The sequence below is a fragment of the Chryseobacterium edaphi genome, from assembly GCF_025628985.1.
Taxonomy (GTDB): domain Bacteria; phylum Bacteroidota; class Bacteroidia; order Flavobacteriales; family Weeksellaceae; genus Chryseobacterium; species Chryseobacterium edaphi.
The window spans coordinates 1-57671 of sequence record NZ_JAOTEM010000006.1 but is presented as its reverse complement, the minus strand read 5'-3'; the positions used below and the strand labels follow the sequence as shown (position 1 = coordinate 57671).

Below are 57671 nucleotides of genomic sequence, written 5' to 3'. Positions count from 1 at the left end.
ACGACAAAAAAGCTGCTGAGACGAAAGCAATGACCAATTATGGTGTGTCAACATCAGCAGGAAACAGTTTCGCAGCAAACAAAGGAAGATTGGCAATGCCTGCTTACGGTACGATTACTCACCGTTTTGGAAGACAGCCGCATCCTGTTTTTAAAAATATTGTAGAAGAAAATAACGGAATTAAAATCTCCGTAGCAAAAGGTACTAATGCAAAAGCAGTATTCCCGGGAACAGTTTCTTCGGTAATGCCTGCTTCAGATGGTACAAAAACAGTTTTGATAAAGCATGGGGATTATTTCTCTATTTATTCAAATCTAAGCAACAATACAGTATCAAAAGGTCAGCAGGTTTCTGCGGGTACTTCGGTAGGTACTGTTGCTCAGGATTTTGATGGGTCGTTTACTTTAGATTTTCAGATTTGGAGAGGTGACACTCCAATAGATCCAATGGGTTGGCTTTCAAATTAAAAATATTAACTTTGTAAAAATTTTAACAATGTATACACTTACAATACTGTCATTATCTTGGCAACATCTATTGATCGTAGCGATCATTTTGTTACTTCTTTTTGGAGGTAGAAAAATTCCGGAATTGATGAGAGGTTTGGGTTCAGGTATTAAAGAATTTAAAGATTCTGTGAAAGAGGATGATAAACCAGTTACTAAAACTGAAAATCCAACTTCAACAACAAATAATAATACCAGCAACTAAAAAACTTTCATATTAATGAATTTTACCGAAAACGCTTGGAAAGTCTTCAATACATCAATTGAAGACTACCATGTTTTAGACGATGTCGATACTCCAATAAACAACATGTTCCCTATTGATAGTTTGGAACGAATTTTGTATGCTAAAAACTGGATTGATACCGTTCAATGGCATTTTGAAGATATAATCAGAGATGAGAATATAGATCCGGTGGAAGCTCTTAAGCTGAAGAGAAGAATAGATGCTTCAAATCAGCAGAGAACAGATTTGGTTGAGTTTATAGACAGTTGGTTTCTTGATAAATATAAAAATATTACTCCAAAAACTGATGCAAAAATAAATACTGAAACTCCCGCTTGGGCAGTTGACAGATTATCTATACTTGCGCTTAAAGTTTACCACATGTCATTGGAAGCCAACAGAGAATCGGCTTCTGAAGAACATCGTTTGAATTGTCAGAAAAAATTAGATGTGCTTCTCGATCAGAAACAGGATTTATCGACTTCGATAAGTCAATTGCTTACTGATATTGAAAACGGTGATGTTAAGATGAAGGTGTACAAACAGATGAAAATGTACAATGATGAAAGTCTTAACCCAATCCTTTATCAAAAGGAGCAAAAATGAAACGACCATATTTTTTCGGATTACTTATATTAACTATCACTTCCTGCGCCACAGAAAAACCCAATGTTTCGCCTCTGTCTAATGGTTTCTACAGTGAAGCTAAAAAGGGAGAAGCTGAAGCAACAACAAATGGCTTTTCTATTAACATTAATGAAAATGTGAATGCCGCTGAAATCACCAACCTGATTTCAAGTTTCCCTAAATTTAAAAATACGGCAGTAAACGAAGAAGTGAATTCCCTGAAATATACATTACAGAATTATTTGTACGCTATCGATTCAGGAAATATTTCCGGAAAAAACAAGACTTTCAAAAATTTAGAAAAATCTTACAAAAAAATTCAGAAACTCAGAAAATATCTTAATAAAGATGAAGATGCAGTTTTGAATAGATATTTGGTAAGACTAAAAACCAATGTTACTTTTATTGAAGACTCGATAAACAGTAAAAAATAACTTACAAGTAAATGATTAAAATTCAGGCGGAAGCAAATGTTCCTACAGAGCACGGGAATTTCCGAATGATAGCTTTTTCTGAAGAATCTACCGATTGGATGCCACATATGGCGATCATCGCTGAAAATACAGATTTTTCGAAGCCCGTCAATGTTCGTTTTCATTCCGAATGTATTACCGGTGAAGTTTTCCACTCTCAAAAATGTGAATGCGGACAACAGTTAGACGCTGCAATGAAATATACACAGGAGAATGGCGGAATCATTGTATATCTTCGTCAGGAAGGAAGAAACATTGGAATTATCAATAAATTAAAAGCTTATTCACTTCAAGAAAAAGGTTTTGATACCGTTGCAGCGAATCTAGAGTTAGGCTTACCTGCGGATGACAGAAATTTTTCTGTTGCTATTGAAATACTTAATATTTTAGGTGTAGAAAATATCAATCTTCTAACCAACAATCCTGAAAAAGTAAAATACGTTGAAGAAAGTAATATCAACCTTAATTCAAGAATTCCTTTACAGATTCCTGCGAATGATTCAAGCCGAGGATATTTACAGACTAAAAAAGATTACTTCGGACATCTTCTGGATGAAGAGGATTAATTAAAAAAGATTTAATTTATATCAATCAAGAAAAAAGCAAAGCTCCGGGAATTTCCCGGAGCTTTTTAATTATAAAAAACTGAAAAGATATATTTTAATTGACTTTCGTGTTAATTACATTTGAGTCATTTAAGTTATAATATTTAATTACTGTATTGTAATTATTGTAATCAACAGCATTTGACCCTTTTGCCTGACTAGCAGGGACTAAAACAATTCTGAATCTCTGATTGTTTAAATACTGATTTGCTTCGGTAGAATTTAATCCAGTTGCTAAATTAAAATTCTGATCATCAACACTTATCTGTACATTCTGAGTATCAAAAACAAAATTATACTGGAATTCTCTACCAGTAGGCAAACCTGTAACATCTGGTAAATACATCATCTTAGGAATTAGCTGCCAAGAATCTCCTAAATATCTATATACTAAAACTACGTCTGTTGATTCAATATTAATACCTTGCGTTATTGCATAGGTGTTTGCACTTGTAAATGTACCAGTAACATCTCTTACTTGAGAATAAGTATCAAAATCCTGATCATCGTCATCATCTTTACAGCTGAATATAAATAAACTGACCATTGCCAGCATTAAAATTGGAAAAAATTTTCTCATTTTATTTAAATTAATATTATTAGTAATTAGTCCGAATCAAAACATATACCAAAAAACTCAAAAACTTTGTTTATGCTGTTTTTTTTAATTGTATTTTTGTTCTTATTCAAAAAACATGAACAAAGTAGCAATTCAATTACTCTTCATTATACTTTTTATAAACTCTCAGCTTTCAGCACAATATCAGCCGAAAAACATTTCTCATTCAGATCAGAAAAAAGCTCAGCAATGGGTTGATAAAACTTACAACGCTCTTTCGCAGGACGAAAAACTGGGACAACTTTTCATAGTAGCACTTTACACCAACAAAGATGAAAATCATATCAATCAGGTAAGAAATATTGTTACCAACGATAAAATCGGCGGGTTGATTCTGATGCAGGATGATGCAGCAAGAGAAATCAACTTAGTTAACGAATTTCAGCAAAAATCGAAAGTTCCATTAATGATCGGGATGGATGCTGAGTGGGGTTTATATCAGAGAATTGCTACAGCACACAAGTTTCCTTGGGCGATGACTTTGGGAGCTATTCAGGATAAAAACTTGATTTATCAAATGGCGGCAAAAATCGCTGAAGATTGTAAAAGAATGGGAATCAACTGGGATTTTGCTCCGGTTGTAGATGTCAACACCAATCCAAAAAATCCAATCATTGGCAACAGAAGTTTCGGTTCGGATGTTTTTAACGTAACACAATCAGCACTCTCCTATTCCAATGGTTTGCAGGATAATAATATTTTAGCCGCAATAAAACATTTTCCGGGACACGGTGATACAAATACCGATTCGCATTTAGACCTTCCAGTGGTTTCACATAATTTAGAAAGATTAAATTCGATCGAATTAGCCCCTTTCAAAGCTTTGATGGACAAAGGAATTGGCGGTGTGATGGTTGCCCATCTTTATGTTCCGAGTCTGGAATCAGGAAAAGGCATTCCTGCATCAATTTCAAAAAATATTGTTACAGGTTTATTAAAAGAAAAATTTGGATATAAAGGCTTAATTATCACCGATGCTCTCAACATGGGTGCAGTCGCCAACAAATATAATCCCGGCGAATTAGACGCTTTAGCTTTCAGAGCAGGAAATGACATTATGCTTTTCTCACAAGGAGTTGCTGAAGGTAAAAAACTGATCCAGAAAGCAATTGACAATGGTGAAATTTCGCAAAAAAGAGTGGAAGAAAGCGTAAAAAAAATTCTATTGACTAAATATTACTTAGGATTAAATGAATACACTCCCAAGAATCCTGAAAACATAAATCAGGATATTAATAATGATTCTCACAGAATATTGGTTCAAAATCTTTATTCAAACGCATTAACGTTAATTAAAGACGAAAAAAAATTACTTCCATTGAACTGCAAAAACACTTGCTATTATGTTCCTTTGGAAGAAGCACCTTACCAGACTTTTGCGGATCAGCTAAATTTAAACTCGACAGTTGTTATTAAAAAAGCTTCTGAAATAAATACAATTCCTGCTAATTCTACAGTGATTGTAGGTTTTCATAAAGATAATTCAACAGCTTACAAACCTTATAAGATTTCAACAGAATCAAAAAAGGTCTTGGCAGATTTAACTAAAAATCAAAATGTAATTTTAAATGTTTTCGGAAGTGCTTATGCTTTAAAAGATATCGATTTGTCTAAAGTTTCCACTGTTTTGGTTTCTTACGAAAACAATGATGACTCAATGACTACGACAGCAAATGCAATCAACGGAAAAACAAAAATCTGGGGAAAACTTCCGGTTTTAGTGAATGATCAACTGAAACCCGGAATGGGAATGACTTTAGAAGTTGTAACTAAAAAATAAACAATACAAACTACTGATGAAAACAAATCTTAAATTTCTTACAATCATTCTAATGGCATTCGCTCACCATTTTGCAGCCCAAAACTTTACAGCCACGTTGTTTTATCTTGATGGTGCAACTAGAAAAGGTAAAGCTGATGCGGTTCTAAATGGAGAAACCAAGCTTTTATTTAAAGATGATGACACACAGAAAAAAGAAAAAATAAAAGTCCAATTGCTAGATAAAGTGGAATATACTGATAAAAAAACAGGAGAGATTATCACTTTAGAATTAAAAGAATTTAATTATTATCAAGGTTCAGAAAATGAGAAAACTGAATACAACTGGATGAGAAAAATATCTAGCGGAGATATTTCAACATATGTTTCTGACAGCTATGACGGAGGAATAAAAAATAACGGATACTATTATACAGTAACACCTTCTACTCTTACAAATTATTTTTTCCAATATAAAAACGACAAACCAACTATGATCTATTTTATTAATAGCACATGGACGCCCAATAAAAAAAATATAGTCAAAAGGCATGTGAAAAATTTCTTTAAAGATAAATGCCCTCAGTTGGTAACTGATTTTGAAAGTGAAAATTTAGAAATCAAAGATCATAAAGTTAGTGTTCTTCTTGAATATTACGAAAAGAACTGTAACTCAAACCAAAATACAACCAAATAACAAATGAAAATAGGCATACTTTGCTACCCAACATACGGCGGAAGCGGAATCGTGGCAACAGAACTCGGGATGTCTCTTGCCAACAAAGGATATGAGGTACACTTCATCAGTTCGGCACTTCCTGCAAGACTAGATATTACCAATCCGAATATTTTCTTTCACAAAGTAAATGTTCAGACCTATCCGCTTTTTCAATATCAACCGTATGATATTGCATTGAGCTCGATGATTTACCGTGTTGTAAATCTTTACAAATTAGATCTGCTTCATGCACATTATGCAATTCCATATGCTTATGCAGCATTTACGGCAAAGCAAATGCTGAAAGAAGACAATAACGATATTCCTCTGGTAACAACACTTCATGGAACAGATATTACATTGGTTGGACAGCATCCTAGCTACAAACATGCCGTTGAATTTTCAATCAATCAGTCGGATGCGATAACTTCCGTTTCCGAAAGTCTGAAAAAAGATACGCTGCAGTTTTTTCATATTAAAAAAGAGATTCAGGTCATCACCAATTTCATTGACAATTCCGAATTTGATGAACTTAATGAATGTCAGAGAACCCAATTTGCAAGTGCTGATGAAAAAATCCTGATTCATGTTTCCAATTTACGTCCGGTAAAACGTGTTGAGGAAGTTCTTCAAATCTTCAAAAGTGTAGAAAAGAAAGTTAAGTCTAAATTAATCATCATCGGTGAAGGACCGGATATGGAAAAAGTGAACCAGTTTTTGGAGGAAAATCCGGAATTGATTTCGAAAATCCGTCTTTTGGGTAAAGTAAATGATCTTTATAGAATTTTACGACTTTCAGACGTGTTTTTGCTTCCTTCTGAGCAGGAAAGCTTTGGTTTGGCAGCATTGGAAGCGATGGCTGCAAATACGCCGGTCATCAGTTCCAACGCAGGTGGAATTCCTGAAGTCAACATTCAGGGTGAGACAGGATTTTTAGCAGAAATTGGAAATGTGGAAGCGATGAGCAATTACACGATTAAGCTTCTTAGCAACGAAGAATTATTAGCTCAAATGAAAATCAACGCTAAAGAACAGGCGATTAAATTTGACCTGAAAAATATTCTTCCTATCTATGAAGAAATGTATACAACTACGATTGCAAACTTTAACAAAGAATTTTCTAAAGCTTAAAGCATCATAATTATATTGAGCAAATCAACCCTTTCAGCGTTTAAAACGCTGAAAAGGTTTTTTAATTACAAATTCCCCGAAAGCTTCCTGCAGTGTGCAGCAATGTTTCGGGACTTCACGAAAGTTTCATGCAGAGTGCAGGAAGCTTTCGGAGGTTCCGGAAAGCACCTTGCAGGGGTGCGAGAGACTTTCCCTGCTTCCGGAAAGTCTGTTGCGAGGGTGCAGGAAACTTTCCGGAAATAGAATTATAAATATTTTATGAATTTCAATTTAAGCGACATTTAAAATTTAATTTTTCTTACATTAGTTGCAATAAACACAACCGATGAACGAAAAACTGCTGCAATATCTGTGGAATTTTAAAATATTTACTATTTACAATTTTAAAGATCTTAAAGGAAATCCCATCGAAATTTTAGATTACGGAACGTGGAACACAGATTCCGGACCAGATTTTCTGATGGCAAAGATTAAGATCAACAATATCATTCTTGCCGGCAATATTGAGCTTCACGTAAAATCATCCGACTGGATTTTTCACAATCATTCAAAAGATCCGAACTATCAAAATATCATTCTTCACGTCGTTTATCAAAATGATGCAGACATTGAGGAATTTAAAAACAAGAATATTCCGACTCTTGAATTACGAAATCATATTGATCAGAGTATTTATGGAAAGTACGAGAAATTATTAAAAGAAACTCAGTTTATCCCCTGTGAAGATCTATTTAATCCTGATAAAATTCAGATTGATTTTTATGAAGAAAGTTTACTGAAAAAACTTGAAGAGAAATCTTCTGAGCTTGAAAAAGATCTTGAAATTCACAAAAATAATTACGAAGCCGTTCTCTTCCATAGTCTTGCCTACTCTTTCGGGTTGAAGGTGAATGCAAATTTATTTAAACAAATTGCAGAAAGTATTGATTTTACAGTTTTTGGTAAAATCCGACAAAACAAAACACAATTAGAATCTTTATTATTTGGTATTTCCGGTTGGCTTGAAAAACCAGAAGACGAACAAATGAAAATATGGAAGCGAGAATTTGATTTCCTCAAGGCCAAATTTGGTATTTCCGATTTGGTAATCCGTCCGAAATTTTTAAGATTACGGCCACCAAATTTTCCAACAATCCGTTTGTCACAACTCGCCGATCTTTATCATCAGCATCAAAATTTATTTTCAAAGATTATTAATGCTAAAAATTCTGATGAACTGATGGAGATTTTCAGCAATACAAAAGCATCCGAATATTGGGATAATCACTTTAATTTTGGAAAGATTTCGCCGGTTGACCAACTAAAAATTGTATCTAAAGACTTTATTGAGCTGATTATTTTAAATACTGTTTTACCTTTAAAATATCATTACCACAAAAATCATCATGAAGAAATTGCAGATGAAATTCTGACTTTTTACAGACAGATTTCCGCTGAAAAAAACTCAATTGTTGATGGCTGGAAAAATTCAGGTTTAAAAGTAAAAACCGCACTACAAACTCAAAGCTTGATTTATCACTACAAAAATTACTGCACAGCAAAAAATTGCTTAAATTGCAGCATAGGATTTAAAATTTTAAAAGAAGACAATCATGTTTAGCAATCTGCGTCACAAGATGGAAAGAGAATGGTTTGGAGTACTCACAAGGATGGGTGCCAAATTGGGAATTCCGGTTTCTAAACTTCGTGTTTTCTTCATTTATTCAACTTTTGCAACCGCAGGATTTTTCTTTTTAATTTATCTTGGTCTCGCTTTTACACTTTGGATAAAAGATATTTTCATTACCAGAAGACCGAGTGTCTTTGATTTATAATTATGGAATTTTTACAGATCACCTCGCCTGATGATTATCGTGTGCAGCAAATTTACGACTCTTACGCTTCGAGCTTTCCCGAAGATGAAAGACGTGACTGGTACAAATTTGTGCGGCTATTTGAGCATCCGCAGGTAAAAGTAATTTCCGTTTTAAATGAAACTGAAAACATTGGTTATCTTATTCTTTGGGAGTTGAGTTGTTTTGTTTTTGTTGAACATTTTGAAGTCTTCTCTGAATTTAGAAATCAGAAATTGGGTTCTCACATTACAGATTATTTATTTCAAAATCATCCGAAAATCATTCTTGAAATCGAACCACAACATCTTAATGAAGATTCTCAACGACGTTTCTCGTTTTACCAAAGAAATGGTTTTCATCTGATCGATGAAATGTACATTCAGCCAAGTTATGGTGAAGGAAAAAAGCCTCTTGCTTTGTGGCTTTTAGCCAATTATCATCCGGAACATCTTGTAGAAGTAAAAGATGAGATTTACGATGTGATTTATCATTAACCTTTATTGACTTAATTTATTCAGTTTAGCATATTCTATAAATGCAGTTTTCAGTTCATACTCAATTTCATCAGGTTTGAAATCTTTTCTAAATCTTTTTGAAAGATGATTTACCCGTTCTGCATATAAAAGAAAATGATCAATTCCCTCCTCATTCATGCCATATCGTGTTAGAAAACTCAAATCAAGTTCTGTTTTTATTTTTGCTAAAAAACTTTGTGTTTCCACATAAGTTGGTGCTGTAATTTTAGGCTTTGAAGATTTTTTGATGAGTCTCACAGCTTCACCGAAAACATTCAGTAAATTGACATGACCTGCCTGAAAATCATGCCCCTGAAATGTTTTTGGAATTTCATTAATCGGAACAGGTTCACTCATAGGAGTTTTCATATAATCTTCCATAGACGATTTTAACGAGGCCACTTTTCTTGAATCGCTATAATATTTGATATCTTTCTCAAGATTCCCTGTTGGCTTATATTTGATCGATACTTCCGGAATTAAAGTTTCTATCCGAAGAAGAATTACATTCATCCGGGAATTTAAATTTTCTTTTTTGATGATTCTGTCTGTACGGTAAAAATTCTCCTTTACAAATCGCAACTCATCATTTTCCGCTGCTTCAATTGTAAAACTTCCCGAAACATCACTTGTAGACTTCAGATTTTTTGAAACGTTAAAAACCAAAACAAAACCTATGCTTATTTGATGATTGTCCGTAATTTTTCCCGAAACTCTCTGCTGGGAAAAAATTTGCTTAAAAATTAAAGAAAAAGAACAGATAAGAAATTTGGTAAAAATAGTTTTCACTTAGTGCTGTTTTTTGTTTGAGACTTCACCCTTTCAATATATTTAGGAATCACTTTTTCAATCTCGAAAACGACTCCGTTAATATTTTTTGCTTTTACAAACTCTAATGTTCTTGGGTTTTCAAGAAATGCAAATTGTAAAAATTCACGAATCTGATTTTCAGCAATTCCCTGATTTGTAAAATAATCAGAATCAAGTCTGCTCACCACCCATTTCAGATGTCTCTGCAAATCTTCAAACTTGTAAAGATTTTTCATTCTGCGCGCATCTCCGCTGATTACTTTGTACAAAGCATCAATATTGATTGCAGCCATAGGAAAACCAATCACGAATGCATCGGAAAGTTCAGGTGCCTTTTCCCGTGCGACTTCCGGCGGTCTTGGAAGACCAATATCTTTTTGTAGTTTTGCCACTTTATCTTCTTTGGCAAGTCTTTTAGAATCTTTATTTAAATTTCCTGTGAGATTCAGAATTTCAACTTCTTTTATTTCCTCTGGAATTCTGATTAGGATAATATTTAACGAAGAATCATAATCAAAAATCCTTTTAGAAAACCTTTCATAACCGGCTTTTGAAAACCTGATTTCGTCATTGACAGAAGCTTCAATTGCAAATTTTCCGGAGGCATCACTATACGTTTTTTTATCATTTGAAATATTTACCACCAAAACATTCCCGATCACCATATCATTTTCACTCAATATTCTTCCTGAAATCTTTTGCTGCGAAAAAATGATATTAAAAGATAAGAAAGCAAGACTGATAAAGAATACTTTTGTGAAATAGAATTTCATCACCTCCTACTTTTGTGTTTGAGGTGCTTTATAAGTAGAGATTCTGTTTAAAACAGCTCTTTGAAATCTCATTAAATCGGCATCACTGACAAAACCGTATTTTAAAATACTTTTTCGCTCAAAACCTCCTGCCAAAACATAATAAATAAAATGCTGAACCTGAGAATTTTCTATTTTTAAATCATTAAAATACTGATATCCCAAAGCAGTAACCATATAATTCATGAAATCTACATCGTCCCATTTGTTTTTAACTTTTCCGATCATAAATCCCTGTCCTTTTGGCTGTACAAATTCGCCGGGTTTGGCAGCAAGAATTCTCGGATCAGATTTTTGTTTCATGTAAACCGCTAAATCACTTTTGAGTTTTTCAACTTTTCTTGGAGGATTCAATGTTTTGGTATCTACTTTTAAATCTCCGGTTAAAGCTTTTTTGATTTCGACTTCATCAATCAGTTGTGCGCTTCTTACTAATTTAATATTAATCGGTGAAGTGATATTTGCTCTGGTAACATTTGTATTTACTCTGTCGTAACCACTTTTGATAAAACGAAGATTATCACCCTGTCTTCCGGAAATCATAAAATGACCGTCACGATTGGTTGTAACCCGCTCATCCGTACGAATATTGACAACAGTGACATCAAGCATTTCCATATTATCTTCAGAAGTTACTTTGCCAAAAATAAATTCCTGGGCATTGATACTAACGAAGAAAAATAATGAGAAGATAAATAGTAGTTTACATTTCACGGAATATTGTTTTATGAAGCAAAACTAAAGTAATTTTTATACATTCTGAGAAGTTTAACCACAGTTAACGCTTTTAATACATTTTTTGGAAATTTTCTTTTTTAAACTGTTAAAAACCTATTCGATATTGTTAAAATTCCATTTAAATTTTAATTAAATTGCAGTCTCAATTCTTTCTCATCATGCAGAATTCTTACACAGTAATCAATGCTTCAGCCGGTTCCGGAAAAACTTATGCGCTCGTTCAGAGACTTCTGATGATCTGTTTACGATATCCTTACCAACAGCATTCGATACGGAATATTCTGGCATTGACCTTTACCAATAAAGCAGCAAATGAGATGAAAGAAAGAATTTTATCATGGCTGGGAAATTTTACCGCTGCGAATTATGCTGAAAATGCAGATTTGAAAAACATTCAGACTGCATTTGAAAACGAAGGTCTAAAAATCACACTTGACGAACTTCATTTCAGATCAAAAAAACTATTGGATTACGTTCTTCACAACTACTCTACTTTGAACATTGGAACAATTGACCGTTTTAATTCAAGATTAGTGAGAAGTTTTTCTTACGAATTAGGTTTAGCTAAAAATTTCAATCTGGAAATTGATGCAGAACCTTTTCTGATTGAAGCCGTTGACAAAATGCTTGATCAGATTGGTGAAAACGATAGTATTTCCAATTCGTTTATGGATTATGTGGATTACAGTCTTGATAATAACGAGAAGATTAATTTAAATAAAAACCTTTATGATTCTGCAAAAGAATTTGTAAAAGACATTCATTACGAGCATCTTAAAAACAATAAAAGTTTTGACGACAGCAAATACGAAGACATCAAAAATACGCTTCGTAAAGAAATTGTCATCAACAAAAAACGTTCCTTAGAAATTGCAGAACAATCGATTGAATTATTTAAATCAAAAAATATTGAAATTGACGATTTTTCTGGTGGTAAAAAAAATGGACTAGGATTATTTTTTATCGAAATCAAGAGATTCTTGCATAAAGAAAGACCGGGATTTCCTTTCCCAACAAACGAAGAAAGTGCATTAAATAATATCCAAAAAGGAGCTGCAGCAAAGTCAAAACATAAAGAAAATGAGATTTTTGAAATTCTCGATCAACTTTTAGAAAACAGAATGCAGCTGATTCTTTTATTTATTGAAACTCAGAAAAAAGAAAAAATTCTTTCTGCGCTACTTCCGTTAAAAGTCAATAAAGACATTCAGGATGAGCTGAAAAAAATTGAGGAAGAGAATGATTTGGTTTTACTATCGAAATTTAATATTCTGATTAATGAAAATTTAAAAAATGAGCCTTCTGCTTTTATTTATGAAAAAGTAGGTTCACAGTTTCAGCATTATTTCTTTGATGAATTTCAGGATACTTCAGAGTTGCAATGGCAGAATTTTGTTCCATTGAGAAACCACAGTGTTTCTACAGATGGCACATCTTTCACATTGGTTGGAGATCCGAAACAGAGTATATATCGTTTCCGTGGTGGAGAAAGCAAATTGATGCTTGATATTATTAACAAAAAAGAAATTTCGCCTAAAGACGCTGAATTATTGGTTCTAAAAGAAAATTGGCGAAGTGCAAAAAATATTGTTCAGTTTAATAATGAACTCTATCAATTTCACTCTAATGATCTTGAAGAAGAGCATAAAAATATTTTCGGAATTGATGCCGAGCAAAATTCAAAATCTAAAATTGACGGCCGCGTAAAAGTGAATCTTATTGAAAATCTCACCAAAGAAGATTTTTACAATGATGTTTCCGACAGAATGCAAAAAGACATTCAGGAATGTATTGATAACGGATTCAGATTTTCTGACATCACGATTTTGTGTCGTGGAAATTTTGATATTTTCAGCTATTCTCAGAAACTTGGAAATCTGAAAGTTAATTATAAAGGCGAATCTACCAATATTAAAACGATTTCCGATAAAGGCCTGACTTTAGAATTATCAAATACTTTACAAGCGGTAATCCAGTTTTTGAGATGGGAAACCAATCCGAAGAACAAACCTCATCTGATTATGCTCATGTTTTACCTGAACCGTTTGGGTAGAATTACTATGACAGATTTTAGTTTTGATATCACAGAAATTCTTGCGATTGCTTCACACGAGGAAATTTTAGAATTTATTCAAAATAAATATGCTTTAAAGCTGAAGCAGGATAATTTCCCAAAGTTTAATCTCTACAATTTTGTTGAATATTACATCAACGAATTTGCAGTAGAAAACAAGGAGACCGACTTTCTTCTTAACTTTCTGGAAATGCTTTTCAACTTTACCCAAAACGCCGGTGCAAGTACAAAAGAATTTTTAAAATATTGGGACGAAGAGGCGTCTAAGCATACGATTCAGGCTTCAGAAAATATTGATGCTATTCAGATCATGACAATTCATAAAGCAAAAGGATTGGAGTTTCCTATTGTTTTTATTCCTTTGGAAAATAAAAATTCTGACAGCCAGTTTAATAATTGGTTTGATACAGATGACGATGAAGCTTTGAAATCTGTGAACATTAATCAGTTTAATAAAAGTCTTGAAGCTTACGATCCTGAAATTGAAAAATTTAATAAAATCAATTCTTATAAAAATTTTGTGGACAGGCTTTGTCTGCAATATGTTGCCACGACAAGACCTGTAGAACAACTTTTCTTTTACCTTCAGAAAGCCAATAAAACTTCAAATAATCTTGAGATTTTAGAATTCATTCAATCAAAAAACACTGAAAATCTCGATGAATTTGATTTATACAAAACAGATCCTGAAATGCTGAAAAAACACAGCCAACATAAAAGCTCTTCTTACAAAACGAAAGACATCCAGAATCTGAATAACAAGCACGAAAAAAGCACATCAATAAAGATCGCAACGCCGTCAAAAACTTATCAGGAGCGAAATAAAAAAGTACGTACAGGAATCTTCGTTCATGAGTTGCTTTCAAAAATAAATACTGAAAAAGACATTCATAAGGTTCTCGAAAGTTATCTTTTGGAAGGTCAGATTACTTTAGATGAAAGGGAAGAAATTTATCATGATTTAAAAGAAATCATCAATAAACACTCTGAATTTTTTGACGAAAAATGGGAAGTGATCAATGAAAAAGACATTATGATTTCAGAGAAAGGTATCAGTAAAATTTACAGACCTGATCGCATTCTGAAAAGTGATGAAGGTTGTATCATTGTTGATTTTAAAACCGGACAGGAATCTGAAAAGAACGAAAAACAGATTACAACCTACAAAATTGTGCTGGAAAGTTTGGGAATGAAGGTTTTGAAAACGCAGTTGATTTATTTGTAGAAAAACACAAACAAAAAAGAAATTATTTTTAAGATGAAGTATATTAATGCTGATATTAGAATTTGGAAGAAATTTAGTCAGATTCTTTGTATCGTAATTACAGGAATGATGTTTTCTCAGAATTATCCTCTAAAGTTTGGAATTAAAGCAGGCTGGAATTACTCCAATGTTAATGCAGTAGATGAAAATGGAAATCCATCGGGTTATTTGAGCGGTATTATTGATGAAGTTTATGGTGGTTTAGTAATCGAAAAACAAATTTCAACAAAATCTTATCTACAAGTAACACCCACAGTATCATTTACCGAAGCTGTCACTTTTATTGAGTTACCTGTCTATTTTAAATATAATTTTTACAAAAAATTTACACTACTTGTAGGTCCAAAATTGAATTACATTCCTGATGAACAGTATAATAATTCTTATTATTTTAGGAGAAGACTCGGAATTAGTGGAGATATAGGAGTAGATTATAAAATATCAAATCATTTTACGGTAGAAGGAACTTTCTCAAAAGGATTCACAAAACAGTTTGATCAATTAGTTTTAACTTATTACGAAGCAAGAAGAGATGTTTACAGAATTGGGGTAACTTATTATTTCTAATTCAAAAAGACTTATCTAATAATAAATATTTTCGGCGGCACCTTTGGTGCCGCCGAAACTTTATCCTATTAAGAAAAATGATTATGCGTTTGTATCCGGTACAAAAACTCTTGTTGCCAATTCCTGATCAAAAAGATATAAAGCTGAAGGATTATCGGAAACCATTTTGATTTTAGTTACGTACTGTGATGCACTTGCTTCCTCTTCTACCTGCTCGTTGATAAACCATTGTAAGAAAGAAGTTGTTGCAAAATCTCCTTCGTCGTTTGCATTTTTTACGATGTTAAAAATACTTCTTGTCACTTTCTTTTCGTGCTCCAGAGCTTTTTCGAAAATATCAACTGCATTTTCGAAAATGTGTGGCGGTTTTGCAATTTCACCGATGATAATTTCGCCGCCTACATCGTTCAGATAATCAAACATTTTATCTGCGTGCATCAATTCTTCTTTGCTCTGAACTCTGAAGTAATTGGCAATCCCGTCAAGATCTTTCGCAAAAAACCATGCAGACATTGAAAGATAATATTGAGCAGCATATTGCTCGTGAGCTATTTGTTCGTTGATGAGTTGTGCAATTTTTTCGCTTACCATAATAAAAAATTTATAGTCAAAAATACGTATTAAAAGGCTAAACGAAAAGTTTTAGCAAAATTTAGATTTAATATAAAAAGGGCAGAATTGCTTCTACCCTCATAACATTAAAAAATCAAAATTATAAACTTATTAGTTTACTTGCGGTTGCGGAGCGGGTTTGAAACCACCATGTCTCATTTTTCCTTCTCCCTTTACACCTTTTTCTTTCATCATCGCTCTTCTCTGTTCCATTTTTGCTTTTCTTCCGGCTTGCCATTTATCGTACTGTTCAGGCGAAAGGATTTTCTTCATATCATTATCCATCTGTTGTTTTTTCGCTTTCATCTCCTCCATTTTTGCCTGTCTCTGTTCTTTGTTTTTTTCAAAGTTGTTCTTCATTTCAGACTTTCTCTTTTCGTGAAGATCTTTGATTTGTGCCATTTGGCTTTGGTTAAGATTCAGTTCTTTCTGCATTTCAGCCATTCTTTCCTGCTCTTTTTGCTGCATCTTCTGCTTCATTTCTTCTCTGTTCACCTTTTTATCCTGAGGAACTTGTTGAGCCATTGCAAAACTTCCCATTCCGATAAGCGCTATTGATAATACTAATTTTTTCATTTCGTTTAAATTAATTGGTTTGTTATATCTATTTGATATGTAATTTTAAGGTAAGTTAAATGTTAAATTCACAAATTTTGTTAAATTTTTATATTAATATTTAAATAATTACGAAAAATGAAAAGAGATCAGGTAATAAAACCCGATCTCCACACCACTCAAATATAATATATGAAAATAACTATCTAATTACTTACTAAACCATTTCTGAATCCTCCTGAACTTCTTCCTTCATTTCTATTATTCTGCTGTCTTGGAGCACTATTCTGATTTCTTGGACTTGAACTTTCGTTTCTCTGCTGAGATCTGAAACCTCCGTTTTCTCTTGTTCCATTACTCTCAGATCTTGGAGCAGGAGTTCTTGTTCCACCAGTATTGTTATTTCTGAAACCTCCATTATCATTTCCTCTCACTCCATTGTTTCCATTATTACTTCTTACTCCACCATTTTCTGAGTTTCTGAATCCTCCATTATCATTTCCTCGTACTCCATTATTTCCTCCATTGCTTCTTACCCCACCATTATCAGAATTTCTAAAACCTCCGTTATCTCCTCTCACTCCATTGTTCTGATTTCTGAATCCGCCAGAGTTGTTATTATTTCCATTTCTGAATCCTGAATTTCTCACTACATTTAATGTCGGATTATCATTTCTTCTAAAGCTGTTTCTGTCAACTCTGTAGATATTAATATTGACATTTCTATAACGAGGCATCACCCTAAATCTTGGCGTGTAATACGTTCTTCTGTAATTCTGGAAATATGCAATCGGGCTTTGTCTTCGGTAATAATTGTTTTGAAAAACTACAAATATTCTCGGTCCCAAAATTCTTTCCATTGCATAGAATCTGTCGTAGTACCATCTATCTGGATTGTATCTGTAAAAGTTATTCCAGTTAGAAAAACTTGAGTACAGATTATTCAGATATAAAATCTGATCAATTTGCCAACGGTTGAGTCTGTTTTGCTGAAAAAATACATTCCAGTTTACATTGACTATACTGTTTCTATAATCATTATAATAACTCTGATAATAATCCTGTGGGTAATAATCCTGAGGATAGTTGTAATAATAATCATCCGGGAAATAATTTTGATCATCCTGATCAGAGTAATAGCCATCATTATCTCCGTAGCCATCATTGTACCCGTTGTTTGGATATTGCTGAGCAAACGACAAAGTCGACAAAGTCAAAGCAAATCCCAAAAGTATTTTTTTCATTTCTATAAGCATTAATTGGTTAATTGGTCAGAACTCTCATTCTTGTCTTTTTGATGTAAAGAAAAAAAAGAAGTTAAACCTTAAGGTAAAACTTCTTTCATAATATTTTTAATTAACTGATAATCAATATAATTATTTTCATTAAGATCGACCACTGTCTTTGACCCAATTTGAAATTTTTTGATTAAACTCTGAATTTTCCTTTAAATTTTCAACATTTAAATGCATTCTGTATCGCCAATAGTGTGGAAACACTGCAGGATTATTAATCCTTTCATTGTCCATCACAGGATTTGTCAATTTTTCGTCAGTAGCCAAAAATTCCTGAAGCGGAAAAACAGCCAACATTGCATCATTGTACAAATGTTGCTTCATGATAATTTCTGCCAAATGAGGTTCTAATTGATCTGAAACTCTTCCGTATTGCATCAATTGTTGGTTAAAATACTGCTGCGTAAGTTGCGGATCTTCTTTCCACCATTGTCTCAATGTAGAGCTATCGTGTGATGATGCAGTCACAACATTCATATAACCTGCGTTTTTAGGATTGTAAAAAGGAATCTGTTCAGAAGGCATTCTCTGAACTTTTAATGCAATAATTGCCAATTCATTCATAACATCAGGAACACAATCAGGAACCATTCCCAAATCTTCACCACAAATCAACATTTTTGTTGCATTTAAAATCACCGGAAGTTTTTCCATTGCTTTTTCACGCCACAGATAATCTTGTCTCTTAAAGAAATAATCGTGATACAATTCGTAGATTGCTTTCTTCTCCCAATCAGAAAGATATTTGTAAGATTCTGTTTTGAAAGCATTGAATCTCGGATGATAAACGGTTTGCCCATCTCGTTCTTCTGTTAAAAATAAAACATTGGCACAAAGAGCGATCAACTGATCTTCAATAGAACCCGCTGGCTTTTTCTTGAAATAATCTGAAAGTTTTCTCTGGGTATCAAATTCTTCTTTGAAACTATAAGTTCCATCAAAATGATTATTTAAAAAATCTAAAGCCTTATTGCTTTGCTCTCCGAAATAGTTCCAGAGAATCAGATCATTGATAAACGGTTTGCAATATCTGTCAAAATTAAATGGAATATGTCTTGCCTTAAATTCTTCCAAAACAATAGGAACTGCAGGGTAAAAATAACCTAAAATACCTTGAGTAGCAGAAATGGGCATTCTCCAGATTCTGAAAAATCCAAGGATATGATCGATCCTCATTGCATCAAAATATTGTTCTAATGCTTTGAATCTGTTTTTCCACCATTGATAATCATCTGCTTTCATCGCTTCCCAGTTATAGGTTGGGAATTCCCAGTTTTGTCCTAGTTCTGTAAACTGATCAGGTGGTGCTCCAGCCTGAAAATCCATTCCGAATAATTCCGGTTCTGTCCAGGCTTCTACAGAATGTCTGTAAATACCAATTGGCAGATCTCCTTTTAAAGAAACTCCTAAACTATGAATATAGTCGACAGCGTCTTTTAGTTGTTTATGAAGCTGAAACTGTACCCATGCATGAAGCATCGAAGCCTCATAATCTTTACTTTTAGCGGAGAAAAAAGGAGATATTTTTCCGGCAATATATTTCTTGTGTGTCTTCCACTCATTAAAGTTTGGAGTTTTGTATTTATCTCTCAAAACACAGAAAGCGGAGTAAGGAAGAAGCCATGATTCATTATCTTTAATGAATTTCTTGAAGTTTCTATCTTTGTAGATTTTCTCTTTTTCAGTATTGAAAATCGCTTTCAGATACTTCCATTTTCCCGAAATCATCTTTTCGTAATCGATAAGATCTAATGAATTTAATTCTGCTTTTTCGGTTACATATTCTTCAACTAATTCTTTAGGTAGTTTAAAATCAAGACTATCAATAGAAATATATTGCGGATGCAAAGCGTACACAGAAACTGCTGCGTAAGGATAAGAATCTGTCCACGAATAGTTTGCTGTCGTATCATTGATCGGTAAAATCTGAATGATGCCTAAAGAAGTTTCTTTTGCCCAGTCTGCCAGTTTTTTGAGATCAGAAAATTCACCTACTCCAAAACCATTTTCGCTTCTCAAAGAGAAAACAGGAACAGCAACTCCTGCAGCATGATACATTTGGTAAGATCTGAATTTAAAATAATGATCGGCAGAAATCTGGAGAACATCTTTCTGAAGATTAGGAATAGTATATCTATTGTCACCCGGTTCTACATCAATTAATTTCCCCTGTACTTTATCAAAAATCGCATATTTATAGTGAATCAATTGATTTTCAGCAATCTCAACAGAGGTTTCCCAAATTCCAAAATCGGTCTGAGATAAATGAATTGCTTTCTCACCATCCCAATTTCCAAGTGAAGCTACATTTCCGAATATCACAATTTCCCAATCAGGATTGTAAACCGGAGCTTCAATTCTGAACAGATGCGTATGTTTTTTTAGCACCGTAAGTTTCTGAGATGCAAATTGATTAAGCTTATTATAAAGAACTTTATTATTAAGATAATTTTCAGGAAAATTCTTATTATTCCACTCGTCAAAAACTAAAAACTCTTTGTAATTGTGTGGAAAATTAAGATTATGCGAAACAAATTCTTCTCTTAAAACAGAATTTTTATCATCAACAAGCTGATATCTGTAAGAAATTGATTTTGAAAAGTAATCAACTTCACATTTCCAAAATCCATCTTCGGTATAAAACATTTTATGAATCTGGGAGTTACTTTCATTTTCATCAATGACCAACTGCAGATTTTCACCCGGCTTTGTATGATAGCCAACATTAAAATATAATTTCATCTATATATTTTTTTGATAAAAATAAGGTTTTAAAATTGAAATACAAACGGTTGCAATGTCAAATATTCATTAAAAAAACCTTTTCTCAAGCTTGAAAAAAGGTTCAGTGAATCAGAGAAAAAATCTAAATTATTTTGTTACGAGAATTTTTTTATTCAACAAAGCTTTTCCAGAATCATCTGTAATATTCACAATATATGAACCTGCAACCAAATTTTTAAGATAAATCTGTTGATTTAAATTACCATCTTTTATTGATAATTTTTGTGCTAATACAGCCTTTCCTGAAATATCAAAAATGTTTAATTTAATGTTTCCTTTTAATGTTTTGTCGTTTACATTTAAATAAATAAAATGCTCATCAACTTTCGTTGGATAAACATCCAAATTAGCAAAAACATTCGCAGAAGATGTTCTGTCATTGACAAAATATTTACTTGCCAAATCATAAATATGCAGATTGCTCTCTCCTGAAAGCTGTTTTGCTTCTAAATTTTCAAGACTCAACTCATACATCGAAGCTCCTTTTGCACTCGCAATCACAACTTTACCTTTAGAATTTACTGCAGCTCCGTTTACAGAATAATTTTCAGTAAGGCCTGAGATTTTACCTATAAATTTTGCAATTAATTCTTTAGTTGAAACCTTAAATACGTTTCCTGACGTTGCAAAAACATAAAAATTATTCTCTGCATCAGCAATCATATCACCACCAAAACCGCTTTCAATTGACGTAAAAGAATTCTTACCGTTTGCAGCATCGTCTTTTATAATTCCGAGATCGTTTACAACATACTGATTATTCTTTTTACTGATCTGAAGAAACTGTGTTCCTGAATTATTGATCGCATAGATATTTCGATCATAGCCAGTCGTCATTCTCGTGATATGAGAATTAATATCACATGAGGTCACTCGTGCAACCGTATTTTCAACTAAAGTGATTTCTTTTGTTTTTTGATTTAAAACATAGATGTTTGACGAAAACATCGGCATATAAACCAAATTATCACCAGAAGAATCATAGGCCAAAGCTGCCAAAGTCATAGACTGAGCATGATTGTAGGAAGTTTTATCTTCCACAACAGAAGCTTTTCTAGATTGTGAAATTATTTTCGCTTCTGAAGAAACTCCAAAAATACTTTGACCGGAAGTTCCGTCTGCATTCATCGCACGGAAATCGCTGAATTCAATTCTTGGAGAATCTTTACCTGCCAATGCAAAAATGTCTTGCTGTGCATTGATGGTATTTCCAAGTAATAATAGAATAATAGGGAATAAATGTTTTTTCATATAAGAAATATTTTATTTGTAATTGTTTTAGTCTTACTAAGTTAAACATTTTTTGATTTGCTTTCGAAAATTTATTGGTAAAATTTAAATCTCAATTAAGAAAAAAAAATCTCGCAGATTTTACGGATTTAGTAGACGATTGTATTTAAAAATCTACCTAATCTGTAAAATCTGCGAGATATATAAGTTGAAAAACGTTTCTCTAGTTTAAAACATAGGAAGTTCCGTCTCTTCCGTCTTTCAGTTCGATTCCTTCAGCCAATAGTTTATCTCTGATCTGATCTGAAAGTTCAAAGTTTTTAGATTTTCTGGCCTGATTTCTCAGTTCAATTAAAACCTGTAATGTCTGATCCAGCTTTTCATTATTATTTTCTTCAATATTCTGAAGTCCCAAAACGTCGAATATCAAAGCATTTAAAGTCGATTTTAAATCTGCTAAATCTTCGGTGGAAACTGTTTCTTTTTCCTCTTTTAATGCAAAGATAAATTTCACGGCTTCAAATAAATGCGCAATCAAAACCGGAGAGTTGAAATCGTCTGTCAGAGCATCATACGCTTTGGTTTTCCATTCTTTGAGAATAAAACCAGATTCTTTCTGATCGTTTGGTGTAATTGAATTTAAAACTTTTACCGCCTCCATCATTCTTGTAAATCCTTTTTCGCTGGCAATCATCGCATCATTAGAAATATCCAAAACACTTCTGTAATGCGCCTGAAGAAAGCAGAAACGAACGATTGTAGGATGAAAAGGTTTTTCGAAGAAATCGTTTTCACCTGAAACCAACTGTTTAGGTAATATATAATTTCCGGTCGACTTGCTCATACGCTGTGAATTCATGGTCAGCATGTTGGCGTGCATCCAGTAGTTTACCGGTTCTACATCGTTGCAGGCTTTTCCCTGTGCGATTTCACATTCGTGGTGAGGGAATTTTAAATCCATTCCACCTCCGTGGATATCGAATTTGTCGCCCAGATATTTCGTACTCATTGCAGTACATTCAAGGTGCCATCCAGGAAAACCTTCTCCCCAGGGAGAATTCCAACGCATGATGTGAGCAGGAGAAGCTTTTTTCCACAAGGCAAAATCCTGTGGGTTTTTCTTTTCGCCCTGTCCGTCAAGATCTCTGGTGTTGGCAAAAAGTTCTTCTATATTTCGTTTTGAAAGTTCACCGTAATTCAGACCTCTTTTGTTGTATTGTAAAACATCAAAGTAAACCGAACCGTTGCTTTCGTAAGCAAAACCTTTTTCGATTAATTTCTGAGTCAGTTCGATCTGTTCAACGATGTGACCTGTTGCTGTCGGCTCAATGTTCGGAGGAAGAAGATTAAACATTTCAAGAACTTTGTGAAAATCGACCGTGTACTTTTGAACAATTTCCATGGGTTCCAGTTTTTCAAGACGCGTTTGCTTCACAAAACGGTCGTTATTGACGTCTCCATCGTCGGTAAGGTGGCCTGCATCAGTAATATTTCTTACGTAACGAACTTTATATCCCAAATGCATTAAGCTTCGGTATATAAAATCGAAAGAAAGAAAGGTACGCACATTTCCCAAGTGCACATTGCTGTAAACCGTTGGTCCACAAACATACATCCCGACATTATTTTCGTGGATTGGTGTGAATATTTCTTTTTCCGCTGTGAGCGAATTGTATATTTTTAATTGCATTATTTGATTTGAAATTTGAGGTTTGAAATTTGAAATTAATTCATTACAAATTAGCCACAACAAATAATGGTTGTGATGAAAATCTGGTTTAAAACTTTTTTAAATTTAATCATTTCTATACTTCTAATAATCCAGTTTCGCGTGGCTTCCTACATAATGCAGAAATTCCTGTCTGGTAATCGGATTGGTTCTGAAAATTCCGCTCAATTCCGCAGTAATGGTTGAACTTGCAGTATCCTTTATTCCTCTGCAGTTTACGCACAGGTGTTTTGCATCGATAATGCAGGCAACATTCTGAGTTCCTAAAGCATCTTTTAGGGCATCAACAATCTGCATCGTCAGTCTCTCCTGAACCTGTGGTCTTTTCGCATAGTAATCAACAATTCTGTTGATTTTTGAAAGTCCGATTACGTCACCACTTGAAATATACGCAACGTGTGCTCTTCCGATTATTGGCAGAAAGTGATGCTCGCAGAATGAGTAAACTGTGATGTCTTTTTCCACCAACATCTGGCGGTATTTGTATTTGTTTGAAAATGTAGAAATTCCGGGTTTGTTTTCAGGAAGTAATCCACCGAAAATTTCATTGACATACATTTTTGCAACTCTTTTGGGAGAATCTTTTAATGAATCATCGGTCATATCAAGACCAAGTGTTTCCATGATTTCTCCAAAAAGTTCAGTAATTTTTTCTATTTTTTCCTGTGGCGATTTCTCAAAGGCATCTTCACGAATCGGCGTATGCTCTTTCCCTGTGAAAATATCATCATCGTTATCGGTAAAATCAACCATTTTTATTTATTTTGCAACAAAAATACGGATAAAATTAATTCTATATTTTAATTTAAACCTAAATTGAATTACCTTTCCCATCTAAAGCCGATAAAAAATATGGTCATTGCAGAAGAAGTACTGAATAACGCACAAAAGAGAGAATTTTTGGAGTTTCCCGCGAGACTTTACAAGAATGATGAAGCGTATATTCGACCATTAGATAAAGATATTGAGTTCGTTTTTGATCCGCAGAAAAACAAGTTTTTTGACAACGGTGTCTGCAAGCGTTTTTTATTTTTAAATAAAAATGGCGATACAGTAGGAAAAGTTGCCGTATTCAATCATCAACTTTATCTTCAGGATCAACCAACCGGTGGAATTGGTTTCTTTGATTGTATTAATGATCAGGAAACAGCAAATTTCATTTTTGATTTCTGTAAAAACTGGCTTAAGGAAATCGGAATGGAAGCTATGGATGGCCCTATAAATTTTGGAGAACGGGATAAATTCTGGGGTGTTTTAATAGATGGTTTTACTCCACCTTTGTACGGAATGAACTATAATTTCCCATATTATAAAGATCTTTTTGAGAATTATGGATTTCAGGTGTATTACGATATGTTGTGTTTCAGCAGAAAAGCACATGCTCCTACTTCAAGAATTTTCAACCTGATGCACGCAAAGCATTCTAAAAACGAAAATTTTTCTTCAAAGCCAGTGACTAAAGCGAACATGGATAAGTTTGCCCAGGATTTTTTTGAACTTTACAACAAAACGTGGGAAAGCCATGGAGGCGGTAAGCAGATGAATTTAAAGGAAGTCAAAAAAATGTTTGATAAAATGAAACCAGTAATGAATGAGCACATTGCGTGGTTTGCATATGAAAACAACAAACCGATTGCAATGTGGATCAACATTCCGGATTTGAACCAATGGTTTAAATATTTGAACGGAAAATTCGGATTTTTAGATAAACTGAAATTTTTATATTACAAAGCCACAAAAACCAACACCAAGTTTGTCGGACTGATCTTCGGAGTGGTTCCTGAATGGCAGAATAAAGGCGTGGAAGGTTATTTGATTGTGGAAGCGGCCAATCACTTCAGAGTTGCTACGGAATTTTTAGATTTTGAAATGCAGTGGATCGGGGATTTTAACCCTAAAATGCTGGGGCTGGCAAAACATCTGGAGACTGAAGTTACAAGAAAACTGGCAACCTACCGATATTTATTTGACCGCAACAAAGAGTTTGAAAAGCATCCGACAGTTTAAAATTTAAAAAAATCAAATCATGGAACCATTAGTTTTTGTTGTTATCTTATTTTTCATTTTTCTGTTGTCTATTCCTGCAATTATTTTTTTGGTTGCATACTTGGCGGCACAAAGCAGAAAGAAAAAACAGAAAATTCTCCTGGATGAAATTGGTACTCCGGAATATCGTGCTTTTGTACGGTACAATATGGGAAATACGCAAAATGAGTTCTTTAAACTGAAAGCGTTTCAGGGAAGCGGAATGATTTATATTGAAGACCGTAAGATCATTTTCAGAGACACTTTACATCAGAATCCGCATACGTTTAATCTGGATGAATCGTCAATAAGATGGGAAGATATCAATCTGGTCAATGGTCTGTTGAAATGGTTTTCGGTGAGTGATGATACAAAAAAATACTTTTTTAATATCGACAGCGGAATGTTTATTTTTAATACCAATTCTTCAAAACCGACAACGAAAAGTGTTTTTGATCAAATGATTCAATATCAGACAGAATATAAACAATAAGGCTTCAGAAAATTTCTGAAGCCTTATCTTTTCACTTTTATTAACTATTTAAAATAGCTCTCCAGCCACTTTTTTAATATTATCACTTTTACCCATCGAGTAAAAATGAAGTACGGGAACGCCAAAATCAAGCAATTCCTTGCATTGGCTTATGGCCCATTCCACGCCGATTTGTTTTACAGCTTCATTGTTTTTCGCACTTTCCACAGCATTAATTAGGTCTTCAGGCAAATCAATCTTGAAAACCTGTGGCAGTAATTTTAAATGTTTTTTAGTAGCAATCGGTTTAATTCCCGGAATGATAGGAACGGTGATTCCCATTTCACGGGCTTTGGTTACAAATTCGATGTACTTTTTATTGTCAAAAAACATTTGGGTCACAATATAATCTGCGCCGGCATCTACTTTTTGCTTGAGCCATTTTAGATCGTAATTCATTGATGGAGCTTCCATGTGTTTTTCGGGATAACCGGCAACTCCGATACAGAATTTGTTGTGCTCATCGCAAGCCTGATCGTCGTGAAGATACTTACCTCTTCCCAAATTGTTGATCTGATTCACCAAATCCATAGCACTGGCGTGACCACCTGGAGTGGCTTCAAAATATTGGTGACCTTTCATCGCATCGCCACGAAGCGCCATAATATTGTCGATTCCCAAATACATACAGTCTACCAAAAGATATTCTGTTTCTTCTTTGGTAAAACCTCCGCAAAGCAAGTGTGGAACGGTATCTACATTGTATTTATGCTGAATTGCCGCACAAATTCCCAAAGTTCCGGGACGCATTCTCGTGATACGGCGTTCCATCAAACCGTTTCCTTTGTCGATGTAAATATATTCTTCTCTTGAAGTCGTCACGTCGATAAATGGAGGTTTAAATTCCATCAACGGGTCGATATTTTTATATAAATCTTCAATCCCGATTCCCTTTTGAGGCGGAACAACCTCTAAGGAGAATAGAGTTTTGCCGTTGGCGTTTTTTATGTGGTCTGTGATTTTCATTTATTATAGTAGTAGTTTAATTTTTGTATATCCAGTTAGTGACAACATTGTTTGATTCTCCGCAATGAGCGTATGTATCGAGAGAAAAAGAAATTTTAAATCTGTATTTCCTGTCATTAAAAACTTCAAAAAATTTCGTGCTTTGCATCACTTCAAAATCAGATTTGATATTAACCTCATATACATAATTCTTGTTTGGTTTAAGCTTAAAATCTTTATCCTTATAAGTAAAACAATCAATATCTTTTTTGGCTAAATTCATTTTTTCAAAAGACTGAGTGTCTTCATTAAAAATTTCCAAATCAATTAATCTCATATTACACAAATTAATTTTTTTCGGAATTTTGAAAGATTGAGAGTCTGTGTTTTTAATAGTTAATTTGAATTTTCCTGTCTCTTTTAAATTTTCTGAATTAATTGTAAGCTGATATTTACAGTTCTGCGCAAGAGCAAAACTATAGATCATAAAAATTATAAAAGAAAAAAGTTTTTTCATTTTAAATTCCATCTGCCAAATTCGGGTTCAGCCATTTTCTGGCTTCCTGTAAAGAAATTCCTTTCCTTTGCGAATATTCTTTCAACTGATCTTCTGAAATTTTTCCCAAACCAAAATATTTGGCGTGCGGACTTCCAAAATAATATCCGGAAACAGCTGCTGTAGGGAACATTGCCAAACTTTCAGTAAGATAAACACCGATTTCTTCTTCCACCTTCAGCAAATCCCAAATCGCATGTTTCTCCAAATGGTCCGGACAGGCGGGATAACCAGGGGCAGGACGAATTCCTTTATATTTTTCGGCAATTAAATCTTCGTTGCTCAAATTTTCCTGATTGGCATAACCCCAATATTCCGTACGTACTTTTTTATGCAAAAATTCTGCGTAAGCTTCCGCAAAACGGTCGGCGATGGCTTTTACCATGATGGCGTTGTAATCGTCGTTGTCTTTTTCATACTGATCCGACAGTTCATCCGTTCCAAAACCTGTACAAACGCAGAAAGCGCCCATGTAGTCGGTCTTTCCTGAACTTTTTGGAGCAATAAAGTCGCTTAATGCGATATAATCTTTACCTTTTGATTTCTGAACCTGCTGTCTCAGCGTTAAAAACTTGACTTTTTCCTGATTATTTTCATCATAAATCAAAATGTCATCCGTATCGTTTGAATTAGCTTTGAAAATTCCGAAGATTGCTTTGGCAACCAATAGTTTTTCATCAACAATTTTCTTCAGTATCTTCTGTCCGTCTGCAAATAATTCTTTTGCCTGCTCGCCTACAACCTCATCATCAAAAATATTCGGATACTTTCCGTGGAGATCCCAGCTTCTGAAAAATGGTGACCAGTCGATGAACGGTATTAATTCTTCCAAATCCTGATTTTCAAAAACCTGAATTCCTAAATTATTGGGAGTGAAAATTTCTTCATTTTCCCAATCGATTTTAAACTTATCTTTTCGGGCATCTTCAATGGAAACATAGTTTTTATCAACCTGTCTGTTCAGGAATTTTTCTCTGAAATCTGAATAATCACTTTTCAGATCATCCACATATTCTTTATTTCGGTCTCCAAGCAATGAGCTTACCACGTTTACCGCTCTGGAAGCATCATTTACGTGAACGACAGCATTTTTATATTTTAAATCAATCTTTACAGCAGTGTGTGCTTTCGAAGTTGTTGCACCACCGATTAATAAAGGGAAATTTAGGTTTTGTCTTTCCAGTTCTGAGGCGATGTAGACCATTTCATCCAAACTTGGCGTGATCAATCCACTCAGACCAATAACATCCACGTTGTGATCAATGGCTGCCTGAATAATTTTCTCGGCAGGAACCATCACGCCCAAATCGACAATATCATAATTATTACAACCCAAAACCACACTCACAATATTTTTTCCGATATCGTGAACGTCGCCTTTTACGGTTGCCATCAAAATTTTTCCATTAGGTTTCTGAGCCACATCTTTTTCGGCTTCGATGAATGGCTGCAGATAAGCTACAGCTTTCTTCATTACCCTTGCTGACTTTACTACCTGTGGAAGAAACATTTTTCCGCTTCCGAATAAATCTCCGACAACGCCCATTCCGGTCATCAGATTAACTTCTATGACGTGGAGTGGCCTTTCAGAATGTAATCTGGCTTCCTCAACATCTTCTTCGATGAAACGGTCGATTCCTTTAACCAAAGAATGCGTAATTCTGTCCTGCAAAGGATGAGTACGCCATTCGAGTTCTTCTACTTTTTCTTTTTTAACCGATTTATTCCGTTCAGAATAATCTAAAAGCCGCTCGGTAGCATCTTCTCTTTTGTCGAGAATTACATCTTCAACGAGTTCTAAAAGTTCTTTATTGATTTCATCATAAACCTCAAGCATTGCCGGATTTACAATACCGATGTTCATCCCAGCCTGAATCGCATGATAAAGGAAAACCGAGTGCATCGCTTCACGCACCGTATCATTTCCACGGAACGAGAACGAAACATTGGAAACACCTCCACTCACCGAGGCGTACGGAAGGTTTTGTCTTACCCAACGGGTTGCTTCAATGAAATCGATTGCGTTGCGACGGTGTTCATCCATTCCCGTTGCAACCGGAAATATATTTAAATCGAAAATAATATCTTCAGCAGGAAATTTAACCTCATCCACCAAAATATCGTAGGAACGTTTGGTAATTTCAAGTCTTCTTTCGTAATTATCAGCTTGTCCGACCTCATCGAATGCCATGACGATTACCGCAGCTCCGTATCTTTTGATGGCTTTGGCGTGCTTAACGAACTCTTCTTTTCCTTCCTTCAAACTGATGGAATTCACCACACATTTCCCCTGAACAACCTGTAAACCGGCTTCCAGAATTTCCCATTTGGAAGAATCGACCATGATTGGAATTTTGGAAATATCCGGTTCGGAACCAATCAGGTTTAGGAATTTGATCATGGAAGCTTTTCCGTCGATCAAACCGTCATCAAAATTCACGTCAAGGATCTGAGCACCGCCATCTACCTGATCTCTCGCGATATCTAAGGCTTCAGAAAATTTCTCTTCTTTTATTAATCTTAAAAACTTTTTAGATCCGGCAACATTGGTCCTTTCACCAACGTTGATAAAATTTGATTCCGGAGTAATAATCAGTGGCTCAAGCCCTGACAATCTTAAATATTTCATGTTTTTTTTAATCTAACAATTGATCAGTTCAGTTTACCAATATTTGGAATCGCTAAATTGATTTGTTTTTAATTTAAATTTTTTAATCATCATTTTGAACACTAAGTTCATTAAGTTTTTTAAATGCTTACTGTTTTGAGTTTTACAAAACCTTAACCTTTTAAAAGCACACTCAGTTCTTTATCATCAACTGTACTTAGTATTCAGCTTTTTTATTTTAACCCATTTATTCTTCTAAAATAAAATAGGCGTTGTTCGCATTTTGCTTCAGCAAATCGACATGTTTGCCCAAAGCGGTAAAAATTGGAAATCGTTTGTAACCCAGATTATTTTCTTTGGCGAACTGCTCAATCTCCTCTGTGATTTCATTATAATACATATAGCTGTAGTTCGGAAAAAGATGATGGGCAACGTGAAAGTTGAAATTTCCCAAAACGTTTCTCACGAACCAGTTGTTTTCTTCTAAATCATTGGTCACCTCAAGCTGATGACGGATCCAGCTGAACGGAAGTCCGTTTTTCTCATCCAGTTTAGGAAAAGCATTGTCTGGCAGCGGATGCAGCGGCAACAGAACAAAAAGCGCAAAAACACTCGCTGCAATCACCTGTAAAAACCAGGCACCCAAAGCCAGACCTATCGAAACTTTAAAAAATAAAACCGGAACGGCAATCTGATAGAAAAAGTAAAATAATTTGAAACTGATCATTTTAATTTTTTCCGAAACCGGAATTTTCCCCTGTGTTTTTAAAATCACTCTTTCCTTATCAAAAAAATCTCTGAAGTCTCTGATAAACATCCAGTTGAACAAATATAAAGGATACACCAAAAAGAAAAAGAAATGTTGGAATTTCTGAATTCCTTTAGCCTTAATCCATGGAACGATCAGTAAAAGTCCGCTCTGCTCGATGTCGGTATCCCAGCCATCAACGTTCGGGTAGGCGTGATGCGCTGCGATGTGCCGCTTCTTCCAGATGTAGGAATTGGCTCCAACGAGATCGAAAATCTGCAAAACGAGACTGTTAAGTTTTTTATTTTTAAAGATATTGTTGTGCGCCGCTTCGTGAATTAAATTTAAATAAATTAAAACCAGAGAAATCCCCATCAAAACAAAACTCGAAATATAAACCCAAGGCCGATCTGCATTGAAAAGCGCAAACACATACAAACCAAAATAGACCAAAGGCAAAATAATGGCTTTGATCTGAATGTAAACATCTCTGTTTTGGGGAAGTGTTTCTACGCGCTGGTTCACTCTTTTTCTTAATTCATTAAACAGTTTGGTATCGTCGGGATTTTTAAGGTAAAATGGCTTTTCCATAAGATCGTTGATTTGGATTTAAAAAAAGTTTTTATACTCGTTCTAAATTTTCAACAATCAAAAATCATACAAAATCCTTCACTTTTCTCGGCTCGTATTTGTCCACCAAGTCAGCAATGGCTTTGATGTGTTCCGGCGTTGTACCACAGCATCCACCGATGATATTGATCAGTCCTTTTTCTACATATTCTTTAATCTGAGCAGCCATCTGATCCGGAGATTCATCGTACTGCCCGAAAGCATTCGGAAGACCCGCATTTGGATAAGCCGAAACGTGGAATTCTGAATTGTGCGCCAATGTTTCCAAATATGGCGTTAACTGATTGGCTCCCAAGGCACAGTTGAATCCAACACTCAGTAAATTCAAATGCGAGACTGAGATCAAAAATGCTTCAGCGGTTTGTCCGCTCAACGTTCTTCCTGAGGCATCTGTAATCGTTCCCGATACCATGATTGGAATTTCGATTCCTCTCTCTTCCTGAATTTCGTCGATGGCAAATAATGCTGCTTTTGCATTCAGTGTATCGAAAATTGTTTCTACTAAAAGAATATCTGACCCACCGTCCAACAATGCTTCTGACTGTTGTTTGTAGGCCAGTCTCAAGTCTTCAAAAGTAATTGCACGGTAACCCGGATCGTTGACGTCCGGACTTAAACTTGCTGTTCTGTTGGTCGGTCCGATAGAGCCAGCCACAAATCTCGGTTTATCAGGATTTTGAGCCGTAAACTCATCACAAACTTTTCTGGCAATTTTTGCAGATTCGTAGTTGAGTTCGTACACCAGATCTTCCATGTGATAATCTGCCATTGCGATGGTTGTTCCGGAAAATGTGTTGGTTTCCAGAATATCGGCGCCGGCGTCCAGATATTTTCTGTGAACTTCCTCGATTGCGTGAGGCTGCGTCAGAGAAAGCAAGTCATTATTTCCTTTTACAGGATGTTCCCAGTCTTTGAAACGTTCGCCGCGGTAATCCTCTTCTTCAAATTTGTAACGCTGAAGCATGGTTCCCATTGCTCCATCAAGAATTAGGATTCTCTCGGAAAGGGCTTTGTATAGTTGTGCTGAATTTTTCATTTTTTTAATTATTTATTTTGCAAAGCCCTGAAAGGGCTTTATCATTAGCATTGGGTGCAGCCCAATGTGAAAATTCTTGAGATTCAATAAAGCCCTGAAAGGGCGACATCACTAATCCCAAACATATTCTTCATTATATTGAACATCATATTTTTTTATAAAAGCTCGGTACTCATCCTGAAAACTTTTTGTTCTGTGATGTTCTTCTTGATTTATAATATAATTTTTTACTACTTCAATTTCTGTTGGATTTACAGAAAATGCTCCATAACCACTCTGCCAGTAGAAATTAGAAAACATTTCACCTTTTGTTTTTATCCATTTTGAAGATGAAGATTTAATATCTTCTAATAATTTCACCAGTGGTACTTTTTTTGAAAGAATGCAGAGTATATGAACATGATCTCTGTAACCTCCAACCTGAATTGGGTAACACTCTAAGTTTTTACAAATACCGCCCAGATAATTAAAAAGCTCTTCTTTAATTGTGTCTTGAATTAAAGGCTCTCTATTTTTGACACTAAAAATAATATGGACATAAATTTTGCTTAAAGATTGTGACATATTTTTTTTATTTATCTTAAAGTGATGATGCCCTTTCAGGGCTTTGTAATAATATATTCTTATTCCTGTGGCTTCACCACAGGCTGTTGATTTTGCCCTTTCAGGGTTAATCCACACTTCCTATTCTCATCTTCATACTTTCACAAATACAATCTTCATTTGTGATGAACTGGAATTTGTTACAAAGATAGTAATGTAGCCCTTCAAAGCTTATTACTAATACATTCTCTTTTGCTGTGGCTTCACAACAGGCTGTTGATTTTGCCCGCTCAGTGCAAGCAAACTAAACAATTTCACCCCAACGCCTGCTTCAAATCTGCAATAATATCATCCACATTTTCCAGACCTACCGAGCAGCGAACTAAGCCTGCGGTGATTCCCACTTCATTTCTCTCCTCATCAGACAGCTTGGAGTGCGTTGTGGATGCAGGATGCGTCACAATCGTTCGGGTATCGCCCAGATTGGCAGAAAGCGAGCACATTTTTATTTTATCTAAAAAGTTTCTGCCCCCTTCAATACCGCCTTTGATTTCGAAAGCAACGACGTTTCCACCCAATTTCATTTGTTTTTTGGCAATCTCATAGCTCGGATGCGATTTTAAAAAAGGATATTTTACCAATTCAACATTCGGATGATTTTCTAAAAACTCGGCGACCTTGAAAGCGTTTTCGCAATGTCTTTCTACACGGATCGCAAGCGTTTCCAGGCTTTTTGATAAAACCCAGGCGTTGAATGGCGACATGGCTGGACCTGTATTTCTGGCAAAAAGATAAATTTCTCTGATTAAATCTTCTCTACCGACCGCTACTCCACCCAAAACACGACCCTGACCGTCAATAAGTTTCGTCGCAGAATGAACAACCAGATCAGCTCCGTATTTGATTGGCTGCTGAAGATAAGGCGTCGCAAAACAATTGTCTACAATGAAAATAAGATTATGTTTTTTGGCAATCTGACCAAAATATTCTAAGTCTAAAATTTCTATGGCCGGATTGGTAGGTGTTTCCAGATACAGAATTTTTGTATTGGGCCTGATGTAATTTTCTACATTTTCAGAATCTTCGGCTTTGAAATAAGTCGTTTCAATATTCCATTTTGGGAAATATTTTGTGAACAATGTATGCGTAGATCCGAAAACCGACTGACAGCTCACGATATGATCTCCCGCATTCAGCAATGTTGCAAAGGTAGAGTAAATTGCAGCCATTCCGGTGGCAAATGCGTACCCAGCTTCTGCGCCTTCCATTTTTACAATTTTATCTGTAAATTCTGTGACGTTCGGATTTGAAAACCTGCTGTACAGATTTTTTGATTTCTCCTCAGCAAAACTCGCTCTCATATCTTCTGCATCCTCAAAAATAAAGCTTGATGTAAGATACAAAGGCGTAGAATGCTCATCAAACTGAGTTCTTTCTGTTTGAGTTCTTATTGCGAAGGTTTCGAAATTTTCGTTTTCCATTTTATCTAATTTTGACTAATAGGATTGCATCCTATCCTTAATTAAATCGTCCCGTTGGGACTTTTTACATTTCTACTTTATACTTTTTACAAAACCTACTTCGTTTCACTCAATCTTAAAATATCACCAAAAACACCGCGGGCAGTCACTTTTGCTCCGGCTCCGGCTCCCATGATGACGATTGGGTTTTCACCATAACTTTCGGTATAGATTTCAAAAATTGAGTCTGAACCTTTCAGTTGTCCTAAAGCTGAAGTTGCAGGAACAGAAATTAATTTCACATCCAGCTCACCTTTTTCTTTCTGTAAATCTCCATGCAGGTCACCAACATATCTTAAAACATGATTCGGCTCCTGATTTTTCTTGATTTTGTCGTATTCTTCATCCAGTTCTTCCAGTCTTGAAAGGAATTCCTGTTTTGAAACTGAAAGCAGTGCTTCAGGAACTAAGTTTTGAATATTGATATCACTGAATTCATTAATTAAATCTAATTCTCTCGCCAAAATCAACAGTTTTCTGGCAACATCGTTTCCTGATAAATCTTCTCTCGGATCCGGTTCTGTGAAGCCTTTTTCTAATGCTTCATTAACGATGGTTGAAAATTTATCATCGCGCAGAGAAAAATTATTGAAAACATAACTCAATGTTCCAGAGAAAACCCCTTTAATTCTGGTAATATTTTCTCCTGAAAGGTGTAGTAATTTAATTGTATCAATTAGCGGTAAACCTGCACCCACATTGGTTTCGTAAAGATAACGTTTGTTATTTTTGTTCAACGTATATCTTAGTTTACGGTATTCTTCAATCGGAAGTGTATTGAAAATTTTGTTGGATGAAACCAAATCAAATCCATTCTCAGCCAAAGCCTGATAGTTTTTAACGAAGTCTACACTTGCTGTGTTATCTACAACAATCAGGTTTTCGAGCTGATTTTCTTTTGAGAAATTGATTAATTCCTCAACATTTGAAGATTTTTCAGCTGCAAAAACCTCATCGCTCCATGTGTTATCAAATCCTTTTTTATTGAAAGCAATTTTTCTGGAATTGGCTACTGCCACGACTTTCAGGTGAATGTTTTTCCTTCTTTTAATTTCTTCGGAAGAATGCAAAACCTGCTCGATTAACGTTTTCCCAACGTTTCCGTGACCGATTATGGCCAGGTGAACTGTTTTTGGTTTCTTGAAAATTTCCGATTCAATGATGTTTTTAGTTTTCTCATCCTGAGAAGAAGTCACCACAATATTGATACGCTTCTCGCTTGAGTTTTGATTCAAAAGCAACGGGAAAACATTGTTTCTTGCCAGTTCTGAAAGTATTTTATTTAAATCATCTGCCACAAAACCAATGACAGACACATTGTTGATGCTGTAAATCTGAGAAACTTTTCCTGATTTTCTTTCAGGAGCAAACTCCTCGATTAGGCAGGTTACTGCTTTTTCAGAGTCTTCTTCGTGTACAAGAATTGACAATCCGTTCTCAACGGCCTGCTGAGAAATTACTCCCACACTGATTCGCGCCAGGGTAAGCGCCTTAAAAACCCTTCCGTCAATCCCGATTTCGCCTAAGAAATCTGCTCCTTCAAATTTGATGATTGATCTGTTTTTAAAAAATTTTATTTCGTTTGCATTCGCTTTCATCTACAAAATATTTTTTATGATATAATTTAACTGTTCGTATTCCATTAAAAAGGCGTCGTGCCCATGAATTGATTTGATCTCGTGGTAGAAAACATCGTCTTTTTCAGCTTTCAGTCTATTAAAACACATTCGGATTTCAGAAGCCGGAAAAAAAAGATCGGTATCTACAGAGATCATGTGCATTCGTGCTTTTATTTTACCTAAATCTTTATCGTTAACATTAATGTTCATCAGCAAATGGTTCATCAACTGATAAGATTTTAAACTAAATCTTTCGGCAAGAGATTTCCCATGATAATCCAGCCAGTCTTCCGATTCTAACTTTTGTTTTTCAAGATTGAATGTATTTTGAAATCTATCGTTTAAAGATTGAGGTGTTCTGTAGCACAGCATCGCATGAATTCTTGCTTTCTGCAGTGGCTCATCATTTCCGTTTAATAAAAATTTCTGAACCAGACATTGGGCGTGTAACCAATCATGGGTTTTAGAATCACAGGCAATCGGAATAAAAAGCTCTGCCAAATCTGGATTTTTAGCCAGCATTTCCCAGCCAATTCCACCTCCCAGCGAGCCTCCGATTATGGCGTAAAGGTTTTTAATATGTAAAATTTCAAGACCTTTCAGAAAAATATTTGCTATGTCTGAAGGCGTGAAATCTGACCAGTCGTCAATTAAAAAATCATCATATCCGTTTCCGGGAATATTGAAACAAAGTACTGTATATTTATTGGTATCAATTACCTGATTTTCACCAATCAACTGTTTCCACCAACCCTTTTCTCCGGCCACGTTTGAATTTCCGGTTAATGCATGATTGACTAAAATGATGGGTGCAGAAAACAGGTGTTTCCCAAAAAGCTGATAGCTTAATGAGATATCGTATTCCTTTTGGGAATCGGTTTGATACGGGAAATTAATATGTTGCAGTTCTGTTTTCAATTCTATTATACTTTTTGATAATACAATTTGAAAATGCCATGAGAAATGGCTGAAAAGAACTTCAGTAAGTTATCTGTCCAAAATAAAATTATTTGGTAGAACGTAGCACCTTCTTCGCTTGCGCAAAGGGTTGCTAAGGTTTCACAGGGTCTGTCCCTCAACCTTTCTTGATAACATTTTCAATATGTGAATGATCGAATGGTGCAAAGATAATACATTTCTCTTAAATATTTAAATAAAAATTATTTATCAGCAAAAATCCCTTCATCAAAAGCATTTCGAAAGCATGTTAAGAATTATTAAGCTTAAAAAAATTGGTTTTTTTTGTCAAAAAATCTACCTTAGCAATGAAAAATGACGTTATATGAGTGTTGAAAAGCAGAGACTAAAAGATAAAAACTGGCTAAACTGGGGACCTTACGTAAGCAACAGACAGTGGGGAAACGTTCGTGAAGATTATAGCCCGAATGGTAACGCATGGCATTTTGCCAACCACAACAATGCTGAAAGCTATGCCTACAGATGGGGCGAAGAAGGTATTGCAGGAATCTCTGACACGAAACAGCTTTTTTGCTTTGCATTATCATTTTGGAATACGAAAGACGAAAGAGTAAAAGAACGTTTTTTTGGACTAAGTAACCCACAAGGTAATCACGGAGAAGACATCAAAGAAATATTTTATTACTTAGATAATACACCTACTCACAGCTACATGAAGATGGTATACAAATATCCCATCAACCAATTTCCTTATGGAGATCTTCTTGTGGAAAACGGAAAAAGAAGCAAAAAAGAACCTGAATATGAAATCATCGACACAGGAATATTTGACAAGGATGAGTATTTTGATATCTTCATCGAATATTGCAAAAACGATATTGATGATATTTTAGTTCGCATAAAGGTTTGCAACCGAAGTAATCAGGATGCGCCAATCTTTGTTTTACCCACTTTATGGTTTAGAAACAACTGGAAATGGGGCTACAATGAATACAAAGGTCAATTGGAAGCTTCATCCGAATGCTGCATTAATATCAATCACGACAGTATTCCCATAAAAAAGTTTTATTCTAAAAGAAAAAATGCCAAGAGTTTATTTTGCGATAATGAGACAAATAATTTAAAGCTTTACGGAATTCCGAATCCTGAAAACGCTTTTTTCAAAGATGGAATCAATGATTTTATCGTACATCAAAAAGATACAGTAAATCCTCAGCAATCAGGTACAAAAGCAGCATTTGTCATCAACGAGACTATAAAAGCCGGACAATCAGAAACTTTTGAGTTCAGGCTTTCACCCAATGATTTAGATGAACCTTTTTATCAATTTGATGAAATATTTAATCTGAAAATTGCTGAAGCAAATGAATTTTATGAAAATGTACAGCAAGACGTGTTCAATGATGATGAAAAAAATGTGCAGAGACAGGCTTTTGCCGGACTTCTTTGGAACAAGCAATTTTATCATTACAATGTCGGGAAATGGCTGAAAGGCGATCCTAACTACGAAGCTCCAAGAGATTTTAATAATTATGTAAGAAATACCGAATGGGAACATCTTCATAACAAAGATATTATCTCAATGCCCGATAAGTGGGAATATCCTTGGTACGCAACTTGGGATCTTGCTTTTCACTGTGTTCCTTTTGCAATTATTGACGCTGATTTTGCTAAAAACCAGCTTCTATTACTTACCAAAGAATGGTACATGCATCCGAATGGACAAATGCCTGCTTACGAATGGAATTTGAGTGATGTAAACCCGCCAGTACATGCTTGGTCATGTTTCAGAGTATTCAAAATTGATGAAAAAACCAATGGAAAACCAGACTTATTATTTTTAGAAAAAGTTTTTCAAAAACTGCTTCTTAACTTCACATGGTGGGTGAATCGAAAAGATAAAAACGGAAAAAATATTTTTGGAGGAGGGTTTCTTGGATTGGATAATATAGGTGCCTTTGATAGAAATATGACACTGAAAGATGGTGAACATCTTGAACAAGCCGATGGAACGAGCTGGATGGCAATGTATGCACTGAACATGATGCGTATTGCGATGGAACTTGCTCAGTATTACCAGGTTTATGAAGACATGGCCATCAAATTCTTTGAACATTACCTTTACATCGCAGAAGCTATGGAAAATATGGGTGATGACAAAGAAGGATTGTGGAATGAAGAAGACGGTTTCTTCTATGACGTTTTACAACTTGCAAATGGTGAAAGTGTGACTCTACGCTTGAGAAGTATTGTCGGTTTAATTCCATTATTTGCTGTAGAAGTTATCGATCATCACTTGCTTGAAAAAATGCCGAATTTCCGCGACAGAATGGATTGGGTACTAAAAAACAAACCCGAACTTACCAAACTTGTTTCTCATTGGGAAGAGGAAGGAAGCGGAAGAAAACATTTGATGAGTATATTAAGAAAAACAAGACTTACAAAAGTTTTGACAAGAATGCTTGATGAAAAAGAATTTTTAAGTTCTTACGGAATTCGTGCAATGTCAAAAGTTTACGAAGAAAATCCTTTTGTTTTTACCGTTCATGGAAATAAAAATGTGGTTTATTATACTCCTGCAGAAAGTGACAGCCGAATGTTTGGGGGAAACAGTAACTGGAGAGGTCCGATTTGGTTTCCCATCAATTTTCTGATCGTTGAGAGTTTACAGCGTTTTCATTTTTATTATGGAAACAGTCTTAAAGTAGAACTTCCTACAGGAAGTGGTGAAAAGAAAAATCTTGATGAAGTAGCACAAGATATCAGCAACAGACTTTGTTCTATATTTTTAAAGGATGAGAGCGGACAAAGAGCTTTCAACGGAGGAAATTATAAATTTAATTATGACCCGAATTTCAAAGATTACATTACATTTTTCGAATATTTCCACGGAGATAATGGCCGTGGCGTAGGAGCTTCTCATCAGACAGGATGGACGGCAACCGTTGCAAAATTAATGAAACCTAGATTGGCATAATCAGGTTGGAGAGTTTGAGTGTGGGAGGGTTTGAGAGATGCTGAGAATATTTTTTTCTACGCTCCTACACTCAGACTCTCCCACTCTATTACTCTATCCCTCCACTTTTTCTCCGTTTACATAAACTTCGTAACCAATTTCTACGTTGGGTTCTAATGTTTTTGAAACTGAACAATATTTTTCGAAAGATAATTCTGATGCTTTCAATGCTTTTTTAGGATCGATCGTTCCTTCTAAGAAAAACTTAACCATCATCGATTTGAATGGTTTTGCATCTTCTACAGGAACTCTTTCACCTTCTACCTCTGCTCTAAAATCTGTGATTTCCTGTCTTTGTTTTTTCAGAATTGAAACGACATCAATACCGCTGCAACCTGCAACTGCCATCATTACACTTTCCATTGGTGAAACTCCTTTCGCGCCTGGTTGAGAAGTGTTATCTAAAAGAATTGAATTTCCCTGTGAATTGGTGCATTCAAATAAAAAGTCGTCGTTGATTCGGTTGAGTGATATTTTCATTATTGCTTATTGCTTATTGCTTATTGCTTATTGCTTATTGCAAAGTTACAAAATCCCCCTCGCTTTTATTTCCAGATATTTATTGATTACCTCCACGTTTAGATTTTCAGGAAGTGTATAGACAGAATAAATTCCATACTTTCTCAACTCCTGAATGATGAGTTTCTTCTCAAATTCAAATTTTTCAGCAATTACTTCATCATAAATTTCCTGCATACTCTCGGGATTTTTGTGAAGCAAAGTCTGCAATTCAGAATTTTTAAAGAAAACCACTACCAATAAATGGTTTTTTGCAATCCCACGAAGATATTTCATCTGACGGTTTAAAGCGTCTAAAGTTTCAAAATTCGTAAAAAGCAAAACCAGACTTCTCTGATTCAATGAAAATTTCACATCCTGATAAAGCCTGTTGAAATCACTTTCAAAAAAATCTGTTTTAATATTATAAAGCGATTCCGAAATTTTTCTCAACTGTCCCGATTTGTTATCCGCTGCAACTTTATTTTCCGTTTTTTTAGAAAATGTCATCATTCCGGCACGATCACCTTTTTTAAGAATAATATGTGACAAAGCCATCGTTGCGTTAATCGAATAATCCAAAAGACTTAATTTCTTGAATGGCATTTTCATGGTTCTGCCTTTATCAATCAACATAAAAACACGCTGTGCTTTTTCATCCTGGAATTGATTGACCATCAGTCGGTTTGTTTTGGAAGTTGCTTTCCAGTTGATGGTTCTTACGTCATCTCCGGGAACATATTCTTTGATCTGCTCAAACTCCATGGTGTGCCCAAGCTTTCTGATTTTTTTGATTCCTCCGAGCAGAAATTCGTTTTGCAAAGCCATTAATTCATATTTTCTCAAATGAATAAATGACGGATAAGCCGGCAAAAATGCATCTTTCTGAAAAGTAAATCTTTTAGAAACAAAACCTAAAGGAGATGAAGCAAAAATATTTAAAGCTCCAAAATTGTATTCTCCTCTTTCTTTGGGCTCAAGAATATATTGAAACAAGGTATTTTTTCCCGACTCAATTTGTTTTTCAATTAAAAAATCTCTCTTCTGAAACTGAAACGGGATTTCATCAATTATTTTGGTAATGATTTTAAAACTATAATTATTTTTAATATCGACTTTTACCGGATTTTCATCGCCATTAGATAATTTCTCAGGTAGAATTCTTTGTGCTAAAACACCATCTTTTTCTCTAAATAAGAGCAGATAATCTACCATAACAGCAAGAAAAACCAGTAACAAAATAATGTGACCTACTATCATCAGAAACGGAAAGAAAAATGCAAAAACATAGAGAATTCCCACTCCGATGAGCGTGAAGAAAAAACGATTGTTGATGTATAGGTTTTTCATTATTAAAGGTTGCAGGTTTTAGATTTTAGGAGGCAGATTCGTTGATTGCATTAAAGAAGTAATAAGACCGTTTAACATTTTTGAAATTTCAATAATATCTTGATTTAGTTTTAAAGATTTGTCTTCATCTAAAAAACCAAGATTTTTTGATATAATTAATTGTGTTTCAACTTCTGCACAACTTCCTCTTGAGATTCTTAGAAATTGCAAATAATCAAGTACACTTCTTCTCGAATTTCCCTCAGCAATATTTGAAGGAATTGAAACTGTAGCTCTTCTTATTTGGGAAGTTAAACCATACATTTCAGTTTTTGGAAAAGATTCAGTTTCTTTATAAATTTCTGTAACAAAATTTATAGATTTCTGCCAAACTAAAAGCTCTTTAAAATGCGCCATATTAAAAACTTAAAACTATAATCTGCTACCTAATAACTACAACCTATCTAGGAATTTCTATTCCTTCTAAAATCTGACGAATGATTTCATCGGCAGTCAAACCTTCCATTTCTCTTTCTGGCGACACGATAACTCTGTGTCTTAATACGGCATAACTCGCTTCCTTGATATCTTCAGGAGTAACAAAATCTCTTCCTCTCAATGCTGCAAAAGCTTTTGAAGCCGTCAATAATGCCAAACTCGCTCTCGGTGAAGCACCCAAATATAAAAACTGATTTTCTCTCGTGTTGATGATAATTTTAGCAATGTATTCCATCAGTTGAGATTCAACGATGATTTCTTTGACTAATTTCTGATAATTGCTTAATTGTTGCGCACTGATCACAGGTTTTACGACATCGGTTTTATCTTCCTGTCTGCTTTCGTGCTGATTTTTGATAATGGCGATTTCCTGTTCAAGATTTGGATAACCAACATTTATTTTAAATAAAAATCGATCAAGTTGTGCTTCCGGAAGTCTGTAAGTTCCTTCGTGTTCGATTGGATTTTGAGTTGCAACCACTAAAAACGGAGCTTCCATTTCATATTGCGTTCCGTCCATCGTGATTTGTCTTTCCTCCATCACTTCAAAAAGAGCAGATTGCGTTTTTGCTGGAGAACGGTTGATCTCATCAATTAGAATAAAATTTGAAAAGATCGGACCTTTTTTAAATTCAAATTCGGAATTTTTCATGCTGAAAACCGAAGTTCCCAAAATATCTGAAGGCATCAAATCGGGAGTAAACTGTATTCTGCTAAAGTCGACATCAATAGTTTTTGCCAAAAGTTTTGCCGTAATCGTTTTTGCAACACCAGGAACACCTTCAATCAAAACGTGACCGTTTGATAATAAAGCCGCCAAAAGATGCTCGATCATATCATGCTGACCAACGATTACTTTTGCAATTTCAGCTTTTACTTTTTCTAAACTGTTGCGAAGTTCGATCATATCAATTCTTGATTCAAATCCGCTTTCTTTTTTGTCTAAATTGATCGGAATCTGAGGTTCTGTATTTTGATTTTCAAGGTTTTCCATATTTTGTTTTATTATTTAAGCTCCATAAGAACTTCATTTTTACTAAACATTATTTTAAAATACTATCCAAAAGCTTATTCATTCTAGCCAAATCTTCTTTCATCACACTTGCATAAGGATCTTGAGCTTTCTTAATCAACACAATTGCTTCGTTGATTGTTTCAATATCTTTCCCTGTTTTGAGATGAAGCTTTTTAGCAAATTCTTCATCTAAATTTTGAGTATCAATCAAGAGATCGAGTCTCACCTTATTCAGAAAATACTGTGCTTTTTTCGCCATCATATCGTGGAAATCACCTTCCTGCAGATAAAGATTTCCTATACTTTTCACAAAATCAACTGATGTATTTTTCAGCGGTTCAATGATCGGAACGATACGCTGTTTTCTTTTTGCATTAAAAAATATAAACAAAATCAAGCCTGCCAATAAGAGCCACCAAGCATATTTCAGAGCCGGATTTCCTAAAATAAATCGCATAAAAAATCTTGATTCCTTGGTATTTGCTTCCACAAACCAAAGCGTCTCTCTGTCATCAAGATATGAAAAGACATCTTGCGCATATTTTGTATTTCCTGATTTCAGAAGATAATAATTGGTCAGAAAAAGAGGTTCGCAATGAACATAGATCTTTCCTTTCCCAAATTTGGCTTTGATAAAATTAGCCTGATCATCATTTTCTTTCTCAATGGTTTTTCCCAAAACCTGAACTCCGGGTTTGATGTAAGAAAAACCTCTTCCAGATGGAAATTTATCTAATTTAATAAAATCATTCTGATATTTTCTGTCAGTCAGTTTCAGTGCATTTACATCTTCAAAAGATATTTGAGAATCGTAAAAACCAATACTGTCTGAGATTTCTTTCGGCATTTTTGCCATGATCACCATCGCATCAGAACCATTTGAAACTTCGTCAAGAATTTTATTCCAGGATTCAGTATCGATTTCGCTTTCTATAACAACGATATTGTGTGGTTTCTTCTTACTGTTCTCGTTATAATAATCGTAAGCGGTAACATCAATTTTTTTCAGTTTATTTTTAAATAAATCTTTTGCTTCATGATTAAAAACAAACAGCCCGAAAGGTGATTTTTCGTTCACATCAAAATTCTTTCGCCAATCTATCACCTCTTTTTTATTCACTTCAAACAACGCCAAAATCACCATGATAATGATGAAAATTAAAGCATATATTTTGAAAGTTTTGTTCATTTTAAAAAAAATAATTAAGGTTTGAAAGACTGATATTGCTCTTTAAATTTCGAATAACTCTGTTCATCAATACTGAACTCACCATACCAAACATAATCGAAAATATAAGAAAGATTTGAAAATTCATTTTTTAAATGTGGAACTTTCAATTCGGCTACATAATCTTTATTTGTTTTTTCAGGATTCCAGAGAATGAGTTTTTTATCGCTGAGTTTTTTTAATAAAAATAAAAACTGATAGCGCACTGCAGAACGATAATCTTTTGTTCTTTCAAATGTTGCAATACTTTCAGGGAAATTGATCTCATGAATATTTTCATGAAGCTCTTCATCGTTGATAATGACTTTCTTATTTCTTTTCCCGAAGATGAAATTTCCGTTTTTGCCGATGAGAAATTTAATGATAAAATATAAAAGAAAACCAACCAAAACAATCGCAAAGAGACGGATAACAACTGTGGTAATCTGTGCTGAACTTTCTAAACTGGTTTCACCAAAAATAGTCTGAATCAGCTTTAAAATTTTTCTCATCAATTTATCCCAAAAGGATTCTCTGGGTTTTGAAGTTGCATAGTCAAACTCTTCACCTTTATATCTAGATTTTATGTTTTCTTTAAAACTTTTCGGATGAAGTGTGTTTTCGGAAACCGGATTTTTAAGTAAAACAGAATCTGCGCGATACATATTTTTGTAATGTCCCGTACTCAAAGTGTCTTCATAATACTCATCTTCGTAAACATAACTGCTGTCTACAACCTGAGCTTTACAAGGCCCAAATAAAAAGAGAAATAGTATGAAAAAGATGGTTTTATTCATTGATCCCGATTGTATCAATTTCTGCCAATTCCACTTGTTGATGCAGATCTGTTCTGCTATCATAATAAAGCAATCCTGAATTCACATACATCAGATTTGACAGGAAAAACGAAACCAACATTGAAATTCCGTACACGACAAAAAACATAATTCCCATTGTTCCGGCAAAAGGATTTTGCTCAAATTCTCCATCCGGAGCAGAGGTGAAAATTGATGCATAAAATATAATCATCGGAATCATCGTAAAGATCGTCGTGATGATATACAAAATAATTGATATGATAAGTGTTGCTCCCCAATATTTCCAATACGGGGATTTTTCACGTCCGTTTGTGTAAGAAAATTGCGAACGAATAGAATAACTTAAACTTTCAAAAAAACCTCTTTTGCTGTTGAACATATCGTACATCAGAAAATTCACGATATTAAAAACCGTAGGAAAAACAAATAAAAGAATCGGCAATCCGATGATGATAAATACCAACGCATAAGAAACTCCGATCAGAATAAGTGACAATGGAGACACTATGAAAATCATTCCAAGACAGAGAGTTCCTATTCTGCCAATATTACTTTTAAAATCATATAAAATATCATCTGTTCCTATTTTTTGCTGACCACTAGAAAGTCTTTTTAGGTAAAAAACCGGATAGAGATAATTGAGAATCATTAAAACTACAAAAAGCAAGAATGTTAAAATTCCTATTGCGATAAACATTCCAAGATTGTCCTCGAAATAATTCTCCATGTAAGACGCATTTCCGTTTAAATTGGAGCCGAAAAGCTGCGAAAATAATTCACGATAACCAAAGATGACCACAACAACCATCAAGATCAGCAGAAGCCCGTTTAGGAGTATATAATTTTTAAAATAATTTTTTCCGTAAAGTCTGAAAAAACCAAAACTGTCGCTGATAAACGTTCCGAAATCTCTTTTTTTATAAAACTGCATCTTTTGTGATTGTAAGGTTGTTATTCATTTTTTTGTTGACGATAAACGGATACACAAAATAGTAAAATCCTATGATCATCAAACATCCGAAGATGATAATTAAATTTAAAAATTCCGGCATCTTTAAAGCATGTCTTGTAACATAGCCTTCGATAATTCCTGCACAAACCGTGAATGGAATGGTGCTTAAAAATATTTTAAATGAATCTTTTAAGCCTATTTTTAAAGATTCAAATCTCGACAATGTTTTTGGAAAAAGTATGGATGTTCCGAGAATCAATCCGCACATTGCTTCTACAACCATTGCGAAGATCTCAAAAACTCCATGAAGCCAGATTCCTCTTGCGCTGTCTTTCAAAGCTCCGTAATCGTAAAAAAAATACTGGAATGATCCCAACATCACAGAATTAGTAAGAAGAGCGTATAATGAGCCTACTCCACCGAAAATTCCGTAGATATATAATTTGGCTCCGACTCCTATATTATTTAAAGTAATTCCAATGGTACTTCCCCAAGTCGAACCGCTTTGATAAACTCCAACAGCGTTTCCTGCTTTTATATTTTCAATTGTTGTATTTACATAACTTTCACCTAAAATAATATTGGCAAAATCTTTATCGTAAATCGCAGAAAGCACACCCATCGATGTAAACAAAATAAAAAACACAAAAGCATACAGCAAATACCTTCTGTATTGATAAACCAAAAGCGGAACTTCGGTTTTGAAAAAATACAGCATTCTGTTTTCTTCTACTCTTTTGGTCTTATAAATTTTCTGGAAAATCTGAGATGAAAGGTGATTAAGATAAACCGTCGTATTACTTTTCGGGTAATACGTTTGGGCAAAAGAAAGATCATTGATCAGATTAATGTACAGTGAAGACAGGTCGTCAGGATTTTTTTTGATTTTCCCCTGAATAACCTGTTCGATTCCCAACCATTTTTCTTTATTTTGTTTAATAAAATAAACTTCTCTCATAATTGTAAGGCTAAAATAATAAAAATTATGTCTCAAATTGCGATAAACACCTCACAAAATGTAAATATTAACTTTAACATATCAAGTATTGGTGAAAGGTTTCTTGCTTTCATCATCGATTCTGTGGTAAAGATTGCTTATGGTATTCTTATTTTTTATCTTTTTTTCAGCGTTTTTGATTTGGGATATGTTTTAAATGGTCTTGATCAATGGTCAGTTGGTGCAGTTTACAGCATTCTTCTTTTTCCGACTGTTATTTATCCTGTCGTAATGGAAAGTCTGATGGAAGGACAAACCCTTGGAAAAAAAGTAATGAAAATACGTGTTGTAAAAATCGACGGTTATCAGGCAAGTTTTGGAGATTATCTCATCCGCTGGGTTTTCAGAGTGATTGATATTTCCATCCTTTGTGTAGGATTTATCACCATGATCATTACAAAAAACAACCAACGTTTTGGAGATATTGCGGCGGGAACAGCCGTAATTTCTTTGAAAAATAATATTAATATTTCTCATACTATTTTAGAAAATTTAAAAACGGATTATGTCCCGACTTTCCCTCAAGTAATAGGTTTAAGTGATAATGATATGAGGATTATTAAAGATAATTATCTGAAGGCTTTGAGAATTGATGACCGACAAATCATATCCAAACTTTCGGATAAAATAAAAGGAATTTTAAAATTGGAAGTTGACCCCACAAAAATGACGGAAAGACAGTTTATCGGAATTGTTATTAAAGATTACAATTATTATACGGGGAAAGAATAATTGTATTTGAATGGTCAATATTTGCTTCGCAAAGTCAATCGTGAATTTTCGCCTTAAGAATTCACAACTTAGTTAATTGACATTTCACAATTCACTTTTACTTTACTTTTCTCCCTTTCGGTGCAGATTTTGTATCCTTCTGTGAAATCAAACTTATGAAATCGCTATGACTTGTCATGATTCATAAACTAAAAAAATAGGCGATAACATATGTCCAATTAAAATTAAACTACTACATATGAAATTCGAAAACAATAAATCAGGAAACGGCGGAGTTATCACGCTCAACAACGAGATCAAAGAAGTCGGAAGGTTGACTTACACCATTTTCCCAGAAGACAACAAACTGATTATTTCTTTTGTACTTGTACATCCGGAATTTGAAGGTCGCGGAATGGGAAAATATTTGGTTGAAGAAGCCATCAAATTCTCAAGAGAAAATAAATGGAATGTTTACCCACACTGTTCTTACGCAAGAGCTGTAATGAGAAGAATGAATGATGTGGAAGATATTTTTCTAGAACGTTAATACGTCATTTAAGATAATATCTTCAATATCATCAGGATAATTTACTTTAAAATGAATATCTGAATTTACCCAATTTTTAATTTCTTCAACATCCAGAATTTTAGAATTGGGGATTTCCATTTTATCTAATGCACAGGCATTACATTCCTGCTCATATTGATTATGAATAGGAATCACGAACAATTTTTTATCCATAAAAAGTGCTTCAGCAGGTCCCTCAAAACCTGCATTGCATAAAATTCCGTCACAACTTTCGAAGCATTCTAAAAAATGAGTTTCGTCAACCGGATAGATTTCAACATTATTGATCTGACTGTGAATTTTAGTATATTTTGAAAACACTTTCCATTCTACCGGAATTTGGCTTAAAGCTTTAGTAATATTTTCATCTGAAAAACTCGGCAGATAAACGACATAAAATCCCTTTTTTACAGGATTTAAATTTCTGATTTTTCGTCTTATAACAGGTTTTTTTATCTGTGGATGATAATTTTCGAAATGAAAACCTATTTTATCTTTACTTGGACAGTAATGCTCAAGAACCAATTCGCCAAAAAAATCTTTTTTATCCGGTTTCGGAGTTTCTTTAAAACTCATAGAAGCTTGATGACTGAGTTCCAGCATTTTCAAATTTTTCAATTTGCAAGCCCAACCTGTCAAAGGTTCGTAGTCATTGATAATTAAATCATATTGACTTAATTCAATCTGACGAATGGTTTTGATCGCTTCAAGAAAATTATTTTCAAGCAGAATTTTTTTATAGGAAATTCCACCAGTTTTATTGTAAAGGAGAGATACTCCACGATGCTTAAAATCTATCGGGAAATCTGTTTTTAATTGAGATTGGTGACCACTGATCAATGTATCAACCGAAGCATATTTTTTTAAAATAGGAATAATTTCCTGAGCTCTTGCAACGTGACCATTTCCGGTTCCCTGAAATGCATATAAAACCTTCATGTTAAGTAAATTGAGTAACTATTTTTAAAAGGTCAGAATTATTCATATCCTGCATTTCTTCGGTTTCATCATCACTAAGTAGATGTTTATGATCTTCATAATAAAAGATTTTCCATTCACCATTGTTATATTCCAAAGCGGAAAGATTTTCAATCCAATCTCCAGAATTTAGATAGGTACATGAACCTTTTTTGTTTTTCACTTCCCGTATTTGCGGTTGATGAATATGACCGCAAATTACAAAGTCATATCCGTTGTCAATGGCAAGTTCGGAAGCAGTCAATTCAAAATCGCCAATATACTTAACTGCTTTTTTGACGTTATTTTTGATCTTTTTTGAGAATGAATATTTTTCTCTTCCCATTTTTTCTAAAAACCAATTGACTACGTTATTGATGACAATCAACAGATCATATCCTTTTCCACCCAATTTTGCAATCCATTTCGAATGTTGAACTGAGGCATCGAAAACATCTCCGTGAAAGATCCAGGTTTTCTTTCCATTTAAAGTTAAGTGAAGTTTATTGATGACTTTTAATTTACCTAATTCAAAATCGGTAAACTTTCTGAACATTTCGTCATGATTTCCTGTAATGTAATACACATCCGAAGATTTCGTTGCAAATGAAATGATTTTCTTAATTACCTTTAAATGAGGTTTAGGGAAGTAAGACTTTTTAAATTGCCAGATATCAATAATATCACCATTTAAAACCAAGGTCTTCGGTTGAATAGAATTTAGATATCTCAACAATTCTTTAGCCTTACATCCGTAAGTTCCCAAATGTACATCCGAAATGACAACCAATTCAACGTTTCTTTTCATTCGCAGATATTTGCTTACTAAAATGATCAAAATGTGACCGCCATATCAATTAGTATTTTAATTTACCAAGAATGGCGATCTCACAATTGATTCTATGCAAAGAAACTAATTGAAAATGAACTGTATATGAATGAAATATTATCTTTTATAAAGAATCTAATAATTCGTCTGTAATTTCCATATTATGATATACATTTTGCACATCATCATCCTCTTCAAAACGATCTAGCATCTTCATATTTGCTTTAAATTGATCTGCTGTAACCTCTTTTATATTATTTGGAATTCTTTGAAGCTCTGCACTTTTCACTTCAATCTTAAGTTCATCTAATTTGTGAGATAAAGAACCGAAATCTTCAAATGCTGTTGTAATCATTACTTCTTCATCATCTTTTTCTACATCTTCTGCTCCGCCGTCGATCATTTCCATTTCGAAATCATCCCAATCCATTTTAATCTGTGATAAATCAATACTAAAAATCCCTTTTCTGTCGAAGATGAAAGCTAATTCACCATTCTTTCCTAAGTTACCATCAAACTTGTTGAAAATAGCTCTTACGTTGGCAACAGTTCTTGTTGTATTGTTGGTTGTACATTCTACAAAAAATGCAACACCACCTTGTCCGTAACCTTCATAGTTGATTTCTTCGTAGTTTTCTGCATCTGCACCACTCGCCTTTTTGATTGCTCTTTCAACGTTATCTTTTGGCATGTTTGCACCCTTCGCATTCTGGATACATCTTCTCAATGCTGGATTAGCTTCCGCATCAGGACCTCCTGCTTTTACCGCTAAAGCAATATCTTTACCTATTTTAGAAAAAGTTTTGGCCATTTTATCCCAACGCGCCATTTTCGAAGCTTTTCTATATTCAAACGCTCTTCCCATTTTATAATTTAAATTTTCACAAAATTACTCAAAATCAACAACAAAAAAAATACCCCCAGAAAATCTGGAGGTATTTATTATTTAAAAAAATTAATTATTTTTTCTTTTTAGCAGCAGCTTTTTTCTTAGCCGGAGCTTTTTTAGTAGCAGCTTTTACTGGAGCATCTTCATAATCTCTTTTCTTAATTGCATTCCATTCAGCAGCATCTTCAACAGCTTTTACAACTACTTTTCTGTCTACTTGTCTTTCAGCATCAGTAGCTTTTTCAGAAACTGTAGCTTTAGCTTCACCTACACCAATTGATTTAAGAGCGTTAGTATCAACACCTCTTGCATCTAAAGCAGCAACTACAGCAGCAGCTCTTTCTCTAGATAATTTCAAGTTATAAGCTTCTGAACCTTTAGCATCAGTTCTACCTTCCAATAGATAGTTACCTCCTTCTTTCTTAATAATACCTGCTGCAGTATCTAATGCATTAGCAGATTCAGGTCTGATCGTAGCTTTGTTGAAGTCAAACAATACAGATTTAAAGTTTTCTTCTAAGTCTGTAGCAACAACTGTTTTAGGTTTTGGACATCCGTTGTATTCTGGAAGACCTGGAACAGTAGGACAAGCATCATCTTTATCTAAGATACCGTCACCGTCTGTATCTGGCCAAGGACAACCATTGTTTTCTGCAGGACCTGCAACTGTAGGACAAGCATCATCTTTGTCGATTACACCGTCTCCGTCAGTATCTGGCCAAGGACAACCATTATTTTCAACCGGACCAGCAACTTCTGGACACTGATCATCTTTATCTGGGACTCCGTCACCATCAGTATCAGGACATCCTTGGAATTCTGGTAAACCTGGAGTATCTGGACACAAATCGTCTTTGTCTAAGATACCATCCTTATCTCTATCTCTGTTTCCGAATCTAAAGTTCAAAGAAGCAGAAGCTTGCCAAAAGTTAGCAACATTTGATTTGTCACCAGGCGTTGCAACGTAATCTCCTTGTACACCAAGACCGAAGTTTTTGGTTAACCAGAAATTAACACCAGCACCACCAGCAACTGCAAAGTGATTAGCTTTACCGTTTTCGTTACCGTTATCACCATTTCCTACACTCTCTCCTCTCCAATCTGTTCTTGGGAAAGTAAGAGCTGTGTAATCATGTCTAAGGTAGTTAGCACCTACTCTTAAATATGGGTCAAACCAAGACTCTTCATTCCAGATAAGACCTGCAGCTTTCGCTTGGAAACCTAAACCAGTCATTAACATGAATTCTTTACCCATGTTGAATCTTTGGTTTTCAACGTTACCAACAGTAGTCTGCCAGTCAATTACCAAACCTTTACCGATGTTTCTAGCAACCGTAAGTTTAGATAATGGTGGAGTGATCGAGAAATTGTCCACATTGAACATATTCTTCGTCAAGTTTGTAGCAGAGAAGGTATTACTGAAATTACCTGCCTGTGCTTTATGGTTTTCCGCATGAGCACCAACTCCGATTAACCACGGATTGTTGGTAGTCTGAGCGAAAACAGTAGAGGCAACTGTAAGCGCCAATGCTGAAATTCCTAATTTTAGATTTTTCATAGAATTAAATGATTAAATAATTGATATTGCAAAATAAATATAATTTTTCTTTATAAACAAAGTTTTCAGGATGATTTTTAACTTTTCTTTAATATTCTATCGAGGCTTCGTTTACTTTCTCTGTCTTTTATTGCTTCCCTTTTATCAAAAAGCTTTTTCCCTCTTCCTAACGCTACAAGCACTTTTGCTTTTCCTCTATCATTAATATAAAGCTTTAAAGGTATAATTGTATTTCCTGCATCTTTGAGTTTTTTTTCGAGTTTTAACAATTCTCTTTTGTGCAACAGCAACTTTCGTTCCCTTTTTGTTTTATGGTTATAAAAAGTCCCCAATTTATACTCATCAATCATCATATTAATGATGTACAATTCGCCGTCAATGAACTGACAGAAGGCTTCTGTGATAGATGCCTTAGAAGAGCGTAAAGATTTTATTTCCGTGCCTGTAAGTACCATTCCGGCCTCAAATTCTTCCATGATTTCATACTCAAATCTGGCTCTTCGATTAAATATATTAACTGTTTTTTCGATCTTCATATCTAAATTTTCATTACTGTAATATACAAAAATACCACACATTAAAAACTTGAGTATTACAATATTATAATTACCCGATTTCTTTTCGTAATTTTGCGCCAAATTTACAAACTAATATGTTAACAGTATCTAACTTATCTTTACAATTTGGGAAAAGAGTCCTTTTTGACGAGGTAAACATTATGTTTACAAAAGGAAACTGCTACGGGATCATCGGAGCAAATGGAGCAGGAAAGTCTACATTCCTTAAAATACTAACAGGAAAGCAAGATCCAACCACAGGACATGTATCACTGGAGCCAGGAAAAAGAATGTCTGTTTTGGAGCAGGATCACTTTGCATATGATCAATATACAGTACTTGAAGCTGTTTTAAGAGGAAATAAGAAATTATTCGAAATAAAAGAAGAGATGGACGCTTTATATGCTAAAGAAGATTTCTCTGATGAAGATGGTATTAAAGCTGGTGAATTAGGCGTTGTTTACGATGAAATGGGTGGATGGAACTCAGAATCTGATGCTCAGACAATGCTTTCAAACGTTGGAATTAAGGACGATATGCATTGGCAAATGATGAGTGAATTGGAGAATAAAGACAAAGTAAAGGTACTTTTGGCTCAGGCACTTTTCGGAAATCCTGATGTTTTGATTCTGGATGAGCCTACGAATGACCTTGATATTGATACAATCGCTTGGTTAGAAGATTTCCTTGCTGATTATGAAAATACAGTAATCGTTGTTTCTCACGACCGTCACTTCTTAGACACCGTTTGTACACACATCGGAGATTTAGATTATGCTAAATTAAACCTTTACACAGGTAACTACTCTTTCTGGTATCAGGCTTCGCAGTTGGCGACAAGACAAAGAGCTCAGGCTAACAAAAAAGCGGAAGAAAAAAAGAAAGAACTTCAAGATTTCATCGCACGATTTAGTTCAAACGTTGCAAAAGCTAAGCAGGCTACTGCAAGAAAGAAAATGATCGACAAATTAAATATTGACGACATTAAACCATCTTCAAGAAGATATCCGGCAATTATTTTCGAAATGGAAAGAGAAGTAGGAGATCAGATTCTAGATGTTAAAGGCTTAGAAAAAACTAAAGACGGAGAATTACTATTTTCAGACATCGATTTAAATCTTAAAAAAGGGGATAAAGTTGCGATCATTTCGAAAAACTCTTTAGCAATTACAGAATTTTTTGAAATTTTAGCAGGAAATACTCAAGCTGATAAAGGAAATGTTGCTTGGGGAGTTACCACAAACCAGTCTCACATGCCTTTGGATAACACAACTTTCTTCCAGGAAGATATCAACTTAGTTGATTGGTTGAGACAGTTTACTAAAAATGATGAAGAGCGTCATGAAGAGTTCATGAGAGGATTTTTGGGTAGAATGTTATTCTCAGGAGACGAAGCTTTGAAGTCTTGTAAAGTGCTTTCCGGAGGTGAAAAAATGAGATGTATGTTCAGCAGAATGATGCTTCAGAAAGCTAACGTATTGCTATTGGATGAGCCTACCAACCATTTAGACCTTGAAAGTATTACAACTTTGAACAACTCATTATCAAATTTTAAAGGAAACCTTCTATTGTCTTCTCATGACCACGAAATGCTTCAAACCGTTTGTAATAGAATTGTTGAATTGACTCCGAAAGGAATTATCGACAGAGAAACAACCTACGACGAGTATCTTGCTGATAAAAAGATCAAAGAACTGAGAGAAAAAATGTATTCTTAGAATACTTTTATATAAATTAAATTAAGCGTTTCATTTTGAGACGCTTTTTTTATTTAACTTAGAATTAAAATATGTAAACTTATGAAACGTCAGATATTTTATTTCTTTTTTACACTTTGTTTTATAAATTATAATGCTCAAACCAAAGACCTTCGATACCAGCCAAAACTATATGTAGAAATCAATCATCCTGAATGGTCAAAAAATGCAACTATCTACGAAGCCAACATCAGACAATACACTCCAGAAGGAACTTTTAAAGCTTTTGAAAAACATCTTCCAAGATTAAAAAAAATGGGTGTGGATATTATTTGGCTGATGCCTATCCATCCTATCGGCGAGCTCAATAGAAAAGGAAAATTGGGAAGTTATTACTCTGTAAAAGATTTCAAAGCGGTCAATCCTGATTTTGGAACAATGGAAGATCTCAAAAACCTCGTAAACAAAATTCATTCGATGGGCATGTATATTATCATTGATTGGGTGGGAAATCATTCTGCATGGGACAATCCTTTGGCAATAGAACATCCAGATTGGTATACAAAAACAAAAGAAGGAAAATTTCAGCCCACACCTTGGTATGATTGGGATGACGTAATCGATTTTGACTACGATAATCCGGACTTCAGAAAATATATGACGGATGCGTTGAAATTTTGGGTGAAAGAAACCAATATTGACGGTTATAGATGTGATGTCGCCGGGTTTATACCAGTTGATTTTTGGGAAAATGCCAGAACAGAACTTGACCAGATAAAACCTGTTTTTATGTTAGCAGAATGGGAATCCAGAGATCTATACAGAAAATCATTTGACATGACCTATTCTTGGTCTCTTTGGGATAAAATGAAATTAGCCACAATAGAAGGAAAAGGCGCTTCTGCACTCTTTGAATATATGGCACACGATGTAAACAGCTTTCCTTACAATTCTTACAGAATGACTTTTACTGATAATCATGATAAAAATTCATGGGAAGGAAATCAGTATTCTAATTTTGGAAAAGGTTTGGAAGCGGCAATGGTTTTTTGCAGCACTGTAAATGGAATGCCACTAATTTATAGTGGACAGGAAGCGGGTCTCGATCGAAGTCTTGCATTTTTTGAAAAAGATTTAATCGACTGGAAAGAACATAAAAATTCAAAAATCTACGAAACTCTCTTCAATCTTAAACATAAAAACCAGGCATTATGGAACGGAAAATGGGGCGGAGAAATGATCCGCGTTCATAACGACAACATGAATAATGTTTTATCATTTTATCGGGAGAAAAATACCGATGCAGTTTTGCCCATCATTAATTTTTCTGATAAAGAATCATCAGTAAATCTAGACACAAAATATTTTAAAGGGAAATATACCGAACTGTTTTCTGGAAAAGAAATCACCATTACACAAGATCAGACCCATTTCGATATCAAACCTTGGCAATATTTGGTTTTGGTGAAGTCAAAGTAATTTTCATAATGCACACCCTATTTTACTTTATGTGAATCATTAGGTAGACCTTGAGCGGTTATCGAATACTTTGAATTTTCAGGAGCTTTATCCAGCTCTCCACTATATCTTTTTTGTGCCCTTGCTTTTGGCCAACCAACAAAAAAGGATGCCGTTGCGATCTGGGCTAGGTAGGAGTGTCGGATAACGGGATTTTGTCGTTATTTACTTCTTTTACGTCTAATTGTTCGATGATTGATGATTGACGATTGGCGATTGACGATTGACGATTGACGATTGACGATTGACGATTGACGATTGACGATTGACGATTGACGATTGACGATTGACGATTGACGATTGACGATTATGCAAAATTACATTTTGTGAAGCAATTAAATATTTTCAAGAATTTGTTTTTTTATTTTTGAAATTCAGATGCTCAAAAACCTTTAAAGCGTTAGATAATATAATCTAAGTTAACAAATGTGATTTTAAACACCGCAGGGCGGTGAACTGTTCATAGAACAACAATTATCATGAATCCTAATTTGAACTCCGTAGGAGCGGCCTGTTGTTTCCTTTACAATTTATCTACAAATGCCAAATTGACAGATACAGAGTTCGTACGCTTAACTGAAAATTTCAAAATTAATCTCGACTCTTAAAGTATGCTTTCGTAAAACGCAATCTAATATTAAGATTCCTTTACCAAGCAACTCGAACATTAAACACAAAACTCTAAACCCGAAACACTATCTTACACTACGTACTAGGCTATTTTTACTATTTACATTTACCTTTTCCTTTTTTACAAATGTTTATCACAAAAAAAATCCTCAATCAAATAAATGATTGAGGATTTAAAAAGACTGGCGGCGACCTACTCTCCCGCTTTCGCAGTACCATCGGCGCTGGTGGGCTTAACTTCTGTGTTCGGAATGGGAACA

Annotated in this window: 54 protein-coding genes, 1 rRNA gene and 1 riboswitch (1 of these 56 running past the window's edge); of the genes, 21 read left to right on the top strand and 34 right to left on the bottom strand. The window is 34.5% G+C overall.

Annotated elements, in window-relative coordinates; all coding sequences use genetic code 11:
- The 5 genes in view from NZ698_RS18050 to ribA are tightly spaced (at most 28 nt apart) and all read left to right on the top strand, a layout consistent with a single transcriptional unit that may run on beyond the window.
- Nucleotides 1-467 carry the 3' end of a murein hydrolase activator EnvC family protein gene (locus NZ698_RS18050; protein ID WP_263004643.1) on the top strand. The gene continues 1087 nt to the left of window position 1, outside the view, so only the last 467 of its 1554 coding nucleotides appear in the window; its start codon lies off the left edge, out of view; it ends in the stop codon at nucleotides 465-467.
- A 28-nt stretch (nucleotides 468-495) separates the two neighbouring features.
- Nucleotides 496-711, top strand: a complete 216-nt coding sequence (tatA, locus tag NZ698_RS18045) for a twin-arginine translocase TatA/TatE family subunit (protein ID WP_263004642.1) — start codon at nucleotides 496-498, stop codon at nucleotides 709-711.
- Between the two features lie 15 nt (nucleotides 712-726).
- Nucleotides 727-1338 carry a DUF4254 domain-containing protein gene (locus NZ698_RS18040; RefSeq protein ID WP_263004641.1) on the top strand — a complete coding sequence of 204 codons (612 nt, stop codon included), beginning with the start codon at nucleotides 727-729 and terminating at the stop codon, nucleotides 1336-1338.
- A complete protein-coding gene (locus NZ698_RS18035) occupies nucleotides 1335-1793 on the top strand; it encodes a hypothetical protein (protein ID WP_263004640.1) in 459 nt (152 codons plus the stop codon). The genes NZ698_RS18040 and NZ698_RS18035 overlap by 4 nt, the downstream gene beginning before the upstream one ends.
- 11 nt (nucleotides 1794-1804) lie before the next feature.
- Nucleotides 1805-2398, top strand: a complete 594-nt coding sequence (gene ribA / locus NZ698_RS18030) for a GTP cyclohydrolase II (protein ID WP_263004639.1) — start codon at nucleotides 1805-1807, stop codon at nucleotides 2396-2398.
- Between the two features lie 94 nt (nucleotides 2399-2492).
- Here ribA and NZ698_RS18025 read toward each other — a convergent pair whose 3' ends face one another.
- A complete protein-coding gene (locus NZ698_RS18025; RefSeq protein WP_263004638.1) occupies nucleotides 2493-3017 on the bottom strand; it encodes a hypothetical protein in 525 nt (174 codons plus the stop codon).
- A 115-nt stretch (nucleotides 3018-3132) separates the two neighbouring features.
- Between NZ698_RS18025 and NZ698_RS18020 the strand changes: the two genes are divergently transcribed.
- From NZ698_RS18020 to NZ698_RS17990, 7 genes are all read left to right on the top strand, one after another.
- Complete coding sequence (locus NZ698_RS18020) at nucleotides 3133-4836, top strand: glycoside hydrolase family 3 protein (RefSeq protein ID WP_263004637.1); 1704 nt, start codon at nucleotides 3133-3135, stop codon at nucleotides 4834-4836.
- A gap of 16 nt (nucleotides 4837-4852) precedes the next feature.
- On the top strand, nucleotides 4853-5512 hold the full coding sequence (locus tag NZ698_RS18015; RefSeq protein WP_263004636.1) for a hypothetical protein: 660 nt from the start codon (nucleotides 4853-4855) through the stop codon (nucleotides 5510-5512).
- A gap of 3 nt (nucleotides 5513-5515) precedes the next feature.
- The gene (gene bshA, locus NZ698_RS18010) at nucleotides 5516-6664 is read left to right on the top strand and encodes an N-acetyl-alpha-D-glucosaminyl L-malate synthase BshA (RefSeq protein WP_263004635.1); all 1149 of its coding nucleotides are present in this window, start codon (nucleotides 5516-5518) and stop codon (nucleotides 6662-6664) included.
- A 15-nt stretch (nucleotides 6665-6679) separates the two neighbouring features.
- Nucleotides 6680-6907, top strand: a complete 228-nt coding sequence (locus NZ698_RS18005) for a hypothetical protein (RefSeq protein ID WP_263004634.1) — start codon at nucleotides 6680-6682, stop codon at nucleotides 6905-6907.
- 82 nt (nucleotides 6908-6989) lie between these two features.
- On the top strand, nucleotides 6990-8264 hold the full coding sequence (locus NZ698_RS18000; protein WP_263004633.1) for a DUF2851 family protein: 1275 nt from the start codon (nucleotides 6990-6992) through the stop codon (nucleotides 8262-8264).
- Entirely contained in the window at nucleotides 8257-8478 is a 222-nt protein-coding gene (locus NZ698_RS17995) for a PspC family transcriptional regulator (RefSeq protein WP_263004632.1), read from the top strand. Before NZ698_RS18000 ends, NZ698_RS17995 begins: the two co-directional genes overlap by 8 nt.
- Before the next feature lie 2 nt (nucleotides 8479-8480).
- Nucleotides 8481-8993 (top strand): GNAT family N-acetyltransferase, encoded by a 513-nt coding sequence (locus tag NZ698_RS17990; RefSeq protein ID WP_263004631.1) that lies wholly within the window; start codon nucleotides 8481-8483, stop codon nucleotides 8991-8993.
- Nucleotides 8994-8996: 3 nt separating this feature from the next.
- Here the strand turns inward: NZ698_RS17990 and NZ698_RS17985 are convergent, their stop codons facing one another.
- From NZ698_RS17985 to NZ698_RS17975, 3 genes are read right to left on the bottom strand one after another with little or no spacing between them, the layout of a single operon-like run.
- Nucleotides 8997-9803, bottom strand: coding sequence for a hypothetical protein (locus NZ698_RS17985; RefSeq protein WP_263004630.1), 807 nt, complete (start codon nucleotides 9801-9803; stop codon nucleotides 8997-8999).
- A complete protein-coding gene (locus NZ698_RS17980; protein WP_263004629.1) occupies nucleotides 9800-10597 on the bottom strand; it encodes a carboxypeptidase regulatory-like domain-containing protein in 798 nt (265 codons plus the stop codon). The genes NZ698_RS17985 and NZ698_RS17980 overlap by 4 nt, the downstream gene beginning before the upstream one ends.
- 6 nt (nucleotides 10598-10603) lie before the next feature.
- Nucleotides 10604-11350 carry a carboxypeptidase-like regulatory domain-containing protein gene (locus NZ698_RS17975; protein WP_263004628.1) on the bottom strand — a complete coding sequence of 249 codons (747 nt, stop codon included), beginning with the start codon at nucleotides 11348-11350 and terminating at the stop codon, nucleotides 10604-10606.
- A 182-nt stretch (nucleotides 11351-11532) separates the two neighbouring features.
- Between NZ698_RS17975 and NZ698_RS17970 the strand changes: the two genes are divergently transcribed.
- Both NZ698_RS17970 and NZ698_RS17965 read left to right on the top strand, forming a co-directional pair.
- Nucleotides 11533-14673, top strand: coding sequence for a UvrD-helicase domain-containing protein (locus NZ698_RS17970; RefSeq protein WP_263004627.1), 3141 nt, complete (start codon nucleotides 11533-11535; stop codon nucleotides 14671-14673).
- A gap of 33 nt (nucleotides 14674-14706) precedes the next feature.
- A complete protein-coding gene (locus NZ698_RS17965) occupies nucleotides 14707-15279 on the top strand; it encodes an outer membrane beta-barrel protein (RefSeq protein WP_263004626.1) in 573 nt (190 codons plus the stop codon).
- An 81-nt stretch (nucleotides 15280-15360) separates the two neighbouring features.
- On the opposite strand, the gene NZ698_RS17960 is transcribed toward NZ698_RS17965, so the two are convergent.
- The 7 genes from NZ698_RS17960 to folE all read right to left on the bottom strand — a co-directional run bounded on the left by NZ698_RS17960 (nucleotide 15361) and on the right by folE (nucleotide 24237).
- Nucleotides 15361-15870 (bottom strand): ferritin, encoded by a 510-nt coding sequence (locus NZ698_RS17960; protein ID WP_263004625.1) that lies wholly within the window; start codon nucleotides 15868-15870, stop codon nucleotides 15361-15363.
- A gap of 132 nt (nucleotides 15871-16002) precedes the next feature.
- A complete protein-coding gene (locus tag NZ698_RS17955; protein WP_263004624.1) occupies nucleotides 16003-16467 on the bottom strand; it encodes a DUF4890 domain-containing protein in 465 nt (154 codons plus the stop codon).
- A gap of 185 nt (nucleotides 16468-16652) precedes the next feature.
- On the bottom strand, nucleotides 16653-17690 hold the full coding sequence (locus NZ698_RS17950; protein ID WP_263004623.1) for a hypothetical protein: 1038 nt from the start codon (nucleotides 17688-17690) through the stop codon (nucleotides 16653-16655).
- Nucleotides 17691-17831: 141 nt separating this feature from the next.
- Nucleotides 17832-20483: a 4-alpha-glucanotransferase gene (locus NZ698_RS17945; RefSeq protein ID WP_263004622.1), complete on the bottom strand. Its 2652-nt coding sequence runs from the start codon at nucleotides 20481-20483 to the stop codon at nucleotides 17832-17834.
- Between the two features lie 129 nt (nucleotides 20484-20612).
- Entirely contained in the window at nucleotides 20613-21776 is a 1164-nt protein-coding gene (locus tag NZ698_RS17940; protein WP_263004621.1) for a T9SS type A sorting domain-containing protein, read from the bottom strand.
- A gap of 202 nt (nucleotides 21777-21978) precedes the next feature.
- A complete protein-coding gene (cysS, locus tag NZ698_RS17935; RefSeq protein WP_263004620.1) occupies nucleotides 21979-23445 on the bottom strand; it encodes a cysteine--tRNA ligase in 1467 nt (488 codons plus the stop codon).
- Nucleotides 23446-23568: 123 nt separating this feature from the next.
- The gene (gene folE, locus NZ698_RS17930; protein WP_056076172.1) at nucleotides 23569-24237 is read right to left on the bottom strand and encodes a GTP cyclohydrolase I FolE; all 669 of its coding nucleotides are present in this window, start codon (nucleotides 24235-24237) and stop codon (nucleotides 23569-23571) included.
- Between the two features lie 63 nt (nucleotides 24238-24300).
- Between folE and NZ698_RS17925 the strand changes: the two genes are divergently transcribed.
- A complete protein-coding gene (locus NZ698_RS17925; protein ID WP_368407666.1) occupies nucleotides 24301-25491 on the top strand; it encodes a hypothetical protein in 1191 nt (396 codons plus the stop codon).
- A gap of 19 nt (nucleotides 25492-25510) precedes the next feature.
- On the top strand, nucleotides 25511-26002 hold the full coding sequence (locus NZ698_RS17920) for a hypothetical protein (RefSeq protein WP_263004619.1): 492 nt from the start codon (nucleotides 25511-25513) through the stop codon (nucleotides 26000-26002).
- A gap of 48 nt (nucleotides 26003-26050) precedes the next feature.
- On the opposite strand, the gene metF is transcribed toward NZ698_RS17920, so the two are convergent.
- From metF to NZ698_RS17875, 9 genes are all read right to left on the bottom strand, one after another.
- Complete coding sequence (gene metF / locus NZ698_RS17915; RefSeq protein WP_263004618.1) at nucleotides 26051-27007, bottom strand: methylenetetrahydrofolate reductase [NAD(P)H]; 957 nt, start codon at nucleotides 27005-27007, stop codon at nucleotides 26051-26053.
- Between the two features lie 16 nt (nucleotides 27008-27023).
- Entirely contained in the window at nucleotides 27024-27323 is a 300-nt protein-coding gene (locus NZ698_RS17910) for a hypothetical protein (RefSeq protein ID WP_263004617.1), read from the bottom strand.
- Between the two features lie 181 nt (nucleotides 27324-27504).
- On the bottom strand, nucleotides 27505-30171 hold the full coding sequence (metH, locus tag NZ698_RS17905; RefSeq protein ID WP_263004616.1) for a methionine synthase: 2667 nt from the start codon (nucleotides 30169-30171) through the stop codon (nucleotides 27505-27507).
- 226 nt (nucleotides 30172-30397) lie between these two features.
- On the bottom strand, nucleotides 30398-31489 hold the full coding sequence (locus NZ698_RS17900) for a fatty acid desaturase family protein (protein ID WP_263004615.1): 1092 nt from the start codon (nucleotides 31487-31489) through the stop codon (nucleotides 30398-30400).
- Nucleotides 31490-31553: 64 nt separating this feature from the next.
- Nucleotides 31554-32564, bottom strand: coding sequence for a homocysteine S-methyltransferase family protein (locus tag NZ698_RS17895; RefSeq protein WP_263004614.1), 1011 nt, complete (start codon nucleotides 32562-32564; stop codon nucleotides 31554-31556).
- A gap of 111 nt (nucleotides 32565-32675) precedes the next feature.
- Nucleotides 32676-33245, bottom strand: a complete 570-nt coding sequence (tnpA, locus tag NZ698_RS17890; RefSeq protein ID WP_263004613.1) for an IS200/IS605 family transposase — start codon at nucleotides 33243-33245, stop codon at nucleotides 32676-32678.
- A 176-nt stretch (nucleotides 33246-33421) separates the two neighbouring features.
- Nucleotides 33422-34588: an O-succinylhomoserine sulfhydrylase gene (locus tag NZ698_RS17885; RefSeq protein ID WP_263004612.1), complete on the bottom strand. Its 1167-nt coding sequence runs from the start codon at nucleotides 34586-34588 to the stop codon at nucleotides 33422-33424.
- Nucleotides 34589-34683: 95 nt separating this feature from the next.
- Nucleotides 34684-36225 (bottom strand): ACT domain-containing protein, encoded by a 1542-nt coding sequence (locus NZ698_RS17880; protein ID WP_263004611.1) that lies wholly within the window; start codon nucleotides 36223-36225, stop codon nucleotides 34684-34686.
- Nucleotides 36226-37164 (bottom strand): alpha/beta fold hydrolase, encoded by a 939-nt coding sequence (locus NZ698_RS17875; protein ID WP_263004610.1) that lies wholly within the window; start codon nucleotides 37162-37164, stop codon nucleotides 36226-36228.
- 66 nt (nucleotides 37165-37230) lie between these two features.
- A riboswitch (SAM riboswitch) is annotated at nucleotides 37231-37341 on the bottom strand.
- Between the two features lie 187 nt (nucleotides 37342-37528).
- On the opposite strand from NZ698_RS17875, the gene NZ698_RS17870 reads away from it, so the two are divergent.
- Nucleotides 37529-40141: an MGH1-like glycoside hydrolase domain-containing protein gene (locus NZ698_RS17870; protein WP_263004609.1), complete on the top strand. Its 2613-nt coding sequence runs from the start codon at nucleotides 37529-37531 to the stop codon at nucleotides 40139-40141.
- Nucleotides 40142-40234: 93 nt separating this feature from the next.
- Here the strand turns inward: NZ698_RS17870 and NZ698_RS17865 are convergent, their stop codons facing one another.
- The 8 genes from NZ698_RS17865 to NZ698_RS17830 are packed head-to-tail and all read right to left on the bottom strand — an operon-like array spanning nucleotide 40235 to nucleotide 47455.
- Nucleotides 40235-40660, bottom strand: coding sequence for an OsmC family protein (locus NZ698_RS17865; protein WP_263004608.1), 426 nt, complete (start codon nucleotides 40658-40660; stop codon nucleotides 40235-40237).
- Nucleotides 40661-40705: 45 nt separating this feature from the next.
- Nucleotides 40706-42028, bottom strand: coding sequence for a DUF58 domain-containing protein (locus tag NZ698_RS17860; protein ID WP_263004607.1), 1323 nt, complete (start codon nucleotides 42026-42028; stop codon nucleotides 40706-40708).
- An 18-nt stretch (nucleotides 42029-42046) separates the two neighbouring features.
- Nucleotides 42047-42424 carry a four helix bundle protein gene (locus NZ698_RS17855; RefSeq protein ID WP_263004606.1) on the bottom strand — a complete coding sequence of 126 codons (378 nt, stop codon included), beginning with the start codon at nucleotides 42422-42424 and terminating at the stop codon, nucleotides 42047-42049.
- A gap of 43 nt (nucleotides 42425-42467) precedes the next feature.
- Nucleotides 42468-43499 (bottom strand): AAA family ATPase, encoded by a 1032-nt coding sequence (locus NZ698_RS17850; RefSeq protein WP_263004605.1) that lies wholly within the window; start codon nucleotides 43497-43499, stop codon nucleotides 42468-42470.
- Nucleotides 43500-43548: 49 nt separating this feature from the next.
- Nucleotides 43549-44709 carry a DUF4350 family protein gene (locus tag NZ698_RS17845; protein WP_263004604.1) on the bottom strand — a complete coding sequence of 387 codons (1161 nt, stop codon included), beginning with the start codon at nucleotides 44707-44709 and terminating at the stop codon, nucleotides 43549-43551.
- Nucleotides 44710-44723: 14 nt separating this feature from the next.
- Entirely contained in the window at nucleotides 44724-45524 is an 801-nt protein-coding gene (locus NZ698_RS17840; RefSeq protein ID WP_263004603.1) for a DUF4129 domain-containing protein, read from the bottom strand.
- The gene (locus NZ698_RS17835; RefSeq protein ID WP_263004602.1) at nucleotides 45517-46476 is read right to left on the bottom strand and encodes a DUF4013 domain-containing protein; all 960 of its coding nucleotides are present in this window, start codon (nucleotides 46474-46476) and stop codon (nucleotides 45517-45519) included. The genes NZ698_RS17840 and NZ698_RS17835 overlap by 8 nt, the downstream gene beginning before the upstream one ends.
- Complete coding sequence (locus tag NZ698_RS17830) at nucleotides 46463-47455, bottom strand: stage II sporulation protein M (protein WP_263004601.1); 993 nt, start codon at nucleotides 47453-47455, stop codon at nucleotides 46463-46465. Before NZ698_RS17830 ends, NZ698_RS17835 begins: the two co-directional genes overlap by 14 nt.
- A 27-nt stretch (nucleotides 47456-47482) precedes the next feature.
- On the opposite strand from NZ698_RS17830, the gene NZ698_RS17825 reads away from it, so the two are divergent.
- Both NZ698_RS17825 and NZ698_RS17820 read left to right on the top strand, forming a co-directional pair.
- A complete protein-coding gene (locus NZ698_RS17825) occupies nucleotides 47483-48226 on the top strand; it encodes an RDD family protein (RefSeq protein WP_263004600.1) in 744 nt (247 codons plus the stop codon).
- A 238-nt stretch (nucleotides 48227-48464) separates the two neighbouring features.
- Complete coding sequence (locus NZ698_RS17820) at nucleotides 48465-48755, top strand: GNAT family N-acetyltransferase (RefSeq protein WP_263004599.1); 291 nt, start codon at nucleotides 48465-48467, stop codon at nucleotides 48753-48755.
- Here the strand turns inward: NZ698_RS17820 and NZ698_RS17815 are convergent.
- The 5 genes from NZ698_RS17815 to smpB all read right to left on the bottom strand — a co-directional run bounded on the left by NZ698_RS17815 (nucleotide 48744) and on the right by smpB (nucleotide 53545).
- Complete coding sequence (locus NZ698_RS17815) at nucleotides 48744-49715, bottom strand: glycosyltransferase family protein (protein ID WP_263004598.1); 972 nt, start codon at nucleotides 49713-49715, stop codon at nucleotides 48744-48746. The genes NZ698_RS17820 and NZ698_RS17815 overlap by 12 nt on opposite strands.
- A gap of 1 nt (nucleotide 49716) precedes the next feature.
- Complete coding sequence (locus NZ698_RS17810; protein WP_263004597.1) at nucleotides 49717-50541, bottom strand: UDP-2,3-diacylglucosamine diphosphatase; 825 nt, start codon at nucleotides 50539-50541, stop codon at nucleotides 49717-49719.
- Nucleotides 50542-50686: 145 nt separating this feature from the next.
- Nucleotides 50687-51427 carry a YebC/PmpR family DNA-binding transcriptional regulator gene (locus tag NZ698_RS17805; RefSeq protein ID WP_263004596.1) on the bottom strand — a complete coding sequence of 247 codons (741 nt, stop codon included), beginning with the start codon at nucleotides 51425-51427 and terminating at the stop codon, nucleotides 50687-50689.
- Nucleotides 51428-51521: 94 nt separating this feature from the next.
- Entirely contained in the window at nucleotides 51522-53009 is a 1488-nt protein-coding gene (locus NZ698_RS17800) for an OmpA family protein (protein WP_263004595.1), read from the bottom strand.
- 77 nt (nucleotides 53010-53086) lie between these two features.
- Nucleotides 53087-53545 carry an SsrA-binding protein SmpB gene (smpB, locus tag NZ698_RS17795; RefSeq protein ID WP_047447108.1) on the bottom strand — a complete coding sequence of 153 codons (459 nt, stop codon included), beginning with the start codon at nucleotides 53543-53545 and terminating at the stop codon, nucleotides 53087-53089.
- 116 nt (nucleotides 53546-53661) lie between these two features.
- On the opposite strand from smpB, the gene NZ698_RS17790 reads away from it, so the two are divergent.
- Both NZ698_RS17790 and NZ698_RS17785 read left to right on the top strand, forming a co-directional pair.
- Nucleotides 53662-55284: an ABC-F family ATP-binding cassette domain-containing protein gene (locus NZ698_RS17790; protein ID WP_263004594.1), complete on the top strand. Its 1623-nt coding sequence runs from the start codon at nucleotides 53662-53664 to the stop codon at nucleotides 55282-55284.
- A gap of 81 nt (nucleotides 55285-55365) precedes the next feature.
- The gene (locus tag NZ698_RS17785; protein WP_263004593.1) at nucleotides 55366-56742 is read left to right on the top strand and encodes an alpha-amylase family glycosyl hydrolase; all 1377 of its coding nucleotides are present in this window, start codon (nucleotides 55366-55368) and stop codon (nucleotides 56740-56742) included.
- A gap of 849 nt (nucleotides 56743-57591) precedes the next feature.
- Here the strand turns inward: NZ698_RS17785 and rrf are convergent.
- Nucleotides 57592-57671, bottom strand: a 5S ribosomal RNA gene (gene rrf / locus NZ698_RS17780); the annotation flags it as partial.

Excerpts from the sequence above, each read along its gene's own strand:
- NZ698_RS17980 (WP_263004629.1), bottom strand. The coding sequence starts at position 10,597 with ATGAAATTCTATTTCACAAAAGTATTCTTTATCAGTCTTGCTTTCTTA.
- NZ698_RS17785 (WP_263004593.1), top strand. The coding sequence starts at position 55,366 with ATGAAACGTCAGATATTTTATTTCTTTTTTACACTTTGTTTTATAAAT.
- bshA (WP_263004635.1), top strand. The coding sequence starts at position 5,516 with ATGAAAATAGGCATACTTTGCTACCCAACATACGGCGGAAGCGGAATC.
- smpB (WP_047447108.1), bottom strand. The coding sequence starts at position 53,545 with ATGAAGATCGAAAAAACAGTTAATATATTTAATCGAAGAGCCAGATTT.
- NZ698_RS17960 (WP_263004625.1), bottom strand. The coding sequence starts at position 15,870 with ATGGTAAGCGAAAAAATTGCACAACTCATCAACGAACAAATAGCTCAC.
- NZ698_RS17805 (WP_263004596.1), bottom strand. The coding sequence starts at position 51,427 with ATGGGAAGAGCGTTTGAATATAGAAAAGCTTCGAAAATGGCGCGTTGG.
- NZ698_RS17855 (WP_263004606.1), bottom strand. The coding sequence starts at position 42,424 with ATGGCGCATTTTAAAGAGCTTTTAGTTTGGCAGAAATCTATAAATTTT.
- NZ698_RS17920 (WP_263004619.1), top strand. The coding sequence starts at position 25,511 with ATGGAACCATTAGTTTTTGTTGTTATCTTATTTTTCATTTTTCTGTTG.
- NZ698_RS17850 (WP_263004605.1), bottom strand. The coding sequence starts at position 43,499 with ATGGAAAACCTTGAAAATCAAAATACAGAACCTCAGATTCCGATCAAT.
- NZ698_RS17825 (WP_263004600.1), top strand. The coding sequence starts at position 47,483 with ATGTCTCAAATTGCGATAAACACCTCACAAAATGTAAATATTAACTTT.
- NZ698_RS17910 (WP_263004617.1), bottom strand. The coding sequence starts at position 27,323 with ATGAGATTAATTGATTTGGAAATTTTTAATGAAGACACTCAGTCTTTT.
- NZ698_RS17835 (WP_263004602.1), bottom strand. The coding sequence starts at position 46,476 with ATGCAGTTTTATAAAAAAAGAGATTTCGGAACGTTTATCAGCGACAGT.
- NZ698_RS17940 (WP_263004621.1), bottom strand. The coding sequence starts at position 21,776 with ATGAAAAAACATTTATTCCCTATTATTCTATTATTACTTGGAAATACC.
- folE (WP_056076172.1), bottom strand. The coding sequence starts at position 24,237 with ATGGTTGATTTTACCGATAACGATGATGATATTTTCACAGGGAAAGAG.
- NZ698_RS17860 (WP_263004607.1), bottom strand. The coding sequence starts at position 42,028 with ATGAAAAACCTATACATCAACAATCGTTTTTTCTTCACGCTCATCGGA.
- NZ698_RS17840 (WP_263004603.1), bottom strand. The coding sequence starts at position 45,524 with ATGAATAAAACCATCTTTTTCATACTATTTCTCTTTTTATTTGGGCCT.
- tatA (WP_263004642.1), top strand. The coding sequence starts at position 496 with ATGTATACACTTACAATACTGTCATTATCTTGGCAACATCTATTGATC.
- NZ698_RS18040 (WP_263004641.1), top strand. The coding sequence starts at position 727 with ATGAATTTTACCGAAAACGCTTGGAAAGTCTTCAATACATCAATTGAA.
- NZ698_RS17810 (WP_263004597.1), bottom strand. The coding sequence starts at position 50,541 with ATGAAAAGAAACGTTGAATTGGTTGTCATTTCGGATGTACATTTGGGA.
- NZ698_RS17800 (WP_263004595.1), bottom strand. The coding sequence starts at position 53,009 with ATGAAAAATCTAAAATTAGGAATTTCAGCATTGGCGCTTACAGTTGCC.
- NZ698_RS17870 (WP_263004609.1), top strand. The coding sequence starts at position 37,529 with ATGAGTGTTGAAAAGCAGAGACTAAAAGATAAAAACTGGCTAAACTGG.
- NZ698_RS17945 (WP_263004622.1), bottom strand. The coding sequence starts at position 20,483 with ATGAAATTATATTTTAATGTTGGCTATCATACAAAGCCGGGTGAAAAT.
- NZ698_RS18000 (WP_263004633.1), top strand. The coding sequence starts at position 6,990 with ATGAACGAAAAACTGCTGCAATATCTGTGGAATTTTAAAATATTTACT.
- NZ698_RS17815 (WP_263004598.1), bottom strand. The coding sequence starts at position 49,715 with ATGAAGGTTTTATATGCATTTCAGGGAACCGGAAATGGTCACGTTGCA.
- NZ698_RS17995 (WP_263004632.1), top strand. The coding sequence starts at position 8,257 with ATGTTTAGCAATCTGCGTCACAAGATGGAAAGAGAATGGTTTGGAGTA.
- NZ698_RS17820 (WP_263004599.1), top strand. The coding sequence starts at position 48,465 with ATGAAATTCGAAAACAATAAATCAGGAAACGGCGGAGTTATCACGCTC.
- NZ698_RS17790 (WP_263004594.1), top strand. The coding sequence starts at position 53,662 with ATGTTAACAGTATCTAACTTATCTTTACAATTTGGGAAAAGAGTCCTT.
- ribA (WP_263004639.1), top strand. The coding sequence starts at position 1,805 with ATGATTAAAATTCAGGCGGAAGCAAATGTTCCTACAGAGCACGGGAAT.
- NZ698_RS17865 (WP_263004608.1), bottom strand. The coding sequence starts at position 40,660 with ATGAAAATATCACTCAACCGAATCAACGACGACTTTTTATTTGAATGC.
- NZ698_RS17965 (WP_263004626.1), top strand. The coding sequence starts at position 14,707 with ATGAAGTATATTAATGCTGATATTAGAATTTGGAAGAAATTTAGTCAG.
- metH (WP_263004616.1), bottom strand. The coding sequence starts at position 30,171 with ATGAAATATTTAAGATTGTCAGGGCTTGAGCCACTGATTATTACTCCG.
- NZ698_RS18015 (WP_263004636.1), top strand. The coding sequence starts at position 4,853 with ATGAAAACAAATCTTAAATTTCTTACAATCATTCTAATGGCATTCGCT.
- NZ698_RS17990 (WP_263004631.1), top strand. The coding sequence starts at position 8,481 with ATGGAATTTTTACAGATCACCTCGCCTGATGATTATCGTGTGCAGCAA.
- NZ698_RS17900 (WP_263004615.1), bottom strand. The coding sequence starts at position 31,489 with ATGGAAAAGCCATTTTACCTTAAAAATCCCGACGATACCAAACTGTTT.
- metF (WP_263004618.1), bottom strand. The coding sequence starts at position 27,007 with ATGAAAATCACAGACCACATAAAAAACGCCAACGGCAAAACTCTATTC.
- NZ698_RS17970 (WP_263004627.1), top strand. The coding sequence starts at position 11,533 with ATGCAGAATTCTTACACAGTAATCAATGCTTCAGCCGGTTCCGGAAAA.
- NZ698_RS17885 (WP_263004612.1), bottom strand. The coding sequence starts at position 34,588 with ATGGAAAACGAAAATTTCGAAACCTTCGCAATAAGAACTCAAACAGAA.
- NZ698_RS17950 (WP_263004623.1), bottom strand. The coding sequence starts at position 17,690 with ATGAAAAAAATACTTTTGGGATTTGCTTTGACTTTGTCGACTTTGTCG.
- cysS (WP_263004620.1), bottom strand. The coding sequence starts at position 23,445 with ATGCAATTAAAAATATACAATTCGCTCACAGCGGAAAAAGAAATATTC.
- NZ698_RS17845 (WP_263004604.1), bottom strand. The coding sequence starts at position 44,709 with ATGAACAAAACTTTCAAAATATATGCTTTAATTTTCATCATTATCATG.
- NZ698_RS18035 (WP_263004640.1), top strand. The coding sequence starts at position 1,335 with ATGAAACGACCATATTTTTTCGGATTACTTATATTAACTATCACTTCC.
- NZ698_RS17895 (WP_263004614.1), bottom strand. The coding sequence starts at position 32,564 with ATGAAAAATTCAGCACAACTATACAAAGCCCTTTCCGAGAGAATCCTA.
- NZ698_RS17830 (WP_263004601.1), bottom strand. The coding sequence starts at position 47,455 with ATGAGAGAAGTTTATTTTATTAAACAAAATAAAGAAAAATGGTTGGGA.
- NZ698_RS17880 (WP_263004611.1), bottom strand. The coding sequence starts at position 36,225 with ATGAAAGCGAATGCAAACGAAATAAAATTTTTTAAAAACAGATCAATC.
- NZ698_RS18020 (WP_263004637.1), top strand. The coding sequence starts at position 3,133 with ATGAACAAAGTAGCAATTCAATTACTCTTCATTATACTTTTTATAAAC.
- NZ698_RS17955 (WP_263004624.1), bottom strand. The coding sequence starts at position 16,467 with ATGAAAAAATTAGTATTATCAATAGCGCTTATCGGAATGGGAAGTTTT.
- NZ698_RS18025 (WP_263004638.1), bottom strand. The coding sequence starts at position 3,017 with ATGAGAAAATTTTTTCCAATTTTAATGCTGGCAATGGTCAGTTTATTT.